A 57,671-nucleotide genomic window follows, 5' to 3' on the forward strand; every position below is an offset into this window, starting at 1 on the left:
CAACGGAAGTGGCACCGCGTTGCTCTGCCGCTAACGCGGTCTCGACCATTGTTGGGAGGTGGGGGCCCAATGCGGCCCTCCCTCTCTTCGGTGGCGAGTCAGGATGGGGTAGCGTTGGGCATCTGCATGAGACTCCCGAACGATTGGACAAAGCCTGCTCTCAAGAAAGCAGGTAGAAGAGGGGTAGGGAGGCTGCTACCGCAAGAAGGCGGCAACGCTTTGATTCCCCGCGAGAATCGCTGCCGGTCGGTCCGGGCAGAGTACGGTTTCGTAGGCCGTCCCAGCGCGCGGAAATCGGCCGCGATCAGCCTCCGCGGAGCTTTCGGGCAGTACGCGTCGCGTGCAGGATGGGGCAGTGCCTGCTCCGTTCGATTTAGCTGCATGAAACCTATTTTCTCATGGGCGAAACGTCACGCGGCGAACGTCAATGTTTGAAAAATCCAATATTGACGTAGGTTATTTTCCGCCGTAACCTTTTTTGCAATCGACATTAAACACCAAACTGAAGCAGGTCCCATGAAAACCACAATCCTCACCCTGGCCGTCGCGCTGGCATTCTCGTTCACCGCGACCCCGGCTGATGCACTCGACGTTCTAGCCAAATGCCGAGTCTACAACGCCAAGATCAAGATGAACTACGCCAAATGTCTCGAACTGGACAAGGTTCTGGTCGAGAAGGGCAAAGCGGCCAAGGGCATCTGCGGTTCCAGGCGCACCGCATCGCTCGAGAAAGCAACGGCCAAGGTTGTCACCAAGCTGGGCGTCCGTGCTGCTGACTGCGGAATTGATACCGATACCGCCGACGCGGACCAAGCCCTGCAGTGGCTAGCCTCCGGCGACGGATCTCTGACGGCAGAGCAGGAAGCCGCCTTGGCGGGAACGGCGGCTGATATCACCTCGGACAACCCAGCGGTTTGCGAGGCTGCGGGCGGGACGTGGGAGAACGACGCGTGTACGGCGTCCTCGAACTATGACTGCGCGCTTGGCGCGATATGCAGTTTTTTTGCCGAGAAATACCCCCAAGACCTGAGGTACTATACCAACTATTATTTTGGTGACACCGCCGTTTCAAAGAGTTGCAACGATAAAATTTGGAGGGAGCTACAGTCACACGCCGAGAGTGATTTTGTTTTTTTCGCAGGCTCAATTAGTGGTTTTTCGGAAGGGGGTTCCGTGAACGACCTGTGTGGTCCGTACGGTCAATGCGACAATCTGGCAAACCCAGCGGACTGTGTCTTTTCTTGACCGTTCCCAATCAGCAAAACTCGTTGGACAGATTATGTGCGGGTAACCAATCGCACCGCGCCCGTCCCGCACCTGCGGGCCGTTTGAAAAACGACGACGAACACAACTCGCTGTCTCCAAGCGCCGCGTGCGGCCTGCTCATCGAACTGCGTTCATTCGGTCACGCAGGGCTCGCCGCCGCAGATGTCGATCAACCCGCCTTCTGAGCGTAAGTATTCGGTTACGGCAATCAGGATCGCTGGGACTTCGGAAGGTTTCCCGTGAGGATCTTCCCCATCCCGGGGTGCAAGGTTCTCGATCGGGGGGGGCGGTGTGCCGAAGTCCCAGACCAGAAGTGCATGCCCGCTATAGGGGTAGGTCTCGATCGGCTCGATTCCCCAGAACTCTTCGACGGCAGTGCCGCGCCCTTCCCGCAAAGCTGGCGCGCGGAGGCGAGCACCGATCGATCGGGCCGCATATTCAGTCCCGACATTGGCCACTTGGTGGTCGCCAAATGCCTCCAGGTAGAGGATGTTGTGCTCCGGCGTGTCCGGGTAGCTGTCGGGGCCGAGTCGCTCGAGGTGCCCATTGGCCTCCGCGGGGTCCCAAAGCATCTGCATGAGTCCGAAGCCAATTTTTCGCTCCAGTGCTGCGGGGTATGCCTCAGACATGAAGCTCGCGAAAGCGTCAAAGTCGATGCTGCGCGGGATGAGCAAGCCATATTGAGCAGCGCCCACCGCCATCACGGCACGCGTCCAATCCTGCGCGATTGCGGTCGTGGCACCACCGAGAATGCCGCCCTGACTGGCTCCGAGGAAGAACAAGTCGTCTTTTCTCAGGACCGAGGCGTTGCCTCCATTGCGGAAGGCTGGATGGCTGCCGAGGCCCGCCGGATGGAGCATCAGGCGGCCCAGGAATAGAAATTCGAGCTGTCCCTGCTGGAGGCGATCGGCTTGTTCGCGGAACCGTCCGAGTTGCCCGAGGATCTGGGTCACGGTCGGGACATCCTCGGTTGACATCCCGATCCAGTCCGCGCCGCAAAAAGCAATATTGATGCTGCCGCCGAGACTACCGAGCCCGGCCGTCTGGGATGCTTCGCCCAGCAGTCCATGGCCAAACACAAACTGGCGGGCGGGATTCTCGGGTGTGGCCATCTTGGGAACGGTGCAGACAAAGTTGGCTTCCCGATAGGGAACTTCCGGATTCTGTTGGGGGAGGGAGTCCCCCCCCTCGTCATGGAACACGTTGCCCGGACCGCCGTCGCCCGTCAGGTATAAGGGGACTCGGAATGTTCCGCGCACGATCTGGACCAGCCCGCCGTCGGAGACCGAATCGATGGTGAATTCGGGCGAATCATCGGCGAGCATCGCGAAGGCATCGTCCCGTATGTGGAGGAGCCTGCGTGCCAGCGAATCCTGACTTCGGACGGTATGGGCCCAAGCGAGCTGCAGGGTGTCCCGTGGCACGCCGGCCGACTCGAGGTCCTCGAATATCCTTTCCATGGCCTGCCGACGGGCCTCGACCCGCGGCGCGTCCGTGCGGACTCCGTCGCGGTAGGCGGCAAAGATGATCGACGGTTCCAGCAACTCGCCTGCGGCGTTGCGCAGGTTACGAATCCCCACGACGTGCCGATGTCCGGCACGCAGCGAGCGGGCCGGTCGGATCAATAGAGCCGGATCCTCGCCTTCGGGGAAGGAGGCATCAAGTTCGGACCAGAAGGGAACCCGTTCCCCCGTATTCGTATCGATCAGCACGATGCTCGCGTCCGTGTCCAGACTGCGAGCAATATCGGTCACGGGCGGCAGATCCGAGGTTTCGGCATCGAGGCCCGGGAACATCGTGATCATCAATCCTCCCGGGCTGAAACCGTCGTTGCGATTCCATTCGGCAGGGTCCATCCGAATGCCCTCGCTATTGCGCAGGAGTACCTCGGGGCCGAAGTCCACGCGTCGTCCGGTCACCGTGGCATCGTCCTCGCGGGTAAAGACATCACTGGGAAAGGGGGTGAGGCAATGCTGAGGGTCGAGAAACTCGCAATCGCGGTCGGTCTCGATCTCGACGGGCACTACAGTTTGGGAGCTTCCCCCGCAGGCCGCAGAGAAAATGGATATAATTGCGATGGGGGCGAGGACTCTCTTCATAGGCAGGTCATATGCTGTTGGTCTGGTGGTCGGCAAGTCTTGTGGGTTTAGGGGGTGGGCCTCGGACATGGCGGCTGGCAAGGTTTTTGCGGTCAGGCAGCCGGTTGCCTCATCGGTTTCGCTCTTGCGCTAGACGGAAACGACGCCGGGCAAGGGCGCGGTGCCTAGCTCGGCGGTGCGCTCAGGTCTTTGCTCGGGGGCGCGAATTCAGTGAGCTTGATTCCACTGACGGCAGCCTTGTACTCGTCGAGGGTGGGGGTGCGACCCAGGATCGAGGAGAGCACGACGACAGGTGTTGACGCGAGGAGAGACTCGCCCTTCTTGTCTGTCGCGTCGGCGACGACGCGTCCCTGAAAGAGGCGAGTTGAGGTTGCCATGACGGTATCACCCTTCGCCGCTTTCTCCTGGTTGCCCATGCAGAGATTGCAGCCCGGGCGTTCGAGGTAGAGTTGATTCTCGTAATCGGTGCGGGCAATGTTTTTTGGGGCCGTGTCGTCGAAGACAAAGCCGGCGTACTCTTGCAGGACATCCCAGTCGCCTTCGGCCTTGAGCTCATCGACGATATTATACGTCGGCGGGGCGACGACCAGAGGCGCTTTGAACTCGACGCTGCCGTGCTGTTCTTTAAGGTTCTTGAGCATATGCGACAGGATCTTCATGTCGCCCTTGTGGACCATGCACGAGCCGATGAAGCCGAGATCTACCGCCTTTTCACCCTTGTAGTAGGTGAGGTCGCGGATAGTGTCGTGGGTGTAACGTTTGGAGGCGTCCTCGTTGTAGACATCGGGGTCCGCGATCATGGGTTCATCGATCTTGTCGAGGTCGACAGTGAACTCCGCGTAATACTTGGCACCGCCATCGGGCGCGAGGGCGGGCTTGTCGCCTGCGTGGATCTCGGCGATGCGTCTGTCCGCATGGTCGATGAGGCCCTTCAGCACTTTCTTTTCGTTGTCCATGCCCTTGTCGACCATGATCTGGATACGGCTCTTGGCGATCTCGAGCGACTTGATCAGGGTCTCGCCCTCCGAGATGCAAATGGAAGCCTTGGCTTTCATTTCCGCTGTCCAGTCAGTGAAGGTGAAGGCCTGGTCGGCCTCGAGCGTGCCGATATGAACCTCGATGATCCGCCCCTGGAAGACGTTGTCGCCACCGAACTGCGCGAGCATCTGCTGCTGTGTTGCGTGAACAACATCACGGAAGTCCATGTGGTCGGCCATTTTTCCCTTGAAGGTGACCTTCACGGACTCGGGAATGGGCATGGAGGCTTCGCCTGTGGCGAGCGCGAGCGCCACCGTGCCGGAGTCGGCTCCGAAGGCGACGCCCTTGGACATGCGGGTGTGGGAATCGCCACCGATGATGATCGCCCAATCGTCCACAGTGAGGTCGTTGAGCACCTTGTGAATGACGTCGGTCATCGCGGGGTAGGAGCCCTCGGGGTCCCGCGCCGTGATGAGTCCGAATTTCTTCATGAACGTCATGAGCTTGGGGATATTCGCCTCGGCTTTTTTGTCCCACACGGAGGCGGTGTGGCAACCGGACTGGTAGGCGCCATCGATGATCGGCGAGATGACCGTCGCAGCCATCATCTCGAGCTCCTGAGAGGTCATCAGGCCCGTGGTGTCCTGCGAGCCGACGATATTGACCTCGACCCGGACATCGGAGCCGCAGTGAAGAATCTTACCGGGGGTGGTGCCGACCGCGTTCTCGTTGAAGATCTTCTCGACCGCGGTAAGGCCTTGCCCCTCGTGGGAGATCTCTTGCGAGCGGGCGTAGACCTCCGGAGCTTCGATCCCGAGTGTCCTGGCTGCGAAGGTCTGCAGCTTCTTTCCGAACACCACCGAGTAGGATCCTCCCGCCTTCATGAACTCCACCTGCTGGGGAGTGAAGGCGCTGGAGACGTCGATCAGCTCTTCGCCATCCTTATAGAGCTTCTTTTCTTGGGTGTTGATGGTGAGAACGGTTCCAGTGTCGACGGAATATGTCTGCTCGAGCACGGGATCGCCGTCTTCACCGCGGATGATATTCCCGTCAGCGTCCTGCTTCTTGACCCAGTTGTTGAGGTCGAGCCCGATCCCGCCTGTCACACCGACAGTCGTCATGAAGATCGGGGAGATGCCGTTGGTGCCCGCGACGACCGGAGCGATGTTGATGAATGGAACGTAGGGGCTGGCCTGCTCGCCAATCCAGAGCGCGACGTTGTTTACGCCGGACATCCGGGAAGAGCCGACGCCCATGGTCCCCTTCTCGGCGATGAGCATCACCCGCTTGTCAGGGTGCTCCTCCTTCAGCCCGACTAGCTCTCTCTGAGCGTCTTCGCTGATCAAACACTTCCCGTGGAGCTCGCGATCGGAACGGGAATGAGCGTCGCTGCCGGGAGAGAGCAGGTCGGTCGAGATGTCGCCGATGCCGGCGACGTAAGTCACAAGTTCGATGGTCTCGGGGATGTCGGGGAGCTTGGTGAAGAACTCGGCCTTGGCGTAGCTCTCGAGGATGCCCGTGGCGATCGGGTTGCCTGCCTGATGGGCCTCCTTGAGACGCTGGGTGTCGGCGTCGTAGAGGAAGACCTGAGTCTTCAACACATCCGCGGCGGCTTTGGAGACCTCCTCATCGCCGCCGAGCGCGAGGTCGAGGAGAACGGCGATGGAGGGGCCGCCTTTCATGTGGGAGAGCTGTTCAAAGGCGGAGGCGGCGTCGATCTCTTCGACCTTGGCTTCGCCGAGGATGATCTCCTTGAGGAAGGCCGCCTTGGCGCCGGCCGCGCTCGTGGTTCCGGGCAGCGTGTTGTAGATAAAGAAGCGGAGCGCCTCCGTTCGATGAGCGCTCAGGGGGTCCTTGATCAGCCCGATGAGTTCGCCGACCAGATCGGCTCCGTCGATCGGTTTCGCGTGGAGTTCATCGTTTTTTCGGTCTGCAATTTCTGCGAGGTAGCTTTCGTAAAGGCTCATGGTGCTCTCTTTTCTTCAGGCGAGTCCTGAGGGGGCCGCTTGGCGTCGCCGCCACGGGCAGGACGGGCGGGCAATGCTGACTTTTGGCAGAATCGGGATAGACGAATAGAGCGCCTTCCGCGAAAAAAGGGCCCCGGTGATGAATACCGACTCGATCATGGAAATGCCAACTGGCGCGGGTGAGATTGCGATGTCGTGGCATTTGGGACTGCGAATATTCGTGTGGATGCGCAGCGCTCAGGTGAAGTGATTCGCAGACGTAGCTGTGGCGACGAGCTACAACTGCGCGATTGGCGCGATGTGCAGCTATTGGGCGGCACGAGTTACATGATGTGGGTATACAACGAGTTCGAAGAGTGTTGCGACGCAGCTGCGCCGGACCGAACAGTCTTCTGCCGGTGCAGCCGCGACCTGCTTCACGATGGTTCTGGACATGGTCCTGAGAGATAAGGATGGTGTCTTCAAGGCCCTGAAGAAGTAGTTTTCGCACACCGTTGCTGGTTTCGAGTCATCCGCTGATGCCGTTCGCCGCTGCCGGATGCATGATGCATGAAGTACTGGAACGTCTCTCCGAACAGGTTGTCCCGATACCGCTGTAGATCGATGAAGCGTTTGGCGGCTTGGTCACTGGCCGCATCAAGCGGTAGGCCACGGTCTGTAATTCCTTGGATGATTATGGCGATTCGTGATTCTTGTTCAGGAACTCCCAGATGAATTGGGTGCCTTTATCTGTGGAGCATCCCCAAGGGCTGCGATTGTCGACCAGGCATTCCGGGTAGCCTTTTTGATTCACGTGTATAAGGCCAATTTTCTCATGCGCGAAACGCCTGCAGGGCTGCATGCTATCTCCTCAAAGGCTATGTGTTGGCGGGGTGGTGCAACCAAATGTTTTGCAACGAATCGCGCAGCGCGGCATGATCAACAAGATGGAGAGCAACGATGTTGGGGGTCGGGGCAAACGCGGCCGTAATGCCGCGTTCCTGATTGCGTGTAGCATCCTGCTGATCGCCGGCTGCGGGGGTTCCAGCTCAGGGACGGTCCTGACCGAGCCGACACCCCTCCCGGAAGCACTGTCGGAACTCGATGCGAGCTTTCATGAAGCGATCGCCTATGGCCCGTCCGTCGAGAAAAACCTCTTCGATATACTATTGCCGAAAAATCCTTATGCGGCCCCTCTGGTGATCTACTTTCATGGTGGCGATTTCACCGGTGGCTCTCGGTCGGTTGCGTGGTCCGAGGACTCGGCTCCCCAGATCAAGAGACTGATCGATGCGGACGTCGCGGTCGCGAGCGTCGACTACCGGTTTCTGAACAGGTCCGAGGCATTGGGCCTCCGAACCCCTTTGGGGGACGGGGCGCGCTCTGTTCAATTCATACGCCTCCATGCCGAGAAGCTAGGTATCGACGCCGCTCGCATCGTGCTTCTGGGTGATTCGGTTGGCGCCGGCATGAGCCTCTGGATTGCCGTGAGCGACGACCGCGCGGAGCCTTTCAGCACCGATCCGGTCCTGCGGCAGTCGACGCGAGTGCAGGGCGCGATCCTGCGCGAGACGCAGGCTAGCTTCGACGTGGACCGTTGGAGCGAAGATGTATTTTATGGAAGCGGCGCTTGCTTTCGGGGGGGATCGCGTTGTCCCGAACTCGAGGACAAAATCCTGGATTTCTACGGCATCTCCGACCTCGACGACCTTGGTTCGTCCGAAACCCGCGCTTACCGGCGCGACGTTGACATGATCCCGCTTATGACAGCGGACGACCCCGCCCTCTTCATCCGAAACCAGGACCGACCGAATCGATTGCCGTCCAATTGGGACCTCATCTTGCACCACCCAAGACACGCGACCACGATCGCGGACAAAGCCAGCCGGGTCGGGATCGAGTACACTCTCTACGCGCCCGCTTTGGGCATCGAGGACTTCCGCGGCGAGAACGAAGTCGACTTCGCGTTACGAATTCTGGCGAAATAGGAGCCGCCCGTCGACGACTCGATGAGATTCCAATCTGATCTAATCCGGTCGTTATGGCATCGCAGAACAAGAGAGTAGTTGGGCGAAGGCGGTGGCTCGGTTATTTCTTCGTTTTCTCAAGAGCCCTTTGTTAGGCTGGGCTTTTAACGAATGGAGCGATTTATGAAACCGTATACAGCAAGTTTGATTAACGGGTTGATTCTCATCTTACTCTCGGGGTGGGGCTATCTCGCGTCGGAATCTCCGTCGCCGACCGCCTTGATTCCTGCCGCTTTCGGGGTTGCCTTGTTGGCTTGTTACAGTGGCCTGAAGTCGGAGAATAAGGTGGTCGCGCATGCCGCAGCCGGCCTGACGCTGGTAGTTCTCGTGGCGCTGATTATGCCGCTGCGCGGGACTATCGCTCGTGGCGATTTTGCTGCGATCAGTCGAGTGGTGGTCATGATGGTCTTTACGGCCATCGCTCTGGTCACGATGGTCAGGAGCTTCATCGAGGCCCGCCGTAACCGAGCCTGATGTATTGACGGAATGTGGCCCTTGGCGACCTCGGTTCCGCCAGGTCTGAATCCGATCGGCCAACGTGCCCAGTGGTCTCGTCGGGTTTGGAACGAACCAGGTTCTCCGGCCTTTACATAGGTCTCTCGGAAGACTACATCCATGTTTCTCGCTGAATTGCGCCCTTAGCTCAGCTGGATAGAGCGTCTGACTACGGATCAGAAGGCCGGGAGTTCGAATCTCTCAGGGCGCGTTTGAAAAGCCTCCGGTAGACCCCTTATTTGCAGGGGTTTTCCGGGGGTTTTTCTTTTTCCCACGCTGGCCCGTCTCGCCTGGTCGCCGATTTTCTGGCCTGAATTTGGCTCTGTTTTGGTTCTGCTCGGCGAAACCTTGTATCGCTGCGTCGTGGCGAAGTTGACGGAGGCAGAGGTGGAGCGGATGGGGCGGGAGGCTGCGACTAAGCGGCGAGCCGTCTGGCGATCAGACTCTGAGGTGCGAGGTCTGCGCATTAAGGTCACGCCACGCGGGAGGCGCTACTATCAGTCCCGATGGATGCGAGCAGGCGAGGCCGGGGCGATGGCGCTTCAGACCAGCGGCTCGCTATCGAAGGCGCGAGCCGAGGCGTTCAAGATGCGGGCTATCGTCGAGCGCCGACGCGATCCTCGCGACGAGGCGAGCTACCAGCAGGCGGCGGGCGTCACCTTCGGCGAGCTTTGCGTGGCGGTCACCGGCCTCTCGCTCACCCTGGACGAGCTAGGGTTTGCCGACATGGTTCTCGTCGCGGAGTCGGCAGAGGATCAAGCGGCGATCGCGGCGTCGGTGTTCGCGGGGCGGGGATTGCAGTAGTCGCCCGCAAATCGGGGCAGGCTGGAGAGATCAGCAAACGCCAACCGAGGCCAATTTTGCGGGTGCGGCGGCTTCCAAACCGCTGTGTTGACCGTCGCGGTTATCCAAAGGTACCATTTGTACTCCACGAACCACGAACGGAGCAGATCCCATGAAAACCACAATCCTCACTCTGGCCATCGCGCTGGCTTTCTCGTTCACCGCTACGCCGGCTGATGCGGGCCTCTCCAACCAGACAAAATGCGACTCCGGCAAGTTGCTGGCCGCCGCGAAGTTTTCGCAGTGCCGCATCAAGGTGGACTCCATCGCGCTCAAGAAGGGCGACAAGCTCAGCGCCGAGAAGAAGGCCTCAATGGAGAACAAGTGCGACGCGAAAATCAACGCCTCTTTCGTCGCGCTCGAAGGTAAGTATCCGGACGCAGGAGACGATAAATGCTCCGCCTATGGCAATGCTGCGAACGTAATTGCCTTTCTGGTGGCCGCAAGCGATTTGGTGGCAGATGGTACGGCTGGCGCAGAAGGCAGCCTAGGCACAGGTTCCACCTCGGACTTGCAGGCCTATTGCGCGTCTATTGACTGGGCGTGGAATCCCAATTCGGAAGAGTGTTGCGGGTCTGTCTGTGGCTATGGGTGTGCTGGGGTGTGTATCGGGTCGGACGCGCAGTAGCAGAGTGGGCTTGACCCTTCGGCGAGAATATTCTCGGACAAGCCAGTCGCCCCGCGTGCGGCCTGCTCATGCAGCGGGCTGGCGCGGCGTTTGTGCGTTTGCAAACCCCCGCAGACTTTGAGGGAACTCCTAGAATCAAAGCACCCTTCTATTTGCTCGCCGCCGTCATGCTCCTCGCCGCTTCCTGTGGCGACTCGAACAACAAGGGACCGGAGCGTCTCTTTGTCGAGACCTCAAGCGGTGCGACCCTCACCGACTCGACGCTGACGCTCACGGGCATCAGTCCACAGACGGGCTGGTTTACCGATCGCCCTTACCGCGAGGCAGGACAGATCCCGGCCGAGGAGCATCGGCAGGCTATCGGCACGGTCCGGTGCGGCCGCGGCGTTGTCCGCCCGCATTGTCTTCAGGACCCGGGCGCCAAGAATGGTTCCTCCGCCACCTGGTTTGGGCGCGATGCCGATCTGCGCGAGTCCTTGGATAGTCCAATGACCCCATCGCGCGTCTGGTAGCAAGAGCTTCCTTTGGGGGGATACGCGTAAGCTCCCCCGATCTTGAGATTTTTGACGGATGCCAAAAACGGCTTTGTTACGGCCAAGCCGCCGATGCCGATTTCATCAATGGCATATTGATTCACCATGCCTCCGGTAGCGAACCTCATGGGGACTGTCGGCTGTGGAATCAACCGGCCGCGGTAGACCGTCTTCAGTTCGCACTCCGCCTCGCACTTGCTGGAACCGACGATGAGATTTGAGCTGCCGGTATCTGGCACCAGGCGAAAGACCTTGCCGCCGATCGTGACCGGAATGGTAGAGGGCTCTGAGGCGCTACCAGCTTCTTCCACGGTACAGCCCGAAGAAAAAATAGGACTGTAACCAAGTTTGTTGGAAGAGTTTGCTTGGGCCGTGACGGAGGACAATAGATTACCAAGATTCGCCAGGCCCGCGATCAGGACTATCCAAAATAAACGCATGCAAGATCTCGGAGAAACGAGGCGTGTCATGCAAAAGGATCTGACGTAAGGCGATGGGCGGTACGAACGCACTGGCCCGGGCGCCTCGTGGCCACATTGGCGATTTCTTCGAGAATTTCTGCGCCTGCCCAGAGCTGCGGCTAACTGGCGCAGGCGGGAGTGTGTGCGGCTGCGTCGGAATTCTCTTGGTTTGGCGAGATGCAGCGGGTTTGGGCCTTCCTGTTTCCTAACGTCGGGTACGGAATTGACAGCTGGGTCGAGTCATGAAGAGATATAGGGCATGCGACTTACGACATCAGTTCCCCTGCGCCCCGCGATGGCGGGGCCGCGTGCGAAGCGTTTTCCAGATCGAAGATGGTTGGGAGCCATACTTCCCGCCCTCCTGGCTGTCATGGGAGTTGGCTGCGGTGAGTCCTCTTCCGGCCCCTCCGAGGTCGACCCAGCGCAGGTCCTCGCGGAGTCCCGCACCTTCGAAGATTCCAGTCGCAGAACGCCGGCGAATGGCGATTACGCAGGAGCCGAGAGCCGCACGGTGCGGACGAATCTCTGGTACGCACCGACGTCCCTTGCTGCTGTGCCCTGTGGCGGCTCAGGCTGTGGCTTGGTGGTGCTTGCGCACGGATTCGGAGGGAATCCGGATCGGTTCGAGATTCTCGCACGACAGCTCGCAGCGCAGGGTTGGGTCGTGGCAGCAATCTGGTTCCCGCTGACGAATGACCAGGCACCGGGAGGGTATAGTCAGGCGATTGGGGACCTGGTTTCGCAACCGGGAGATGTATCGTTCCTCATCGATCAGTTGCTCGCAGCAGCTAGCCAGAGCGGTGATCCGCTTGAAGGGCGCATCGATGGTGCAAGGGTCGGCGTGCTCGGACACTCTCTCGGCGGAGCGACGACAACGGCTCTGGATCGGCATCCCTGTTGCCGGGATGAGCGTATCGGAGCGAACTTTCTTGTCGCTCCGGCGACGATGTTGATGGGTGTTTTTGGAAGCTCGAGCCTCGAGGAGCCGAGCCCGACGTTTCTCTCGGTCGGAACGGACGACTTCCTGATCCCGCCGGCGGCGATGGAAGAGTATTTTGCAACCATTGAAGGGGACCACGTGCTGGCGATCATGGAGGGATATGACCATGTGACCCACGTTGAAGCCGCTGGGACCGTTCCCTTTCCGCAACGTATTGACGAAACTGCCGAGCTGGTCGACTTGTTCTTCGGAGATTCCTTGATCGGCACGCGGCGCCTGCCGGCGGCCCTCGATGCACTTCGCGATCGCGGTCACGAGGTGCGGACCAAGTAGCAGCGTTTGACGGAATCGCTGGTTGGCACGAGGCGGAGGATGGCTCGGGAAAAAACGGCCTTCATGTTTCCTACCGTCTGGCTTGCCCAGAGGGTATGGCCAATCCCATGAGAGAGAATCGCGGCGCTCCGGCGCCCACCCTGGGCGACGTCGTGCGGACGGTCCTGGCCGTCGGCGCCATACTCCCCGGCCTTGCGGCCGGCGTTTTTACGGCGTTGGTGACGGGCGAACGCAGGCGCGGCTTCAATCGGGCCACCCGGCTCTGGGGCCGCCATGGCACGCGGGCGGCGGGCATTCGCCTTCGTGTGGAGGGCGTCGAGCGGCTTCGCGTGAGGCCAGCCATTTTTACGATCAATCACCAGAGCGGCATCGACCCGATTCTCGTCTGCGCCCTCTTGAAGGAGGATTTTGTCGCGGTGGCCAAAAGCGAAATCCGCAAGAACGTCGTGCTGGGGCCTGCCTTTGCTTTCGTGGGCACCGTGTTTGTCGAGCGCGACCGCGGCCGCGACGCGGAGGCCGCCATGCGACCCGCTGTCGAGGCCTGCGAGCAGGGCCTGGGGCTGGCCCTCGCCCCGGAGGGCACCCGTAGCGAAGGCCAAGCGGTGGGCCGCTTCAAGAAGGGCGCTGCCCACGTGGCCGTCGGGACGGGGGCACCTCTCATCCCCATCGTGATCCACAACGCCGGCGAGATCCTGCCCCAAGACGGCTTCATCATGCGGCGCGGTGAGGTCCGCATCGAAGTTTTGGAACCCATTCCTACGGAAGACTGGACGCTGGACTCCGTCGATCCGGAAACTGCGGCGCTGGAAGAGCGTTACCACGAGGCGCTGGGGGCCGGGGAGAACCGCCGCTCGACCGTGCAGGTCAAAGCGAGCGTCGCCTCCTAGGACAAGAACGGCGAGGTGGAGTCAGCCAGCTGCACCGGTACTCGGCGTTGCTTTTTTGATCGCGGGATCGTTGGTTGTCGGGCCAATGAGTCAACTCGCATTGGTCTGCGTCTATCGTTCCCTGCGGCAACAGGGTGAGGACGGGTAGACGTTGGGCATCGCCTCCGTCTCGGGCGGGAATGGGATTGGAAGGCCTGGGGCGGCACGATCGGGCTTGACGAACAGCGCGTCGTTGGGGCTAATTCAGTCCTCACGTTTTCGAACCTCAGCGGAGAATAAAGGATATGACCTACGACTGGCAGGCAGCTCTTGCTTTTGTGGCAACCCTGGTGGTGCTGACCACGGTCGGGAGCAAATTACTTTTGCGAGTGCCGGCGGTTCAGCGGATGCGCACGCTCAATCGGGAAGCCGATCGACCGAAGTTGGCTCGCAAATCCTTCAAGGAGGCGGTCGAGATCAATACTCGGCTAGGTCTGGGAACAAACCTTGTCTTCTACGCTGCGATCCTGCCGTTTTCTGTGAATCTGGAAGCCCGGCCGATTTGGGCCAGTCTCGTCGAAATTGCGGCCGTTCTGTTGCTCTTCGACTTTCTTTACTATCTGACGCATCGCTTTGTGTTTCACGGAAGGCTCCTGCGCCGCATTCATGCGCTCCATCACCGCGCACTGAAGCCGACCTATATCGACGCGCTCTATGTGCATCCGCTCGAGACATTTATAGGGCTCTGTCTTTTTCTGGGTTCGATCCCGCTCGTTGCGGCACTTTCGGGCGGCCCACTGAATGCTTTTGCCGTGGCAATCGCGACCTTGATATTCACGCAGGTAAACACTCTGAATCACACATTCGTTGATCTTCCGTATTTTCCCTTCAGGACGATTGACCGGATGACTTCGCTCCATGCGGCGCATCATGTGAACATGAACCGCGGCAACTACGCGACTCTGACGATGTTGTACGATTGGCTGTTCGGGACGCTGGAAGAGCCCGTCAGTCGCGCCGATCCTTGATCGGCGTTGATTTTTCCCGCCAGGGACTCTGCGGCGGGCGGGTCGGGGTAGCGGATGCGCCCCGGGAGAGCTTATGCGTTCGGGATCAGAACGCGCTCCGGTCCCACACGCTTTCGCATGTTTCCCAGCGTGGCAAAACAAGAGGGGGGCAGCTCTTTCGAGCTGCCCCCTGCCTGGTCCCCACCCGTGGCCCCCTGCCATGAGTGGGCTTCAGCTTCGGACGGCCCCGCGAGATTGCCTCGTGGCAAATGTCCGATGCCGCCCGACCCTCCGCTCAGCGGGGACGGCTGTGGATGTCGCCGCCGGGGCTGAACGAACCACCGAGGCCTTCGTGGTGATTGTCGCCACCGCCATCGCAGGATCCTTCGCCGGGTGCGACACACCAATTCTCGAGACAATAGTTGGTCCCGCTGGTGTTCACGATGGCGGCGTCGAGGCTTTCGAGGCAGGCTTCGTGCGCCGCAGGATCGCCGTCGAGGACGCTGCAGCAGGCCTTCACGGATTTTTTCGCCCAGCGAAAAACTTTTGCTTCGCAAGCAGAAAAGTTGGGCTGGCGGCCACTCCTGGCTGCCTTGGCCCTCGCCTTGAGCGTGCAGGAACTATGCTTCGCCGCCACGTCATAGATGGATGCGGAGCACTCTCCCGGTGCGGAAAGTAAATGGAAATCAAAATCGATAATATGGGGCATGGCTTGCCCCGGTTTCGCATACCCGAGAGCCGCGAGGAACAGAGCGGCCACGACGAGGGCTCGTTTGAAGTTCAGGGTTTTGATCAGCTTGATTGTTTTCATGAGGCTTTCCTCCTTGGTCGCGCGGAGCGACCTTTTGTCAGCGGATCGGCGGGATGCCGTTCCTGCCCCTTGGGCGTGACAGATCCCGGTACGAGTTGTGACACCGCGAAAATCGACGGTTTTTCCTCGGGAAGCCCCTGGGAGACCCTCGATCCGTTTCAAAACAGTGCAACCAGCGAAGGTTGGCCTGCTCTCGCCCGAAGCAACAATGCCGTCGGGGGAATTTTCGCGAGGGCGCCAACTGTTCCTGCCAACGACTCCCAAAGGGTTCTCGTTGCCGGTTGGATCGAAACCCCGGTGCCGGGAATCGAGAACACTCGAGAAATCCTGACTTCCCTGGGCGCAGAAACGTCCGCGAAGCCAGGTCTCGCCACTGTTGGCGAGACTTTCCTTGCGGCATAGGGCTCTGCTGCGACCCGAGGCGGCCCACTCACCGAGTTGCGCGTCCTCCGATTCACGGCGCAGGGGGGCGGGGCGGCTCTCGACCCAGATGGAGGTCTGCTGCTCGCAGAGGCCGACACGATTCGCTCTCCGGTGGTCAGCAGCAGCGGATCCGAGTTTCTGGTGCTCTGGGCCGAGCCTGTTGGTGATTCGGAAACTCTATTCCTGCAACGCCTGGCCGCAGACGGCGTCCTGTTGGGCGATGAACCGGTCGCCGTGACGCAGATTCCCACAGGGACGCCTTTCGATCTGGCGAGCACCGACACCACGGTCGGGGTCGCGGACTGCGCTCAGAACGACGCGGGGACTAACTGCATTCGGTTGTCCTGGCCCTGAAGGCGGCGAGGCCCACCCGCACTGGATGCCGTCGGAAAGCGTGCGGCGGCATCCAGGACAGGATTGTCAAATTCGAGGCGAGCCTGGAAGGCTGTTAGAAGCCTAGAATCGACTGCTTGTAGTCCCAATATAGGGCAGAGATTCTTGAGAGCTGATCAACCAAAGGTAAGCACGTTTTGAGAAATTATCTATTTTCAATCCTCGTCACTTCGTTTTTTGTGGCATGCGGCAACAGCGGGACGCCTGATCCAGCCGGGCCCTATGCCAGCCTTGTGCCGGTTCTTTCCGGCGTCTTGCCACTGGAGGTGACACTCCCTCCTGAGGAACTGCAGGACGACCCCGTTGCCTCCCGGCCATTCTTCGATACGTTTTCGTGGCAATCGTTTATCGCACTGTCGTGGCCCGCGGATCCAGTGAATCGCGGCGCACCCCTCCAGCCAAAAAGCGTCAAGAAATTTCGCCAAACGAATAAAATCGGGGGCCGAAGCTCAGCAATCGTCTGGGAAAGCTATCGGGCGGGTTTCGAGCTGTTTCGGACCGACGGGTCAACCCCGCTCGAGTGGAGTAGTACCGAACCCATTATGACACCGGCCGGTTTGATCCCCGGGGGTAGGGTCCTCGCCATGGTGACGAAGGGCGGGTTTCCCGGCGAAGTAAATGAGGCGTTTAGCGGCCCCTTGACCGACCAGAACCGCAACTACGCCCGTTACGAAGTCCGCGTGAACCAGATCCAATATAATCAGGTCCGTCGCAATGGCTGGTATGACAAGGCGACCGTCGAGGCGGCCATCGAGCAAACCGTCTCCGAGCAGATCGCCGCAGGGATCAGCCCACCACAGGGAATCCAGTTCGACGCGAACGCTCTCGAGATCAAGGCTGCGTGGCGTCAGATGACGGATGACGATGATCTTTCGAGATTCTATACCGTGGAGGCGTTTATTTCTGGCCCCGAGGGGCGTTATTTTCCGGCGCGGATGGGTCTCGTCGGAATTCACATCATGCAGAAAACAGAAATCTTCCCGCAGTGGATCTGGTCAACATTCGAGCACGTCGACAACGTCTCCGGAGCTCATCCGTCATTCAATAATGGCACCGCCAATCCGCCAAGCCAGATGGATGGAGATCAGCCTCTCGGCTTCGACTTCCAGCCCTTGCCTTTGGAGGTCCCCTATCCCGCGATTGCCGACCGCCAACCCGTTCAGGTCACCCGTGCCCTGCCGATCCCATCGACACCTGTCGTCGATGGTGGCTACTCGACTCAGGATCTCAATCTTAAATACCGGGCCTTGTTGGCAGGGACAGTTTGGGAAAACTACGAACTGGTTGTGACGCAGTGGCCGCTTGACCCGTCGTTACGCACTCCGTACGACCCGGACTTCAGTCCGCCCTCGTTTCAACCGTCATTTGCCGGAGATCCCTTCCCGGAGGTGGCTGCCAACACGACAATGGAGACCTATTTCCAGACCAACGACAGCTGTCTGGAATGCCACTATCATGCTGCCGCGTTCGGCGTGGATTACAGCTGGATTCTCTATGATCGAGTCATGAAGGCAGACTAGCGTTCCGCCTCAGGTTCGCATCTGTCTGGTGTCAGCCTCGTCATGGAATTGCGCTGCGCAGATCCAGGGTGAAGCCGGAGCTACGCTGTTTCCAGTCCGTTGTCAGTTCGTAGTAGGCCCCGCAGGTGGTCATGCGTAGCGTCATATTCGACTCGGTGGCTGCGTCGAGGTTTGCGAAGGCCTTGAATTGGAATCGCCAGAAGCCGCCTGGTCGTGGCGCCATCTGAATGAGCCCGATTCCATCATTCGAGGCTGGGTTAATGCGAGCGGAACGGTCCTTGTAGAACCAGCGGGTGCCTTTGCGGGGTAGCTCCCCGGCGGCCAGACCGCCGCTGTAAATTACACCGGCAGCGTTGGAGATCTGTATCTCGAATTCGCAGGATTCAGGATCATACGCAGCTCCGCCAGGCGGGTTGAACCCAGCCTTCAGGTAGAGGTAGTCGAGCTTGGCTGGGTTTCGAATCAGGCGGATACGAGACGGGCAAGGGTGATTGCACACTGCAATGAAGTCTTCGGCGTCGGGGTTGCAGATACCGCCTCTACATTGCTCGAGATCAGCTGGATCGTCGCCGTCTTCGCACGTGGTCCCGTCTGGCTGATCATTATCCGACGTGTCACCACACGTTGTCCCGGATGCGGCCGGCGTTGCCTCGCAGCTGTCGGTGCTTTCGTTGCAGCTTCCGGTGTTGCATTCATCAGCCGATCCCGAGCAGTCGGTGGCTCCACCGCCCACGCAAGATCCCGCCGCACAGGTCTCGCCTGCGGTGCAAAAGGCACCGTCGTCGCAAGAGTTGCCCTCGTTGTCCGGAGTCGCATCACATCTGGCACTTTCGGTTTGGAGCTATCCCCAAGTCTCGACAATTGCTTCGCGCATGGTTCATCGCGCGATCGCCTTCGGTCGGAGGTCCGAAAAATGCTGTTCTGGCGAACGCCAGACTATGGGCTATTTTCTTCACGGCCTGCGGCCAAGGGTAGAGCAAAGCGCTGGTTTCGAATCCCAAAATAGAGGAGATCGGGCTTTGGAAAATATCGATAATCCTGCACAACCCAGATGTTCGTTCCTCCTCGCCGGTGGCCTACCGGGGTGGGCATCGGCGACTCGTGCTCGTCTAATCGATATACCCAAGCGCTCGAAGTCTCGCCTCGTGCGGCTTTGTGGTTGCCGCTGACTTTCGGAAAGGAGGTTTGTCCCGACTGGTGAGTATCTGGTCTCGTTCGGCCGCACGCAACGCCTCGCCGAATGCGGGCGTACCCGAATTCCGGTGACTGCGGAATCCCGACGAGGCCGAGAATGGTAGGTGCGATATCGGCGAGCCGAACCTGTGTCTCGCTGACCTGGCCCGGAGGAATCCGCGAAGGTTGTGAAATGGTTATCGGGATACGAATCGTTCGCTCGGAGGCGCCGATCTGTTCGAGCACGTTCAGAACCTTGCCGACGTAGCTGTCGGTAGGGCGAAGTCATAGTGAACGTCCCAGATATGAAGAAAGAGAAAGAACGGCGCGTCATCGCGCCAGGCTTTGTCGCTGGGCCAGATTTCCTTTGGGGGAACTGCTCCATGATGGGCGATTGACGACACGCCGCATGGAGGCAGTCTTGTGTTGGTAGTCCTCGAATTGTCAACCCCGAGGATCGCGGCCTGAATCCCTGCCTTTTTTATTTGAGGCCGGTTGATTTGCGGCGTCGTGAACGGTTATGACAGTTGCTGTGACTGAATATTGTTCGGATCCCCGCCATGTCTCAGGTCTTCGGTCGGGTATCAGACCGCATTGCAGTCGAGCATCCGTCACAGCAATGGTGCCGTGGTTTCTCGACCCCAAAGCCCAAGGAGAAATATCTTGACTTACGATCTGATTATTCGACGAGGTCTTATTGTTGACGGAACCGGCTCGGAGCCGTTCGTGGGAGACATTGCGGTTGCGGGGGATACCATCGTGGCTATCGGTGACGTGGAGGGTGAGGCGAGGCGGGAGATCGACGCCGAAGGGCACGCGGTGACGCCGGGCTTTATCGATCTGCATACCCACCTTGATGCGCAGGTCGGATGGGATCCCGCGCTGACGCCTGTCGTCTGGCATGGCGTCACGACGGCACTTCTCGGGAACTGCGGCGTGACATTTGCGCCTTGCAAACCGGGCGATCGTGACGTGCTCGCGGGAATGATGGAATCCGTAGAAGATATTCCGGGAAAAACGATCCTCGAGGGATTGCCCTGGGATTGGGAAAGTTATGGCGAGTACCTCGACTCGCTGGAGAGGCTTGCGCCGGCCATTAACGTGGCCGGTCTGGTTGGCCACTGCGCGATCCGCACTTATGTGATGGGCGATCGAGCCGTCGACGGGGAACCGACGACTGACGAGATCGAAGAGATGGCAGCCTTGGTCGGGAAATCCGTTGCAGAGGGGGCCGTTGGTTTCTCGAGCAGCCGCTTGCTCGCCCATCGGATGCCGGACGGTCGCAGTATTCCGGGCACCTTCGCCAAGACCGATGAGATGGTCGCGATCGCCAAGGCGCTTGGTGAGAATAATGGGCTGGTGCAGAACGTTCTTGAATACACGCGATTCGCATCCGAGATGGAAATCCTGAGACAGCAGTCGCTGGCAGCCAAGACCCGAACCATTTTTACGGCGCCACATATTCCCGGCTCGGAGGGCAAGGCTAGTGCCTATGAGGATTATGTCGAGGGGATGCGAGCCGAGGGCCTCGACGTGACGGCTCTGACCTTGCCGCGTTCGGGAGGATTCTTGTCGGGGCTCAAAACGAACATCATGGTGATGCCACCGGATACATTCGTTCCGGGTTCGATGACACCCGCATGGCTTGAACTCGTGGCGCTCGACTTCGAGGATCGCCTCGAAGCCATCCGGGACGAGAAGACTCGCGGCCAGCTGATCGAAGAAGCCAGGGGATCAAAGCTCGTCGATATGTTCGCGGTCAATTTCTATTCGCTGGATGATGGCGATGCGCCCGTTTACGACCATGACCCGAGCGCAAGCCTTCCGGCGCTAGCAAAGGAGGCCGGAGAGCATCCCGCAGAGACCTGGCTGCGAATCATGCTCGAAACCGATGGCGAGGCGCTTTTTCATGTTCGTTTCTTCAACCACGACTACGCGGCGGTCGAGAAGTTCCTGCAGAAGGATTGGGTCTTGCCCAGTCTCGGCGACGCGGGCGCGCATTTGACCCAGATTATCGACGCTGGTTGGCCGACTTTCATGCTGTCTCATTGGTGCCGTGAGAAAGGTACCTTCAGCCTGGCCGAGACGGTTCGGATGCTGACCAGTGCGCAGGCCCGCATTCTGGGATTCAGCGACCGAGGGACGCTGGCGGTCGGGATGCGTGCCGATATCAACGTCATCAATACCGAGAAGGTTGTGGAGGCACAGCCGCGGCTGGTCAACGATTTTCCCGGTGGTGTGCCGCGATTGATCCAGAAGGCGCAGGGCTACCGTGCGACGATCTGTAACGGGAGTGTGATTGTGTCGGAAGGGGAAATTACTGGCGAGCGAGCCGGCAAGGTTCTGCGGAACAACGCCTGAGGTACGACTCCAAGGTAAGGCCTCGCCGAGCCTGGTTCAGTGCGTCGCGAACCACGCCTCGCTCTGTGAGCCTACGATCGCCACCAGATTCCCCATCGCGACGTTGACGTCCACGATATGCATGCCCCACTCTGGAGTGAGATCGCCGCCGATGTTGTCGGTCCGCGGGCCGGGATCGGCATTGACCCGGAGAGAGAGATAGGTGTAGTCCCCCTCGGTGACGCACTCCGAGGTCACCAGGCCGGGCAAGGAGACGTAGTCGACATCGAGCTGCGGAGGGTCTTCCAGGTCGTCCGCCCAAGCCAGGTCCGGGGCGGGGTTGCTGAACTGAGTTCCGTCAACGAGGCTGAAATAGGGTGTCAGCAAGCCGGCTCCACCGCTCAGGCTGGCTGGATTTGTGCACAGCGCCTGTTGGCCGTCCGCTCGGGCGCGTCCGAAGAGCGAACCGGCTGCAGGTGGCGAGGTGTGGCGAAACGATGCGTAGGAAATGACGCAGCCTGTCTGTTTGTCGCTGCGGCAGGCAGCCACGTTTGCGAAGCTGCCCCCGACGTCTTCGCCGACCGGGACCTGCACGCCGGACCCCAGCAGCAGCGCCGATACCATCCGGTCTTGCAGCGCCGAGTTGGTGTCGATTTCCTCTCGGATCAAACGGCGGAGATGGCCAGCCCCCTGGGAGTGCCCCATTAATACGAAGGGACGACCTTCGTTGAGGTTGGCCAGGTAATGCTTGAAAACATCGACCACATCACCGTAGGCCCGACCTGAAACCTCACTAGCGCCCGCGGTCAGGGTGCGTTGTCGATAGACCGGCGCGTAGACTTCGCAAACCTCACCAAAGCGGGCTGCCTGATTGCGAGTGGTGGCGATTTCCTCTGAGTAATTTCCGTCGAAAGGCGCGTTGCCCTCGGTCCCGAGTCGCACGGTGGGGTAGATGTAGAGACAATCGACTTCTGCATCGGCCAGAGCGACGTGGGCCACGATTTCGTAGCGCCCGTCGGCCTGAACGATCGCGGTGTCGAGATCGCGATCGCATTCGTCGCCGGGGAGACCTCGCTTGCACATCCAGTGGGCGTCATCCGCGTAGATATCGCTCGAGTAGCCCTCGTAGAAGATCTCACGCTGGACCTCCCCGCCGGATTTGGTGGTGCTGTCGTCTCCACAAGCCATCAGGCCGAGCATTCCCAACCCGACCAAGGGTCCGATCCAATTCCCTAACGAATTCCGCATACTTCGACGCTAGCGAAATCCGAGGAATGACATAAGCTTCTTCCTTCTATTTTTTCACACGGGGAGTTCGTCCTGAATGCTGGCGAGAGGCGACGCGGCTGGCCGGGGTATCCAGCGGAAATCCCCGTATGGTCGGGCCCCGATTCGTCTGATGCAGCGTAAGTAGATTTTGCTGAACGTCGTAGATGCGATCGGAGAGGGCCCTCTGACCAGCGGCTTCGCTCATGATTGAAACTTCGGAACTCCGCATCGGAGATCTGAACTCGTGGATTTCAAAGAGAGAAGGAACGAATGTTGAAGCTTCATTTTGCCCCTAACTCACGGGCTGGCCGTATCGTCTGGTTGTTGGAGGAACTTGGCCTCGACTATGAGGTGAATCGAATGGATTTTCATCCCAAGGATTTGAAGTCCGACGAGCACCGGGAACGGCATCCGCTGGGTCGGGTGCCGGTTCTCGATGACGGCGATGTTTCGATCTACGAATCGGGCGCCATTGTCGAATATGTGTTGGCGCGCCATGGCGACGGCGGTTTGAAGCCGGCCGTGGATTCTCCCGAGTTCCCCGAGTATCTGCAGTGGTTTCACTATTGCGAGGGCATGGTCATGCCGCCCATGAATACGGTCGTGGTGCATACGATGCTGCTGCCCCCCGACCGTCGGGACGAAACCGTGCTCGGGCAAGCCAAGAAGCTTCTGGGGCGTGCGATCGCAGCCATCGACAAAGCCCTCGAGGGACGTGATTATCTGATCGGCGACTTCTCGGCAGCCGATGTGATGCTAGGGCATTCGCTCTATATGTCGAACCGATTCGGGGAAGTCTCGGATGAAATGGCCAATATCAAAGCCTATCTGGGTCGGGTGGAGGCTCGTCCCGCGTTTCAGAAGGCGATCAGTTTGTAGCCATCGATGAGCGGATTCCGGGGACGGGGGCCGGCAACAGGCTTTTGGCGAATCCGGTCTTGAGCAGTTAACCAAGGACACGGTGCCTCCTGACGCGAATACCCCGCAGGGTGCGAGCTCGACTGCCACCGGGAAAAGGGAAGGGCCGCTGCCTTTGGGGGTATCGATGGCCTACGGCCCACCGGTGGTGGGCGCAGCGTCGATGCTTTTTTTCGCGCAATTCTATTTCCTCAACTTCGCGACAGACGTGTTGTTGCTGTCGCCAGCCCTGATTGGTGGAATTTTTGCACTCGGCCGATTGTGGGATGCCCTGACCGATCCGCTCGTGGGGACGTGGAGCGACCGGACGCGGTCGCGTCTGGGGCGACGTCGTCCATGGCTTTTCGCGAGTACGCCGCTGCTCTTGCTCACCTTTGCGATGTTGTTTCTCCCGCCGGCGGGGCTCTCCGAGGGGCTGACCCTGATCTGGATCACGATCGGTTTATTCAGCTTCTACACCGCTCTCACCGCCTATCTCGTGCCCAGCCAGGCGCTCGGTGCCGAATTGACCGATGACCATCACGACAGATCGCGGGTATTCGGTTTGCGCGGCGCCTTCTTCACGATGGGCATGGTCTATGCGTTTGGCGGGATGCAATACGTGATCAACGCGTCAGATCCACGTGCAGCGCTCGGACCGGTGGTCGCCGTCGGGCTGGGGCTCGGCCTCCTGCTGCTGATACCGCCCCTGCTGGTGAAGGAGCGGGAGGAATTTCAGGGCCGCGGTTCGCCGCATCCTCTTCAGGCGATGCGGGATGTCCTGCGCAATCCTCATGCGCGTTTGCTGCTTTTCGTTCAATTTGTCGAGATGGCTGGCGCCGGGGTGCTCGGCATCCTGTCTCCTTATATGATGAAGTACATCCTGAAGCGGCCCGACCTCGTCGGAATTCTTCCGGCAATTTTCGTGGTCTTCAGCGTGGCGTCGATTCCCGTATGGGTCCGCTTGATGCGGAAGTACGGCAAGCGGAATGTCTGGGTCGTTTCGATGGTCTTGTTTGCGTTCAGTTTCGGGGCGATCGCATTTGTGGAGCCCGGACAGTGGCAATGGATGGCTGGACTTCTTTTGATCGCCGGGACCGCGGCTGGCTGCGGCGCGGCCGCGGGGCCCTCGATTCTGGCCGACGTGATCGACTATGATGAGTTCCTGACCGGGGAGCGCAAGGAGGGCGCCTACTCGGCGGCCTGGGGCTTCTCGATCAAATCCGCGAACGCGGTGATCATCTCTGTCACAGGTTTCGCGCTTGCGCTGGCTGGCTTCGAACCCAATGCGGAGCAGTCTTATCAAGCCGAGTTCACGCTCCGGGCACTCTTTGGTGGGTTGCCGTTCGTTCTTTATATAGCCGGCGCTTTCCTGTTCTCGCGTTTCCAACTGAACGAAACCGAGTACGCGAAGATCCGTCTCGATCTCGATCGCCGCCGCGAGCCTTGACGTGCGGGCAGTTGCTCAGAAGCGTCGGGTTTGACGAATGCCGTGCGCTTGGGCCAAAAAGGGACGTCTTTTATTCTAATTTCGTCAGCCACTGTCGAGGATCGTTTCGGTCGTCGATCACGGAGATCCAATGCTCGCCAAATCACTTTTCCCGACGATTCTTGTCGCCACCCTCATCCTGCCCAATGCGGTGGCGAATGCCCAGCCCGCGGCGCCCAGCGAATTTCTCGATTCGGTCATCGAGGGGCAGCCGTCGACAGGTGGCGTCGCTTCCGAAGATGATGCTCTCGACGCGCAGGCGGCACGTCTTGCCGAAGGGGAGCAGGTCCCCGGGGTTTCCCGCCAGGCCGCAACGGAGATCGAGCAAATCGTGGTGAGCGCCCGGAAGCGGACCGAGTTGCTCGAGGATACACCGCTTTCGGTAACCGCGCTCGGTGAGGACTTTCTCCGCGAAACCGGCACAACGCGGCTGGACGAGATCAAGAATTTCGTCCCGAACCTCCAGATCATCACCGGTCGCGCCGGACAGGATGCCATTGTCCGCATCCGTGGGGTGGGCACAGCCACCGGCGAGATCGCCTTTGACCCCGGTGTCGGGATCTACGTTGATGGTGTGTTTCTTCCCCGGTCGCTGGGGTCCCTTGTGCAGGTTTTGGATGTGGCTCAGATCGAAGTCTTACGTGGCCCTCAGGGAACGCTTTTCGGGAAAAATACCATTGGTGGCGCGATCAATATCACCACGGTGAAGCCGAGCGAGGAACTTGAGGGTTTCGCTCTGGTACGCCCCGGTAACTTTGGTCGAATCGATACGCAGGCCATCCTCAACTTGCCCATCGATATTGGCTGGCTCGAGGACAAGCTCTTTACTCGCTTGACCTTCGGTTCGAGCAACGACAACGGCTATACCTACAATCGCACTCTCGACCGAAACTGGTCGAATCGCGGAAACTACTCTTTCCTGGGCAGTCTGCGTTTCCTGCCGACAGATTCTGTCACGATCGATATCAGTGGTACGTGGGGCAAGACGCATACTCGCCCGAAGGGCGGAAATTGCCGCTTCATCGAGTCGACGGTTGCACAGGCTCTTTTGTATCCCTCCTACAAGGAGGCCTGCGAGGAGTCCGGTGAACTCGGGGGCGTGTATCAATTCGAGGCGGACACCACGAGCTTCTTTGATATTGCAAGCTACGGAACGTGGGGCACGATCTCGTGGGACGCCGGCGACCTTGGCCCGATCCGGGACCTGACCTTGAAGTCGATCACCTCCTGGCGCGAGCAGCGTCCCAGCACCCGACAGGATCTGGATATGAGTCGTGAGCTCGTCCTGAATCTAGCTCTGACCGAAGGCGGGCTGGACGGTTCGACCGCCGGGTTCCAGCAGCAGTTCAGCCAGGAGCTTCAGGCGAATGCCAGCGCACTGGACGAACGTCTGCAGATGGTCGGCGGCGTGTTCGGATTCTGGGAGAAGGGGGATATGCCTTTCGTGACGTACTCCGAGCCCGAGTCGACGTTCATTCCGGTAAGCCCCATCAATGTCGAAAGCCAGTCGCGAACGGACAATTGGAACTGGGCACTCTACGGACAGGGCACGCTGGATGTCACCGAGTGGCTCAGTCTGACCGGCGGGCTTCGCTACACGCAGGAAAAGAAAGGTGCGTCTCAGCAAAACACCAACCGCGGGACTGGCGAGGCTGACCCGCCTTACAGCGGTCGCGTTGTCTATGAGGCATGGACTCCCATGGGGTCGATCGCCATGACAGTTCCGGACGCCTTGCTGGACGGGACTGAAGTAGACCATCTGCTGGGCTATTTCACATACTCCCGGGGCTTCAAGGGCGGTGGCTTCAATGCGATCGTCAACCTCGACGTCACCGAGCTGGAGCCGTTTGCGCCTGAGTATCTCGACTCTTTCGAGGTGGGAGTGAAAACGGTTGCTTTCGACCGGCGGCTGGTCGTGAATATGGCGGCGTTTGTCGGAGAGTACAAAGACAAGCAAGAGTCCTCGATGCGTGTGAACAACGATCCTGAAGATCTGGACGTCCAGCGCCTGACCCAAAACGCGGCGTCGGCAACAACACGCGGTATCGAGCTTGATATCTTTGCCATGCCTTTGCCTGGACTGCAGATTACCGGATCGATCGGCCTTCTCGACGCACGCTATAACTCGTTCCCCGATGCGATCAGCGAGCTGAACAATGAAGAGACCGTCAACCGGGCTGGCCAGCCCTTCTTCGATGTCCCGCAGATGCAGACCCATATCGGCGCGCAGTTTTCCCTGCCTCTCGACCTCGGCGGGCCGGAGTGGATGGTCGGCTGGGTCACGCCGAGGATCGACTGGTCCTATACAAGCGCGATCACGTTCGGGGGCGAGGAACTTCCCTACGCGACGCAGGGCGGGGTCAACCTGCTCGCGGCCCGCTTGTCCTACGGATTTATGGACAACAGGGCTCAGGTGGCTGTTTGGGGCAAGAATCTTCTCGACAAGCGATATTTCGGAGCGAAGAATTCCTGGGCTAATCTCTTCGGGAGCGTGATCCGTTACTACGAGCCACCGCTGACCTTCGGCGCCGAGCTCTCTTATCGATTCTGATTTTCGTTCGACAAGCTGATTGTGCAGGAAAGGTTTCTGATGAATCATCCTTACGCAGAACTGCTCGGGTTCGAAGTGGAAGATTCGGGTGACGGCCGCAGTACCTGTCGCCTGAGTGTAGCCGAATCCCACTACAATCCGCTCGGTGTGGTGCATGGCGGGGTTTTGTACTCCCTTGCCGATACCGGAATGGGTGCCGCTCTTTTCCCCAGTCTCCAGCCCGGCGAAATCTGCGCTACCATTGAGATTAAAATGAACTATTACCGACCCGTCCGGTCGGGAGAAATTCGCTGCCTCACCGAAGTTCTGTATCAAGGCAAACGGGTCGCCAACCTTGAATCCTCTCTCTACGTCGAGGGCCGTCTGGTGGGTAAGGCCAATGGAAGCTACTCGATCTTCAGGCTGGAGAAAAAACCGGAGGCCGGGCAATAGTGCCAGAGATGCCCTTTGCGCGGGGCATACGATCCCAAACGGGAAGGATCCGTTGTTGTATCGTTCGCCTCCGTAGGCGATCTATGAGAATTTTTTGTTCAAGGTAGCGGGGGGTGTTGTGGGTCTGATTGTCAAAAAGCAGGGTGGGCTTTTGGGGGCTCGTGTCGAGGGAGTCGATTTTTCGAAACCTTTGACAGGAGAAGTCCTCGAGGAGATCGCCGACGCTCTTCACGCGCATCAAGTGATCTCGATGTCGGCAAGGGAGATGACGCCGGAGCAACATGTCGAAATCGCGCAGCACTTTGGAGAGCTGGAACTCCACGCCACCGACCAATTCGCGGTCGACGAGAATGCATCACATATAACGGTCGTGGACTCGGAGGCTGGTCATCGGGCCGACTCCTGGCACGCGGACGAGACGTTTCTGGAGGAGCCGCCGCTTGTGAATGTGCTGCACGGCAAGGTCATTCCCGAAGCTGGCGGAGACACGGCATTTCGCAGCACGGCTGCCGCATATGATGCCCTCTCTGAGAAAATGAAATACCTGATCGATGACCTGAACTCGATCCACGACTACGGCCACCTCTACGAGATGGGTTGGCGGAGCGGAATACCGCTGGCGCCGCAGATGGGGGAGGCGCTCGTGAAGGGATTGCTCCACTCGCATCCACTGGTTCGCACCCATCCGGTCACGGGCCGCAAGTGGCTCACGATCAACCCGACCTACACGCGTTTTGTCGAGGGGCTTCCGCCTGCCGAGGGCGAGGCCATCCTGGCGATGCTGCTCGCACACCTGCAAAAGCCCGAGTTCGGCTTCCGATATTCGTGGCAAGAGGGTGATTTGCTGATGTGGGATCAACAAGCGGTTCAGCATTATGCCGTGAACGACTTCGAGGGCCGTCGATTGGTTCACCGAATCGCGGTTTTACGGTCGGCCGCAACCTACAAGGGCATCAAGACAGTTTGAGATGGTAGGCCGTCGACGCCAGCGGGGTGGATCGGGCAGGATTCCATGAGGGCGAACTCGCATCGGAAAGCTGTATGTCGCCGCGACAGGTGAAGGCCTTGAGCGCCGTTGTGTTGCTCGCGGTGATTACTTTTATCTGGGACTATCTTGCCAGTTTGGAGCTTCCGGAAGGTGGATGGGAGTCTACCAAGTGGCCCACGGATCTGGTGCGTTATTATTATCCGGTTGCCCGCTATCAAGGTGCGATGCTCGCAAGCGGAGCGCTACCTTTCTGGAACCCGTGGCAGCTCGCTGGGTTTCCGCTGCTGGCAGCGCCCGCAGCCGGGATCCTTTATCCTCCACTGATTGTCCTGACTTTATTGCTGCCAGCCGAAGTCGCGCTTGAAGTGCACGCAGTCTCTCATCTGTTCATCGGTGGTGCCTTTATCTGGCTCCTGCTTCGCCGGCTGCAAGTTGGACCGGTAGCCGCACTTTTGGGATCGTTCGCGTTTGCTGTTTCCGACGAGATGCTGAGGGAAACCGAGATCACTTCCTATCTTTCGACCGAGGCTTGGATTCCCGGAATCTTTTGGGCCATCCTGGCTCTGATCGACGAACCCCGGTTCCGGCGTGCTTTGGTTTTGGCGTTGATTCTGACGATGAGTTTTCTCGGAGGACATGCGCAGGGGCTTCTGTACGGAATGTTTTGGGCGGTTCCGTTCGGTGTCGCGGGCCTTCTCTGGCGAGCCCCTGACAACGCTGCACGTCTTCATGTTCTTGGCTGGTTGGTGCCAGCTGCGCTTCTGACGATTCTGTTCTCGGCACCGCAGCTCTTCCCGAGTCTCGAGTTGATGTTCGACGGAAGCCGCAGCCAGGATCCATTAACGCCATGGCAAGCGGCCTTCGGCTCCTCGCAATGGCAGCGCATCTGGAACGCGATTACGACGTTGAACACGCCGGGGGCACTCTTTGGCTACCCGGCACTTCTGCTCGCCCTGTGGGGTGCGGTTGGGCTAACTGAGCGATGGGCGCGCCTGACGATTCTCTCGCTGGCCGTGCTTGCCTTTCTTTATATGCAGGGCCAAGCCTCTCCCGTCTGGTGGTTTTTCTACGATCTTCCGTTTGGTAAATCGTTTCGGGGGCCCGGGCGGATTGCTCCGCTATTGGTCTTTCTGGTGGCGGTTCTGGCGGGCCTCGGCGCGCAGAACTTGATTGAATTTTGCCGTCGCCTTCGGCCAGGTCGCTCGCTGGAAGTCGCCGCTGCCGGCATTGTGTTCCTTCTGATTCTCGGTGATGCGCTTTGGTTCGGGCCACCGCGCTATCAGTACCAGCAATTACGTCAGATGGATTCCTGGGGAGTTTCGATTTTAGGGACGCGCCCTCCGGCCTTGCCTGCCTCTCAGCGGACTCTTTTGCTACCTGCGCTGCACTTCGGAACCCTGGACAGACAGGTCAAGACGGGAATGACGCAGCGTCGGCCGGTTTTGAATGAGTATGAGCCTATCCTGCCTCAGCCTTATTTGGACTTTTTCAACAAATCGGGGCTGTGGCATGGGGATCTGAAGCTCGAACGCGAGGCGGGGGGAAACCGGCCACTACCGGAATTTACTCGGATTCTTGATCTGATGGGTGTGGACGAGACCATCGCTTTCGGGAAACCCGCTGCCCTGGCTGCCGTGCAAGAGGCGAAGGAGGTGACTGTGCAAGTCGATGATGTATGGATCACGAAGCGCCGAAACGCTCTTCCTCGAGCCTTCGTCGTTTATCAGACTCTCGTCGAGTCCGATCCGGAAAAGGCGCGGGAGAAACTCTTGGGCGCGAGTTTCCGCCCCCGAACGACCGCAATCGTGGCGAACGGCGAGGCGCTGCTTCCTGTTGAGGATTTCCTCCACGGGCAAGCCACGATCGAGAACTATGAAGAAGGTCGGGTCGATGTAAGAGCAGTTTGCGGGGGGCCCTGCCTGCTGGTTTTGACCGATCTTTTCTATCCGGGCTGGGAAGCCTGGGTGGGAGAGCGGGAAGTGCCGATCGTGAAAACGAATATTGCATTTCGAGGCATCAGGCTTCCCGCGGGCGCGCATCAAGTCGAATTCCAATATCGGCCCGCCAGTTTTCGTTGGGGCATGATTCTTTTTCTCGGCGGGGTTGTGCTCGCGTTGTTCGGATTGTGGCGAGACCGGTCCAGTGTCGCAGGCGGATCCTAGTCGGGTACGATCCGCTCGCAGGCATCCCAGAGTCGCCGTCGCTCCTGCTCGGTTTCAGTTGTAAAGGGCAGGAGATGGGTCCGTCGGGCGATCCGGTCCAGGAAAAATTTGCCTGTGGATTTTCGCGCGACCTCGCTGGCAGCCAGCCATAGCAGGGTGTCTGCACCTTCGGTCGGAGTGCGCAACAGGGGGCCCATGATGCGGTGAAAGAGCGGTAGCGATGAACGTACGGCGGGCGTGTCAGCCCAGCCGGGATGCATCGCATGGACAGTCGCTCTTTTTCCCAGCCGTTCAGCCCATAGTTCCGAGAGGACGACCTGCGCCCGTTTGGTTTGGGCGTAGGCCATGACGCCATCATAGGGCGCTGCGGGTGCAAGCAGTCGATCGACGTCGAGCCGTGTGGAGTACATTCCGCCGGAGGAAACCCAAAGAAGTCGACCGTCGCCGGATTTGCCGAGCGCTTCTTCCAGACGACGGGTAAGCAAATGTGGCCCCGCAATATGCGTCGCGAACGCGAGTTCGAGGTCTTGCGGAGTTCTTTCGAATCGATCCGAGAGAACCCCGGCATTGTGGATGAGGATATCGATCGGTTTCGCTTCAAGTTGCTCGGCGGCTCGCTCGACCGATTCGAGGTCCGACATATCGACCTGCACCGTTTCGATCTGTTTGCTGCCGGTACTTTCTTCGATTTTTGCCTTGGCAACTGCGGCACGCTCGGGATTGCGACAGAGCAGGGTGACCCGGGCTCCCAAATCGGCGAGGCCCATTGCGGTTTCGAGGCCGATGCCGGAGTTCGCCCCTGTGATCACGCAGTGGCGCCCGCCCAGATCGACGTCGAGATCCCCCGGGGAGAATGCCAAAGAGCGGAGCAGGAAGCCGGTTCGGTCGAATGAGAAGATGATTGTCGGATCGACAGCGGCCCCAAGTGCCAACCCCGCGAACCGCTGGGCGGCCGGTGGCTCGGGCAGGTTCAGGTCTTCGACAGGTTGCGGACGGTCAAGCGATGCAAGAATCTCGGCCGGGTCTGCGTGATCCCCGGCTTCCCGGCTGCGATGCTGATAGAGAAGATCTCCTCCTGGCCGGATGACGAAGGTCCCGCCTAATTGCCAGGGGTCGCCTTCGACGGAATTTTGCCGATATCCGGCCGCCAGCGCGCGAGCAGCGTTGGTCCAGAGTCGGGGTGAAAGAATCTCGGCTCGGCCTCGGCGCATACCTGCGGCCCGGTAGCTCAGAAGCTCCGGATCGACGAGAATCGTCCCGGCCAAGTCGAGGTCTTCGCGGAAGGCACGGGCGAACTCGGGAGTCCCGTTGCCGATGATGATGAGAGAGGCTCCTCTTGCCTCGATGGCGTCTATTTCGTCACGCAACTGCGCGACTTGCTCGCGGCAAAAGAGTCAGCCGAAATGGCGAACAAAGAGAAGCACGGCTGGCCGATCAGCCCAAAGGCTGCTCAGGCGCACTGGCATCCCGGCATCATCGGAAAGTGAGATCTGGCCGAGGCGGCGCTCCAACAAACTCATACTTCAGTGTATCCCGGGGGAACGCGCTTACAAGCCCTCGACATTGTTGATCGGCGCATGCGAGCGGGGCTCGACGCTTCCCCCGCAATCCGGAATGTGGCAAGGGAGCAACGTGATTGAACGTGTCGATCTGGCGACGGGAACAGACGAGCTGCTGGCCCATATCGAAGCGGGAGTAGCCATTCTGACTCTGAACCGACCGGAGGTGCGCAATGCACTCTCGGACACCCTGAGTCCCGCATTGCGCGAGATGATCGCTACGCTCTCGGAGGACGCTCGTGTCCGTGCCGTGGTGTTGACCGGTGCGGGTGCTGCCTTCTGCGCCGGGGGCGACGTGAAGGGGATGGGGGGACGCACCAAACGGGAGGATGTACCGCGAACGCGCGACGCAGCTGTGGTCGATCTGGCCCGACGTCAGCAGACACTGACAGGTGCGCTCTATGCGATGCCGCAACCGACATTGGCCGTATTGCCGGGACCGGCAGCTGGCGCCGGGTTTGCCATTGCACTGGCTTGCGATCTGCGTGTGATGGCCGATTCGGCCTTTGTCACCACGGGATATAAGCGTGTGGCGCTGTCGGGAGACTACGGCGCAAGTTTTTTCCTGACGCAGCTCATCGGGACGGCTCGTGCCCGGGAGCTGTTTTTCACCGGAAAACGGCTGGGAGCCGTGGAGTGCGAGCAGCTGGGGATCGCGAATCGTGTGGTGCCGGCGGAGCGTCTTCAGGAAGAGTCAATGTCCCTTGCTCGAGAACTCGCTTCGGGCCCCACAGTGGCCTATCGTTTCATGAAACGAAATCTCGACCTGGCGATGCGTACGGATCTGGAAGCCTGCCTGAGGGCAGAGGCCGAGGGCGTTGTTGCTACGGCCACCACGGAAGACCATCAGGAAGCTGTGCGAGCCTTTATCGAAAAGCGTGAGCCCCGTTTTCGGGGGCGCTGAGAGGACCGGCCTCGGCTCCGGACTGGAATCGAAAACAAGCGGTGCTAGGTTTTCGACCTGAAATATCGGTGAGTGAAGCAAAGCGAGGAAACTTATGATCAAATTATATGGAGCGAACGCCTCTCCCTTCGTGCGCAAGGTCATGGCCGTCCTGGCGATCAAGAAATTACCCTATGAGCATATCCCATCCATGCCGTTTTCGGGCGATGAGGAACTGGCCCGCGTGAGCCCGTTGAGCAAGGTGCCCGCCCTGATCGACGGCGATCTGAATATCGCGGACTCCAAGGTGATCTGCCGCTATCTGGAAAGCGCTTATCCGGAAGTCCCGGTCTATCCCGCAGCGACTGGCGAGCGAGCTCGCGCGGATTGGTTCGAGGAATACGGGGGGACCGCCCTTGCTGAGGCCGCCGCAGGTATCTTCTTCAACCGATTCATGGTCCCCATGGTATTCAAGAAGCCGGTGGATGAGGCGCTCGTGAACACGATCATCAATGAGAAATTACCGCCTATGCTTGATTACCTCGAAGGGGAAGTCCCGGCAGATGGCTTCCTTTTCGGTAATCTGACGGTTGCGGATCTCGCACTGGCATCTCCCTTCGTGAACGCTGGTTACGCGGGGTACACGGTGGACGCCGAGCAATGGCCCAAGTTTTCCGCCCTGATCACTCGGGTTCGGGAAGACCCGGCTATGGCGCCGCTGCTGGAAGTTGAAGCGGCGATGTTCCCGTCTGCGGATTAGCGTCTGACAGGTCGCGATCGTGCGAGCGTGTCGGTTCGTTTGACTCCCCCGCAGGGATCGAACTATCGAGAGGGTGGCGATGGCAAAGACAGAACCCTCTCACTACACCTTCGGAGACCAGGGGCCGGCAGCAGAACGACTGCGACGTCTGGCATCGCTTTACTTACCGCTCAGCCGGAGCGCGCTCGAAGAGGCAGTGGCTGGAGTCGGTCAGCCGATCGCCCTGGCGATCGACCTTGGCTCTGGGCCTGGATACACCACCGAACTCGTTGCGGACGTTAGCGCGGCGGCCCGCGTCATCGGTTTCGAGCGCTCTGCGGAATTCTGCGAGGGGGCGCGCGCGCGCATCCCTCGCGATATCGAGTTCATGGAGCACGACGTCAGCACGGAAGACCTGCAATGCAAAGACGTCGATTTGGCCTTCTGCCGCTTCTTGCTTACTCACCTGGCCGACCCGATCGCCACACTCCGACGCTGGCATGCAGCGCTGCGGCCCGGAGGCATTCTGGTGCTGATCGAACTTGAGCAGCTGAGTTCAACCGACCCGACGCTGGCAATTTATTACGAGATCATCGACGGTGTGCAGGCCCAGCACGGCCAACAGATGTATATCGGGGGGGCGCTGGAGGGCCAGGCTCGGGAGGCCGGTTACGAAATCGTGACCTCTCGTGTGATTGATCCCGGTATCGCCGCGGCGAGCATGGCGAGTTTGCACCGGCCGAACCTCGAGAATGTACGCAAGGATCCTTGGGTGCAGGAGAACTACAGTGAGACTGAACTCGACGCAGTCGCTGATGGACTCGAACGCATCGCGGCAGAAAATGCCGGCAAGACGCCGATCGAAAACTTGCTGCGCGTTGTTCTGGCCCGACGGGTGGAGGCGTAGTGCCGTGTGCACGCCGATGCAGGTGTCCGGTCGGTTGACATGCTCCGCGGCTTTGGACTAGCCGAGATCAGACGATGGGGCGGCTTGTTCGAAATCTTCTTGTGGGGCTGCTCGCAGTCCTTGCCCTCGCCGTGGTCATTTTTTCGTTTGTCCTTGGCGGTTTCTATTGGAATGCAAATCGTTCTGACTGGCCGCGTTCGGGCGAGATTGCTCTTGAACGGTTGCCCGAGAAACACGTCCGGGAGCGTGAAGGTCGCCGGACTGAGGCCGCCGAGGCTCTGGGGATGGGTTCGCAGAAGCAGATCCTTTTTGGCGATTTGCACGTCCACACTTCCTACTCGACGGATGCAATGACACAGGGTGTGCCGGCCCTGCATGGAGAGGGGGTTCATCCGCCGGCGGATGCATGCGACTTCGCCCGCTTTTGTTCCGCCCTCGACTTCTGGAGTATCAACGATCATGCGGAGTCCCTCACGTCGAGCGAATGGGCACTTACCCGTGAAGTGATTCGCAACTGTAATCAAGTTTCTGGCGATCCGACCAATCCTGATCTGGTATCCTTTCTCGGTTGGGAGTGGTCGCAGATCGGAAGAACTCCCGAGACCCATTTCGGGCACAAAAATATCGTCTTGCTGGGCACGGAGGAAGGTGAGGTGCCGCTGCGACCGATTGCCTCCGCGGGCTTTGGGAATGTGGCGTGGGGGCTGTTGGGGCTGGGACTGTCGTTGGGCGACCTGGATCGATGGGGTCAATATGCCGATGTGCACCGGGCGACTCTCGCGGCCTTCAGCCGAGACGAATGCGAGCCCGGCGTTGACGTTCGGGAGCTTCCGGCGGATTGCTTCGAGATGGCCCCGACGCCCGCAGACCTGTTTGAAAAGCTGGATCAATGGGACCTGCCGGCGATTGTCATTCCGCACGGCCTGGCATGGGGCACGACCAATCCGAAGGGGCAGGATCTGGCCCTCCAGCTGGGCGGCGCCTTTCACGACCCCTCGCGACAGCGTCTGGTGGAGGTCTACTCGGGCCATGGTAATTCCGAGGTCTTCGTCGAGCTGAACCAGACGTCCGAGGCGGCTCCGGGGGAGGCGACTTGCCAGGAGCCCACCTCCGAATTCGAACCCTGCTGTTGGAGGGCCGGCGAGATCGTGCGGGCGCGATGCCCTGAACCCGACAGCGCGGCATGCCAGGCGAAGGTTGAGGCCGCGCGCGCGCGCACCGCCGCCGGATCTTTCCGGAACCCCGCAGCTGCGGTCGAGGGAAGTACCATCGAGGACTTCGGTGATTGTGGTCAATTGCAGGGCGCCTTTCTGCCGGCGTTCAACTACCGACCCGGCGGCAGTGCGCAGTACGCGCTCGCGGTGGGAGATTTTGCCGAGGAAGGGAAGCCCAAGCGGTTTCGATTGGGGCTGATGGGTTCGAGTGACAACCATCGTGCGCGGGCGGGTTCGGGTTACAAGGAGTTCGGTCGCACGGCCATGACGGATGGTGCTGCCATGGGCTCGGACTGGCGAGATGCTCGTGTCAGTTCGTTCTACTACACCGGTGGGCTTGTCGCGGTCCATGCCGAGGGGCGCGACCGTACCTCGATTTTTAACGCCCTTGATCGACGCGAAGTCTATGGCACCTCGGGCGATCGGATCTTGTTGTGGTTCGATCTGCTGCAGTCCGATGGGGAGCGGGTGCCGATGGGGAGCGAGATCGCGTTCTCCGGAACGCCGCGCTTCCAGGTGCGAGCCGCCGGCGCGTTCGAGCAGCGCCCGGGCTGCCCCGAGGTGGTCGAACAACGTCTGTCACCGGAACGCCTGCAGCGATTATGTCTGGGGGAGTGCTATTTCCCCGGTGAGAACCGGCGCGCGATCTCCCGAATCGAGGTCGTACGGATCCGACCCCAGAGAGCGTCCGGCGAGGCGGTGGGTTCCTTGATCGAAGATCCCTGGAAGGTGCTCGATTGTCCGAACAACGAAGCGGGCTGTCGGGTGTCTTTCGAGGACCCGGAATTTTCCGAGGCACCCCGCGAAACCGTATACTACGTCCGCGCCATTCAGGAGTCGTCGCTGGCTGTCAACGGAGATCCTCTGGCGTGTGAACGTAACGAGAATGGCGTATGTGTCCGCGGGAATATTTGTCAGGGTGGCGGCGAGCATGGACCACCTGTCGCGGATTGTCTTGGGCTGGTCGAGGAACGCGCCTGGTCCTCACCGATTTTCCTCGACATCGGACCGCAGAGCTAAGCGGTTTTCGCACCCGCCTCGGGCCTCGGTGTCGTTTTGGTTGTTTTCAGGGGAAGCCTGAGCGTCAGCCACATGTGCTTATATTGTAAGTGTCCCCCTCGGCGCCGTCGAAGATGATCACGACATTGCTTTGCGCAACGCCCGGATCGGCGCCCTCCACGCATAAGTCGATATTGTATAAATCCGAGGCGATTCCGTCGAAGATGATGATGGTGTTGGAGGCGCTTTCGTCCGGGCGGGCATCGAGATCGACCTCGGTACCATCTTCGTTCACCAGCCATCTGCACGAGTTACCCGACCGTGCTGCTCTCAGGTCAGCTTTTGTGATGGCTGCCGAAAACTTTGCTGCACAAAGCGCCGGATGCGACGATTTACCGGCCACCTTGCGGCTGAGTTGCTGTTTCAGGCAGAGACTCATTTTGCCCGACGCGATCAGCTTGGCTTGCTGACACCTTTGTTCGGCATTGACGGCTGCGTGGGCGAAGGGAACTCCGGAGAGTCCGGACAAGGAGAGGATGAGGGCGGCAAACCAATAGCCAATACGAAACCTCCCGCGATTAGGGTTGTTTTTCGTTCGGCGTGCGCGAGTCGTCTTCATGGAGTCTCCGGTGTGGTCGGGGTCGGAATTGTTGAGGGTGGATCCATGCGTTCTCGAGGAGCATCTCATGGGTCCCGGAATTCGGAATGGACCACCCTTGCCGAAATACGACTTGGCGGTCAATGGGAAACTTCATGGGTCAAATTGGATCACCGAGCGAAGCGGTGCGTGTTCCTCGCTGGAGCCGCAGCAGGGGAATCCATAACTTTCCGGAGGACTTCCGGCAGGGCAGGTGTCCGGTTGATAGACTGTCGGTGCAACCATCGAGACGCCCGGCGAGCTGGCTCCGCCTGCTGTGACGATCGAGCGTGCGCCTCGGGCACCGATGCGGTCGGTTGGGTATTGATTGACCTGAGGGGAGGTCGACGGGTTGCTGGCGTCATTGTCGAAGCAGCACGTATAACGCCCGCCTTCTGATTCCCTTGTCTGCGAGAGCGGGCCGGCGGGGAACATTTGGCTGAGAGTCCAGGTGGAGCTGCTGGCATTCGTGTCGCCGAGGAAAACGATCCGGCCGACATCGTCGCATAGGACGGTAAGCTTCTCGACGAGGTTGTCGGTGCCGAATGGTCCGGAGCCGTCGCTGTTTTGCAGGCAGTCGACGGGGTCCGTCAAGTCGCAGCCGCGTTGGTTTCGGGCGTCTACAGGATGCGGCAAGTTGGCGGTCACGACACATAGATTCGTGCCGGCGGGGTCCTCGAAGCGGCCAATGAGGAAGGCTCGGTCGCCGATGGGTTTGTCTCCCGGAACCGCGGCTGCCTCGGGGTTTCCGGTGCAGGCACAGCAGGGTGTGGATTGTCCCCAGATACAGGTGTCCGGGGGGATGCTGTCATCCGTAAGGGGACATGCCTCGCCGGTTGGGCTAATCGGGAATGAGGCGTTCAACCTCCAGGTATCTGCATTGTAGAGAATACCAATCACATCCGCCCGCCCTTCGGAGCCGGCATGATCGCAGAAGGCTCCGATGGATCGAAAGTTGTCGGGCAGATCGATGGTCTGTTTTTCCAATTGGGAAATGGCAAAGAAGTCGGGCGAGCCACCGCTGCCGTCGCCTCGGAGCACTTGCTCGACCCATCCGATGGCGTTGGCGCGTCCCTCACCGCTGCACGCATAATGGGGCTTGTAGTCATAGACCTCGACCGTCCGGCCTGAGCTCTCGGCGCAGCTCGAGAAAACGAACGGGGCAAGCAGGAGACAGGCGAATTTGAGGCAGGAACGGTTGCGTTGCATGAATTTGGAACCTTTCGTGAACCCTTGTCGCAGGATTCGTTGCTGGTTTTTTTGTCGGAACGAACTTGGATCGAAGCCCGGCTCCGGGATCTCTATAATTCGATTGCGACCAAAAGGTAGGCCTGCATGGCGTTGTCCAGGGGCGCCGGATCGCCTGCGCCCGGAGTCGCGATCCACTGGAGTCCCGGCTGGATATAGAGCCAGGGAAGGATCTGCAGCAGATAAAAGGCCTCGATGGAACTCTCGGTGCCGCCGCTGGGTCCGGGCAGCCCGGCCCTTGTCCGAGATCGGAATACTTCGGGATCATCGCTGAAGCGCGAATGAGCGCCGAGCAGGCCGATGGCATCGGCGGGACGCGTGGGGATCACGCCCGTGGCGCTGATACCTGCCATCATGGACCAGTGCACCGGGTTCTTGTCCGCATCGCTCCAGCCGAATTGACCAAAAAGGCGAACCCCACCGCCGCGCTCGGCCAGCCATGGGGTCTCGCTCCAGAGCGTTTGCGTGGCTTGCAGGTAGAAACCCGGGACGTCACGTACGCCTGTGGTGCTGGTGCCATCGGTTGCGCTTGTGCCGGTCTGGAGCCACATCCCCGCGCCTGCCGTGCCAGGCCGGGTCGGGTCGATCTCCCATCCGTGATTGGCCTCGGCGATCAGGAACCAGTGGCCGTCGTTGTTGAAAAAGCTCGATGGTCCACGTCCTCCGGTAGCGGGCCCCGTCTGACCGGTTCGCGGGTTCAGTGCTGCGGTGGTTCCGTCGAACCAACCAATCTTCGTCTGGAAGTTCTCTGTGGGCGCTGCGATGACCTGCAGTCCGGTGGTTTCGTTCGGGTAGGTCGCCATGAAGGGGTTCAGGGTGCTGGTGAACATGGCGATGGAGTTCTGAAACGCGCCCGCGGCTGCTACTGCGGCAAAGCTCGCGTTGACGTCCATCTTGCCGAATTGCAGGTTGAGTCGGTCATCCAGCAGTGCCTGATTCCAGTAGACTTGCGCGAGTTGGTTGAGGACGCTCGCGTCTCCATCAATCAAGTTGGTGTTGTCGCCGACATAGGAGCCCGTTGGGTCGCGTGATCCTGTCGGTTGATAGCGGCGATTATACCAGCTGAAATATTCCCAATCGACGAAGAAGGTTGCACCGGGAATGCCGGCCAGTCTCTCAAGGTCAGCGGTGAACGTCAGCTGGAGAGGGGCACCGCCGTAGTATCCCTGATCGAGGCCGCCGCGGAGATTGACCATCGAGATCGAAGTATATTGCGCACTGATACGGATGCCGTGATTCTGCAGCCAACCGCGCGTCCCGCCCCAGTTCCCCGATAGGCCCTCGGTGCCCCACGGCCAATCCAGGTAGAAGCCGTCGGGGCGGAAGCCCTGACGGTTGGCGACTGTGGGCGAGAGATACTGGTTGGGCTCGCTCATCACCGGCGAGGCCGTCTGGTCATTGGCCCGAGACGTTTCTGCCACCGCCAAGATCGCGGCGTTCAACAAAACCAGAAAAATGATGTACTTTGTGTGCATTATTTGGCCGGACTTTCGCGGGTCTGGAAATATTGGAGAGGACCGAAGAATGCACGAGAAGGATCAAAAGGGAAAGGGGCCCAGCAGGCGGGCCGTAATATCTGCAGGCGCCGCAGCGTTGCCGCTGGCCATCGCAGGCTCCTACGCCTCGCGATCCACGGCTGACGCATCCTCCAATGGTAAAGCGGCTCCCCCGACACTCGCGGGAACTCGCGCAGGCGCGCTGGCTCCGAGGCCCGACTATGTGTTCAGCGTCGACAAGCAGGAGAGCGCCCCGCTAGGCGTGCCGGTCGAGGCGCTTTTGGTCAATGGTCAGAATCCGGGGCCGGAGATCCGCTACCGGGAGGGCGATATGTTCCGCGTGCTCCTGCAGAACAAGATGGACGTTCCCATGACCGTCCATTGGCATGGTCTGATCGTGCCCAACTGGATGGACGGCGTCCCCGAGATTACCCAATTGCCCATCGGGCCGAAGCAATCGTTTTTTGTCGAATACCCGATCGTGCAGGCGGGGAGCTATTGGTACCATTCGCACTTCGAATTGCAGGAGCAATCAGGCTTGCGGGGTCCCTTTGTCATCGAAGAAAAACGCCCGGCCTACGATTATGATCACGATGTAACCTGCTTTGCGGCCGACTGGCTCAATCAGTCGCCGGCGGGGATCGTGCCGCAAATTCGCGGTGAGCAACCGCAGACGGAAGCGGTAAAGGAGCCCACCGGCGACCTCTACAACCTGCCCGGGGCGAACAAGCCGTTCAATGTGGATGTGAACTATCCCGGTTTCCTGCTGAACGCAGGTTCGAACAAGGACCCATGGACGTTTGCCTGCAAGGCGGGTGACCGGCTGCGTCTTCGCCTGATCAATGGATCGACGGCGACTACTTTTCGTGTGGCCCTTGATGGGCATGAGATGACGATCATCGAGACGGATGGAAATCCATGTGAACCGGTGACTGTAGATAATCTCACGATTTGTACCGCGGAGCGATATGATGTTCTCGTGACGATCAAGGAGTCCGGAAGCTTCTCCTTGCATTGGGCTTGTCTGGGCCAGGCGAACCAGGTGGTTGGGGTGATCCATACCGGAGATGTCAAACCTGTACCCAACTTCGAAAGGCCGGATTTCTCCGGCAGGGCCGGAGGGTTGCCGGACTATGCAGCCTTGCGGTCTCCTTACGATACAACGCTGCCGGAGGGGCCGATCAAGACGTTCGAGCTTGAGCTGGGAGGTATGATGCAGAAGTATCTATGGTCGTTGAGCGGCAAATACTACCCCGAGCTATACGTGCCCGAGTCAGTCGCCGAGAATGTTCCTCTGAACATCGAGTACGGTGATCGGGTACGTGTCCGCCTCACGAACAAGACCATGATGGTTCATCCGATGCATTTGCATGGCCACTTCTTTCGCCTTTTGGCAAAACCGGGAAATTGGGGGCAGGGCAACGCGGCCATGAAAGATACGGTCGGTGTGGCGCCGGGCCAGCATGTCGACTTCGAGTTTTTGGCCGACAACCCCGGCCATTGGTTCTTCCACTGCCACAATCTTTATCATTTGGCCGCCGGCATGGCGCGCGTGTTCCATTACGGCATCAACCCGGGCGGGATCTTTGCACCGAAGTAGCGGTGGGCCATCACGGCACCCGCTTGGGTAGCGATTAGGCGCGCTCAGGGTTCAATCTGTCGGCGGCGCCGGCAGGGATTCGGGAAATTGTGGCACCGAGGCGACGGCTTCGAGAAACGTACGCAGCAGGTCTTCGTCCGGGCCCTCCGCCGGACCATGTTGCCGGGCGCATTCGCCGTCCAGTGTCCGCGGAAGGACTTGCGGAAACAAGTCGCCCCGCAAGGGGTCGCCCCTCTCGAGACCGTGTGTCCATAACAGGGGCATGGTCGCATGCCGGGGATCATAGAGGACTTCGTCCCGGAACCAGCGTGAAGAGAAGGCGCGTCTTGGCTGGTCGGTGGTATGGTTGCCGCTCGAGCCGTGCAAGATGTGGGCATCAAAGATCAGGCAATCGCCGGCCCCGAGTTCCGGGGAGTAAATCTCGTAGGCTTCACGGTTCTCGTCGATCGCCGGAGGCCAGGTGAACGGAGAGTCGCGCATATAGGGATCGTCATGGGGCGTGATTGCCTTGAACCGCTCCGGCCACCGATGGGACCCGATGATGAACTCCAGTCCACTGGACGCCGAAGTAACCGGGTCGAGCGTGATCCAGATCGAACAGAAATTCCGGCTCTCCACATCGACCGGCCAGAACGTGATGTCCTGATGCCACGGTGTCGGGAGGTGGCAGCCGGCAGGTTTGACGAAGAGCTGGTCATAAAAGTGGCGGATGCTGCGGCCGCCCAATGCCTGATGGGCAATTTGGGCAGCAGGCGAGTTGAAGATCCAATCCCGAAATCCATCGTTGGTCTTCCAGAGAAAAAGATCACCGCTAAATTTTTCTTCTGGCACGGAGATCGGCCCGGCCATCGGCCCCGGCTCCTGGACGACTTGATCGATGTCGCTTGCCAGATGGTCAAGACAATCTTGAGAGAAGAGTCCGGAGGCAATAACGACGCCCCGCTCATGAAAGCTTTCCCTCTCGGACTGGGTCAGGTCTCTTTCGGGCTCTTTCATCGGCGGATTGTAGGCAGGGTGGGCTGAGGCTGCAATACGCATGCGGACGAAGGCAAATATCTGCCGGATTTCGGAGGTCATTTCGAGATACTCTGCTGGGGGGCCTCTGAGGTTCGCGTAATCAATCGGAAGCCCCTTGGTATCCCGTCTGCCGGATTCGTGCCTGCACGGAATTCTCAAGTCCGAATCCGCTGCGAGGGGGGCGAAAATCGCCAAGGATCGCTCGGCGGAATGTTCGTTGCTCGTTTGTGCCGTTAGGGTAGGGATGAAAATGTGACCTTTTTTGTTTTCCGACCTTTGACGGCTGTTTTGGCAGTGACCCTTTCAACTCTGAGTGCCGGGTGGGCTCTCGCAGGTGAACCGGAGGTCCAATGGCATGTTGGCCTCGGCACGAATTTCGAGGAGCATGTCCACGAGGGGCATCCGACCTCTGACGGGGGTTATATTGCGATCGGCCATACCCACGAGTCCCAGCAACTGGAAGGTTCGACGGATATGCTGGTGATCAAGGTCGATGCGGACGGCAACGAGCAGTGGCAGACGCAGGTGGGCACCTCGGGGCAAATGGATTTAGGCGTAGCGATCGCCGAAACTGCGGAAGGCTTCGTCGCCGGAGGCGGACTATGGTCCGGTGGTCGGCAGAAGAGGGCGCTGGTCGGGTTGTCGGCGAGTGGTTCGGTTCTCTGGGAGCGCACCTATTCGGGAAGCGGGTCGGGGGCCGTGCGGGGTATCGAGGTGCTCGATGACGGGTCGCTGATTGCGACCGGTTATACCGCCGCCGAGGAAGCTGGGTACCTTTTCATTGCCGAAGCACAGGCGTTCTTGCTCAAAACTCATGGGGACGGGCGTTCGATCTGGGATCGGAACCTCGACGGATTGCAAGGAACCAAGGTGCGCCAGGAGTCTGGTGGTGGTTTCGCGATCCTCTCCACCGCATGGACGTTTCAGCAAGGTCGAGATGTCCTTCAGCCAAAAGTGATTCGTACGAATTCCGCAGGCGTTGTCCAATGGGACGAAACCTTTGGCGGTGGGAATCATATGGATATTTTCGATTTCGACCTCACCGGCGATGGCGGATTTGTCCTCGGGGGCCACACGACGGGTTTGGGTGCCACGAATTGGGACTGTGTGATGTTGCGAATCGGACCTGGAGGCGAGACTCTCTGGACCAAGCGATTTGGTCAGCCCCGCGGCTATAATCCGGCCTATATCCACGATGAGTGCTACGGCGTGCGTTCCCTCGCAGACGGTGGCTTTCTATTAGCCGGCGCCAGCGGCGACGAGTACCGATATAGCGAATCGGGACATCCGTCAGGGCCATCGGATGAGTGGAAAGTCTATCTCATTCGGACCGACGCCATGGGAGAAGTCGAAAGCGAAACGGTGTTCGGGGACGGTGCCGATCAGGGCAATAACGCCGGAGAGTTCCTCTCGCTGACTGACGACGGCTGCTACATGGTCTACACGGACTCCGATTCGGCCGGAGATGTCGAGCCGAACAACTTCGGGTTCATGAAGATCTGTGAACTTTGTGGCAACGGCGTTTCGGACCCTGGAGAGGAATGTGACGACGGCAATCCGGACAATTGCGATGGTTGCGACCGAGATTGTCGACTCTCAACGACGTGCGGGAACGGTATCGTCTGTGGCGCAGAGCAGTGCGATGACGGGAATCTGCTCGACGGAGATTGCTGCACCTCGGCGTGCGCTTTTGCCGCCGCCCAATCCTTTTGTGATGATCAGGACCTTTGCACACCTGAGGACCGCTGCGATGCTGCGGGTGTTTGCGTCGGCAATGCCGTGCCTGCGGATACCTGCATGGCGGCGGGCGCCGGACGGCTCGATATCCGCGACCGCGAAGGAGCCGCCCGGGACCAGATTTTGTGGGAATGGAAGAAAGGTCCTGAGGTCGCCTTCAGTGACTTTGGGGATCCGGTGGCCGGAGGCGACGAGTTGGCACTCTGCTTATACGTGGAGGACCAGGATTCGACTGTTTTGGCAGCGTCGCTGAGGCCTTCCCGCGAAGAATTCTGTGGCGGACGGCCATGCTGGAAAGCGCGGGGCGAGAAGAAACTCATCTATCGAGACCGTGACGGCTCGAGCAATGGCCTTCAACAGTTGCTGCTCAAGCCGGGTCTTGCGAACAAGGGCAAACTGAAGCTGAAAGCCGGCGGCGAGCAACTACCGCAGATTGCTCTGCCGTTTTCGCAAACGGCGCGGTTGGAGGCGCAATTAAGGAGTTCGACCTCGGCTTGTTGGTCGACCTCGGTCTCTGTTGCTGGTGCCCGCAACGATGATGATCGATTCCAATCGCGTTACTGAGACTCTCGAATTTCCGGAGCGGACGAGGCCATCCACGATAGACTTTTCCGAAGATTTGGTGGTTTCAGCATCTTGAAAGCACCCCTTTTGAAGCATGTGCCCGATCCTGTGGGAGCCGCTCCCGTGGTGGATGCGGTTCTCGGTATTTCGGGAAGCTCTGCCCGAATCTCTTGGGTCCAGCTGCGGGAAGTGCAAGAACGGCAGAGGGCTCGGGAGCATCTCGATCGGATACGCCTGAGCTGTTCATGAGTCGCCCGCGCCCAGAGGAGCTCTGATGCAGAGGGAAACAAATACGATATTCACCGGAGAAGATTCCTGGTGGCAGGATCCCTACCCGAATCTTGCCGCGGTCCGGGACGAGCATCGCACCGGTGTGACCAGCGAAGGGCTCAAGGCAATCCTTCGCTGGAATGATGCTGAGGACATCCTGAAGAGCGACCGATTCGAGAATGAGGGTTTGGAGTTCATCGAGCGCCGTGGGTTTTGCGAGGGGGACCCTCTCTACGAGTGGCGACGCCACTCCATCGGGGCCTTGAACGGAGAAAACCACCGACGAATCCGTTCCTTGGTGAGTCGGGCGCTGACGCATCGTTCGGTCGATGGGATGCGGCCCAAGATCCGCGAGCATGCTCGGAACCTTCTTCAGGGCTCGCACACCCATGGTGTGATCGAGGTTCGCTCCGCGTTCGCCCAACGGCTGCCGTTCCTGACGATCACGGATTTTCTGGGTATTCAGCTGGACGAGGCAATCGCCGTTGCCGAAATCATGGGCAAGGGATCGGCCGATGCTTTCGGTCCCAAAGTCACTCAGGAGATTCGCGACAACGCGAACGCGGCTTTTGCCGCGATGATGACGTTTGTGGGTGAGTTGTATGAGGCGCGTCGTAGCGAGCCACAGGAGGATCTTTTGACGGATCTGGTCCAGGCCGAGGAGGCCGGGGACCGCCTGAGTCACGAGGAACTGATCGTCCTGTTTACGAATATTTTTGGCGGGGCCATCGAAACAACGGCCAGCGTGATCAGCAGCGGCCTGTACGAGCTGGCCCGACATCCCGATCAGGCCGATTTGCTTCGTTCCGATCCGGATCGCTGGAAACAGAGTGCTGCCGAGGAAGTGCTGCGACACCGACCGGGTTTTTACGCCGCCGGAAAAAGGGCAACTCGTGCACACCGAGCTTATGGTCTGGAGTTTACGGAGGGCGAGCCGATCAGCATTCTTATTGGCGGACCAAACCGCGATCCGGAGCGTTGGGAGGAGCCAGACCGCTTCGATATTACGCGTGATCCCCGCAATTGGTCTCTGAGTTTCAGTATGGGCGAACATTTTTGTCTCGGTCAGGCTTTGGCTCGTGCCGAGATCCAGGAAGCCATGCAGATCTTTGTCACCGAATGCGAAGAGATCGAGCTCAGCGAAGAGCCGCGCTGGATGCCTCATGTGATGGTGAACCGACTCGAGTCGCTACCCCTGCAGTACCGGGCCAAGGTGGGATGAACTGTTTTTCTGGCAAACAGTGCGATGGATCTTCGCCTCCGCTGGACGCCTTGCTCGGGGTCGATTACGTTCCGGCCTCACGACTGGTCAGGCGCCCATGAGTCAGGATGTCGAGCGATGATGGTTCAGGAGGAAATCCCGGCGGCGCTGCGGCCCGAGACAGAGGCAGCGCTTGCCTGGTTCAACAAGACGCAAAGGTCTCCCTACTCGGTGACCGGTATTGTGGACCCCGAAGTCCCCCTGAACGCTGGAGCGACCCGCCTGCTTCATCTGGTTTTGTGCAGCGGGACAAGCTGCGAGCAGCGCACCTTCCGTGTGACGAGGAGCGACAATGGCTTCGCGGTCGAGTCTGCCGAATCCGAGGCATTTGCACCGGCGGATGGGAAGGTGATTGCGGAACTCGATCCGCCTCCGGGGCCGCGCCGCGCCTGGCTGGACCGCGCATTGGGCGAGCAGGCATTCGTTCTTTTACTATTCTATCGAGGTTTTTGGTGACCACCGTGTCGCGCCGAGTTGCGGGGCTATATGAATGCTGGTGTGGCGGATCGAGTGCGGGCCGCCGGAGGTGCGATCTACGCGATCTCGAGCGAGCCACAGTCGTTGGCGAATCGAGCGCAGGAGGCGTGGGGGCTGGACTTCGAAACTCTTGGTGATCCACACCACGAGATTGTCAAACAGTGCCGCGCCAACGATTGGCTCGACCTCCTGGTGAATGAGCGCCTCGGGTTCCTCCAGGCGAGTCTCGGTGAGGGACTGGACTGGGAGCCGACTCACCCCAAGGGATATCTGCAGCCTGGCGTGCTTGCTCTGCGTGGGGATGGTCGCGTCCTCTATCGGTGGAGGGGGGTGCCGACGCGTTCCAATATGGGCGGCGCGATGGGGCGGCCGACGCCCGAGCACGTGTGGTCGAGTATCGAAGCTGTGTTGGGAGCGCCCGTCCGAGATCGAGACGCAGAGCTTGATAAGGCGCCTCCGCTGGACGGCAAGGGCGTGCCCTGGCCAATATTCGTCTCTCTGCTGCTCGCCAACGGCTGGTTTCTTCGTGGACGCGGTTTCGACTCGGTCCAGCAACTCAGGCGCGCGCCGCTCAAATTAGCCGGCTTCATCGCTCTTTGGACCGCGGCTTTTCTCTGGTTGCCCTTGATTCTCACAGGAACCGCTCTGGCTCTTTGGGTGGCCTATATCATTCCGAAGGTCCGCTGGTTGGGTGAAGAGTTTCAGGATGTGACTGGCGACCCGCAGCCTGCTGCTGCGCGAAGGTCTGATCGAGAAACTTGATCATGACGTTCAGCGCTTCGGGAGCATCGTGGTCGAAGCTCGAGCCCAGGAGCAGGCTGCTGCCGGAGTCCAGAAAGGCGTGATTCCGTCCCTCGTATTCCCAATAGACGGTCGGATGCCCGGCAGCCTCCAATTGACGACGATATTCCTGGACGGAGGCTGGCGTCACCAGCAGGTCTTCGCTGCCGGCGGTCAGCAATTGGGGCGGGAATGCTCGTTGGTGCCGCGCGGCGATATTGTAGAGGGGGGAGACGCCCTTGTACAATTCCGGGTGGGTAGCGGCATCGAAGCCGTCACCGAAAAGCCCACGCGGGCGCACCCCGGCCAATAGCCAGAATGGGTTCGTCCAACCCTCGTAGCCATCGAGGCTGGTGCGATACAAATCGAATCCGCCATAGCTCAGAATTGCCGCCTGAACTTCGATGCCACCGTCTGCCGCTATCTGATCGGCGGTGATCCCGGGGGGCAAGTAGGAGGGGTTGAAGGCCTTGGTGTCCTCGGAGTAGCCACGCGAATCGAGTTTGTCGCCCGAGTTCACGATCATGGCCGATAGATGTCCGCCAGCGCTGTCGCCTGTGACCGCCAATCGCGAGGGGTCGCCTCGGTAGCGAGAGATATTTGCTTGCGCCCAAAGAACGGCGCCGAAGGCATCTTCAACGATCTGGTCCATCGTGACCGTATTTTCCTGATCAGCCAAAAGGCGATAGTTGACGTTGCAGACGACATAATCGGCATTGGTTGCGATATATGCGGCCGCCTGATCCATGATCGAGTTGTCATTCAACAACCAACCCCCGCCGTGGAAGATCATCAATACGGGGTAGGCGGGCTGGTCCGAGGTGGGCGTGTAGATATCCATCGTCAGGGCAAAGCCGTCTGGTGCGGCCCATTGGATATCGCGAGCCACGGTGTACCGAGCGGGATTGTCATGGGCGATCAGGGGCGGTTTCGTGGCGCACGCCCCCAGTGCGATGCTCATGCTCAAGGAGAGCAGCAGCAGAATCCCATCCGAGAAGATTCCTGCCAGGGGCCTCCGCGCAGCCGAACTCTCCGCGCGCGGACCTTCCGCGGACAACCTTTCGGCAGACCGCCCCGCTACAAATGGTATGCTCGGGCTGTGCCGCGAGTCCGTCGCGCAGATTCGACGCTCGGGTGCATGCTGATTTTCATGATTGGGTACCGACACCTGACCCGTATCGTCCTTTCTCGCGGCGCTGGCAAGAGATGCCGAATCAGCTAGTCGTTTCCGGCCCAAGGGGGCTTACCAGCCAGATGGTATGACGGATGCCCTTTTTTCCATGCGCATGGACCGATCGCTCGACGATCCGGGCGCCGGTCCGCGCGACCCGCTCCGGGAAAATTCGGTCGGAGGTCGCCGCCCAATACGCGATGACGCCGCCGGGTCGAAGGGCATCCGTCGTGGCGGAGATCCCCGCAGCGGAATAGAGCCAATCGTTTCCTCGTGAGGTCAGGCCCTCGGGGCCATTGTCAATGTCGAGAGCAATGACGTCGTACGCGGATATCTTTTTGCGGAGAAGGTCGGTGACGTCGCCTGCATGCAGAATCGTGCGCGGGTCGTCGAGAGGACGCCCGGATCGCTCGCCGAGCGGGCCCCGATTCCATTCGATAACCTGGGGCAGTAGCTCAGCGACGGTGATTCGAGCGCCTCGCCCGGCAGTGTCGAGGGCTGCCGCAAGAGTAAAGCCCATTCCAAGACCACCGATGAGAACCGATGCCTCCTGCGAGTTTTTGATCTCGTCGAAAGGCAGTCTGCCAAGGGCGTCTTCGGAACCATGCCGTCGGGTGCTCATGAGTTCCTCGCCGGAACCTGTGATACGAATCACGAAATCATCCTCGTTTTGATGAAGGCTCAAGGCGCGATCGGAATCGGGTAGTGGCGCGAGGCCCAGCTGGGTCCATTTCTGCATCGTTTACTGCGGTCAGGGATGTTCTTCCGGCCTGGCACACTCTCTAGCAGGGGTCTTCCGGATATCCGAGCCATCGCGATCACCCCCCTTGCTTGACCGGGCTTCGGTCGATCGCCACCGTAGAGTCATGAATTTTTGCAGCATCGCTCTCTGCAAGCGGCGGAGGGACTCCAGGCGCGTCCGGGCTGCGAACTCCGAAGTGTGTTTGGCGACGCGATGGCTCTGATCCTTCTATGCCTGGCCGTGGGTTGGGTTCTGCGAAGCGTCGGCATTCTATCTGAGCAGCGGACCCAAAAGGCTCTTTCGTGGGTGATCTACGTTGCATTGCCCGCCATGGCCTTGTTGCATATCCATGGTATCGAATTCACGGGAGAATGGCTGTTAGCCGCCGCGATGCCCTGGGTCAGCGTGGCGCTGGCCTGGTTGCTCTTTCGCTCGAGGGCATCGCGATATGGTTGGAGCCGCGAAAAGGTCGGGGCTTTGGTGCTGGTTTCGGGGTGGGGCAATACATCCTTTATCGGGATTCCGATGGTGATTACGTACTTCGGGATCGAATGGATCAGTCTGGTTCTGGTCATTGACTCGTTGGGTTCGTATCTGGCTCTGTCCACGGCCGGTATTTTTCTCGCGTCGCGTTATAGCAGCAGCGAGTTGGGAGCTGGCGATATGATGAAGCGCATCTTCGGGTTTCCACCGCTCCTCGCGCTGTTGGTGGCGCTGGCCTGCAATGGCCTTCCGCGGCCGGAATGGATCGAGCAGGTCTTGCAGCCGATTGCGGCTACCTTGACGCCGGTTGCCATGATTGGCGTTGGCGCGACCTTGCAGTGGGGGGCGATCTTCGAGCATCGTCAGGCGATTGCCTCAGGTCTGGCTTACCGACTGGCGGTAGCACCAGCGATTACCCTGTTGATCTACAAGTTGGCAGGGTTTTCGATCGATGGAGTTTCGGCGATCGCCATTTTCGAAACAGCAATGCCACCGATGGTTGCATCCTCTGTCGTCGCGATCCGCTACGGATTGATGCCGCCGCTGGTGGCGGGGATGATCGGTGTCGGCATTCCCTTGTCGATGGTGACTCTCGCTCTTTGGGCGCGAGTTTTGAGCTGATGGCGGGGCTTCAGATTCTTTGCGGATCCGCGGTTTTCTCCATGGCGAAAAACTGACCGAGTTGAAGATCCTTTTCCTGGTAGCGCTCCATGATCCAACTCTCGAGTTCTGTTTCGCTCTCCGGTAGTTGTTCGATCGGGTAGCGCTGCACATGAATATGCACCTTGCCGACGACTCCGCGGACCCATTGCCAAAGAGAGGGGACGCCGCCCTCGTACATGATCGTTGTGTCGTAAACCGCGTCGAGATGGTCGCGGAGTCCGATGACCGTAGCCACGAATCCTTTGGTCCGTGGCAGCATCAGATGCTCGAGTCTGGGCAGATCTCGGCTCTCGGCAAACTTCTGGCTTTGGGCAAGATTTTTTTTGCTGAGCCGACTGCCTTCGACAAACGATACGACCCACATCGAGATATTTTCGCGTTTGAATTTTCCGAAAGTTCGATTGAGAGAAGCTTTGTCCAGACCCCAATCTCGCGTCAGGAAGATGCAGTCCAGAAAAACCATACCCCAGCCGATTCCGGGTATATATTTGATAATATTCTTTACGTACCATTTGAGATCGCCGAGCCGTCTGTTCTTGCGGGCGAGTCGAAAGAGAGCCGGAATGTCGGCAACCGAAAGGTGGTTGGCGGTCAGCAGTACGTTTTCGTCGGCGGGGAGGTCGTCGCCGGTGATCTCGATCTGGATGCCGCAGCCATCGGCTGCCCATATATCGCAGAGGGTCCACCACGTGTTTGCGATTTCTCGGTTGAGCTTGCGGACCAGTTGTCGGGAAACAGGCAAGAACACGAAGCTTGCGATTTGAAGGACGTTACAGATCATCACCGACGCGAAGAGCAGGAGTGATGCGAGCAGTCCCTTGAGGCTGCCGGGCAGGGATGCCGGGAAGCGCGAGGGCTCGGGGAACGGTTTGAGGGACATTGGCCTCGAGTTTAGCGAAATTTCCGGCCGGAAGTCAGCAATGGGACATTAGAAATCTGAGTAGGCATCGACTTTTCCGTCCAGCGAGTGGCAAGATTGGGGTTTCGACGTATTTTCGGGATCGCGATGCTCCGGATCTAGAGATGATCTGCGAGAGGCGCAAGCTCGCCCACGTTGGATTCTCAGGGTTGTTTCCTCTCGCTGCGGTCTCGGAACAAAACGCAGCTTCTCAAATCGGTTTGCCACCCGTGGGCGTGGTGACCTTGTACACTTTCGAGTTGATGCAGGCATCGCCATCGCCTTCGTCGAACTCTTTTTTGGCGCGCTCGACAATTGCCAAAGCCTCCTCGGCATCGGTCGCGGTTACGATATTGTCCAGATCCTCAGGTGAGAGAAAGCCTCGTTGGACAACGGTTCCCTGAAGCCATTGGAGAATTTCACTCCACATGGGGTCGAGCAAGATGATCGGAATCGGACAGATATGTTTCACCTGAGTCAGCTGCAGGGTGTAGAAAAGCTCGAGAGCCGTGCCGATGCCGCCCGCCGTGATGATCACCGCGTTCGAGAGCGCCATGAAGTGGTCGAGGCGGTTCCCGAAGCGCTGGAAGTGCCGCTCCATATCGAGGAAGTCGTTGTGCTCGGTTTCGAAGGGCAGACGCACGGTGAGGCCGATGGAGTTCGTGCCGGAGGCGGCCCTGTCGTGGCCCTTGTTTGCGGCTTCCATCTGGCCTGGCCCGCCGCCCGTGACAACGCTGATCTCGCGTTTGCCCAGCTGGTAGGCCAACTCCTCGACCAGTTGATAGTCGGCATCGCCGGGGGTGGTTCTGGCGGATCCGAAAATACTGACGCGAAAGACCTCGGGGTGTTCCAGCGCGTCTTCGACGGAACGAATGTTCTGGTTCATCCTCTTCTTGATACCCCAGAACTCTCTCGTTGCCGACCGTTCGCGACCTTTAACTCGTGGGCCCGCGAACTCTTGCCGATCACTTCTGCCGCTCGGCTGCCGTAGAGGCCTGTTGACCGCGGGCATCCCGCCGGGCACAGATAGGAAACAATGCCCCAACCCGCTCTCGGAAAAAAGGAACAATGTGATTCCTGCCGCGGCCTTTCGACGAATCTGCGCTCGTTGCCACCACGATTGCGGACGGTATTGATCTTTTCGTTCGCCGCGGTGCACTTCGGTACGGTCGTGGGCCAGTCGACTCTGGGTCGCCTTTGTATCGAGTGTCGTCGCCGGGCGTGGTTTTTCCTGCTGCCGATGGCGTGCTTTCTGGTGCTCGGGGCGTTGACAGCCCTGTTTTTGACGACTCGTCAGATGCCGCTCTTCTTCAAGCTCTAGGTGCATTCCCTGCGCAGCTCAGACCTGCGAAGGTCGGCCTCACCGCCTCCCGATCAGCCGCGTTTTGAGTCCTGGCTGACGAATCTTCGCGCGTTTCCCGTAAACCCCAATTTTTGGGCTGGTTTTGCGATTCCAACAACAGTATCCAACAAGCCTGTGAAGTCGCTTGCCGAGCTTCTCACGATACCATGACAGAGTAGGATGGGCGGTCCCTCAGGCCCCCGAGCGAATCCGGATGCATGCCCGAGATCTGGATGGAGATGATTGAAGATGGCCCGAAGCAAAGCTGAATTGAATGACTTTATTTCCTCGCAACGCGCACAGACGTGTTTCGAAGGCCTTCCCCTGGCGGGGAAGCGGGTGCTCGATATGTCCACCGTAATGGCCGCGCCCTATGCCGCCGCGATGCTTGGGGATGCCGGCGCGGACGTGATCAAGATCGAGAACCCACGCGTGGCCGACGCGCTTCGGACGTGGGGCACGCTCAAGGAACTTGGTATCGAACCCTACCATTCGGTCGTCGGGCGCAATAAATTTCCTGTCACCATCAACCTCAAGGCAGAGGAAGGAAAAGAGATCTTCATCGAGCTGGTCAAGCAATCCGACGTCTTGATCGAGAACACGCGCTTGGGCGCGATGGATCGCTTGGGGCTTTCGCACGAGTCCTTGATGGAGATCAATCCGGGACTGATCGTCGGCAAAGTCTCCGGTTACGGGATGACAGGGCCGAAAGCGGAGCAACCCGGCTTCGGGACTTTGGCTGAGGCGTATAGCGGGTTTTCCTATTTGAACGGAAGTCTGGAACGCGGCCCCTTGAGCCCGCCGATGGCGCTCGCGGACCTGACCACGGGGATTCATCTGGCCTACGCGATCAGCCTCGCTTTCATCCAGCAGGAGCGTGGCGTTCGGGGCGGCCAATTGATTGATATCTCGCTCTATGAGCCACTCTTCGGATACCTGGGCGGGGAGTTCGTAAGCTACAAGCTCACCGGGAACAACCCCGAGCCTATTGGCAACGAGTTGCGCGCCGCGGCACCAAGGAGCGTCTACCGCACCAAGGATGATCGTTGGATTGCGCTTTCGTGTTCGGCACAGAAGCCCTGGGAGAATTTGGCGATTCTGATGGAGCGGGAAGAATTGATCGAGGATCCTCGTTTTCTCACCAACACAGATCGCATCAAGTCGGAGCATCGGGTGGCGCTGAACGAGATCATTCAGGAATGGCATTCGACCCGCACGGAAGCCGAGGCGCTCGAACTTTTCCGTACCAAGGGAATTACCGCGGGTCCGATCTTGACGATGGCCTGTATCGATGAGGATGAGCACTGTCGGGAACGAGGCTCTTTTCGGGTGATCGAGGACCCTTCGACCGGGATTGAACTCGAGATGCCGGACGTGCCCTATCGGCTGATGGGGCAGCCCGTGAAGATTCGCTTCCCGGGGCTCCCGCAGGCTTCGGCCAACGAAGTCGTCTACGGCGAGCTGCTCGGATACGCGGCGTCGAAAGTGGAAGAATTGCGCGAGAAGGGCGCGATCTAGTCGCCCTGGCGACTAGTGATAATGCCGCTGCAGCGGCCTTTTAAAGGATGTCCATTCGCACGAAAAACCCGGCCACCGGTGAATTGATTGCGGAATATCCGACCATGACAGACGCGCAGGTTCGCTCGCGGCTCGACCGGACCGGGGCAGCATTTCGACAATGGTCGCGATCGAGTTTTGCGGAGCGCTCTCGAGTCGCTGGCCGCATAGCATCGCTGATACGCGAACAGTCGGAGGTTCTCGCCGAACTGATTACGGACGAGATGGGAAAGCCGATCGAGCAGGCACGCGCCGAGGTAGCGAAAAGCGCCTGGATGTTTGATCATAATGCCGCTCATGCGGAAGAAGATTTATCCCCGCGCGAGGTGGCGACCGAAATGAGCCGAAGCATGGTCTGCTACCGACCACTCGGGGTCGTCTTTGCGATCATGCCGTGGAACTTTCCCCTTTGGCAGGTGACACGCTTTACCGCGCCGAACTTGATGGCCGGCAATGCTGCGGTCCTGAGTCACGCGCCAATCTCCACCGGTATGGGGCTGGCGATCGAGAGCTTGTTTCGTGATGCGGGTCTCCCGGAAGATGTATTCGCATCCCTGGTGATCGAGGATGCGCAAGCGGCCGGGGTGATCGCGGATCCGAATGTCGCGGCCGTGACCATTACAGGAAGTGGAAGCGCCGGCCGGGCGGTTGCGGTAGAGTCTGCCCGTCACTTGAAGAAGGTGGTTCTGGAACTCGGGGGCAACGACCCGTACCTGATTCTGGAGGATGCGGATCTCGACCACGCAGCCGACTGCTGTGTGGACCTGCGCATGCTGGTCTCGGGGCAGGTCTGTGTTTCACCGAAGCGCCTGATCGCCGTGAACTCGATTTACGATGCCTTCGAGGCTCGTGTGCTCGAGCGGGTATCGGAATATCTTTGCGGTGATCCAAGATTGAGCACCACGAAACTTGGCCCTCTGGCGCGGAGTGACCTTCGCGAGACGGTCCACCAACAGGTCACTCGCACCGTCTCGGATGGGGCGACATGCCTGATGGGGGGGCAGATTCCGGCTGGACCTGGATTCTTCTACCCGGCTACGGTCTTGCGCGATATCCCGCGGGGATCTGCTGCGGACCGTGAGGAGATTTTTGGTCCGGTACTCAGCCTGTTTTGCGCGGATGGCGAGGCCGCCGCAGTTCGTATGGCCAACGATACTCCCTTCGGTCTCGGCGCAGCAGTTTTCACGGCGGATGTCGCCAAGGGAGAGCGGCTGGCTCGGGAGGAACTCGAAGCCGGGACTTGCGCGGTAAACACCTTTGTTTCCTCGGATCCGCGCCTGCCGTTTGGCGGAATCAAACAAAGCGGTTTCGGTCGAGAGAGCTCGGCCGAGGGCATTCGCGAGTTTTGTAATACCAAAGTCCTCCATATTCGATAATGCCGGTTGTCTTCGGACCTCCTCGCGGTTGATGTGCCACCCGCAATGTCGTCTGCGCCTGCCGAGCGTTTTGGCATTCGCTAGGTTGCCTTTATCGGCGTAATTCTTGGTGTTTACCCGGGAATTGGGATAAACCGTCTTTGTGAGCAAAGTGGATGGAAGATTTTCGCTGGTGATCCTTGGCTTGGCCCTCTCTTTGATGTTTGCGGAGGTCGGGCGCGCCGCGGAGCCTGAGGCCCCTGGCATTATCAACGGCAGTCCGAGTTCGGAATTCCCCGGCGTCGGCCAATTGCTCGAGTATCTGGCTCCTGAACTACCGGCTTCTGACGGATTGGGTACGTGCACGGTGACTCTGGTGGGTTGCTCAACTGCGGTTACGGCGGCTCATTGCGTCTGCGATCCGATCAACCGAATCGCAAACGGGGCCGATTGCCAACCGGGCGAAATCGACGCGCCGGACGCCAGTGAGTTTGGAGCTTTCTTCTCGAACCTCGGGATACGGGTGATTTCTTCGATCGAAGTTCACCCGGACTACGATCCAGCAGATAACTTCGATGCGGATGTTGCGGTGCTGCGATTAGGGGTCCCGGTGGACGGGATTCGCCCGATGCCTTTGGCGTCCGGTGCTGCGCCGGCGGTCGGAACCGCTGGCGAGATTGTGGGCTTCGGGGTTGGGGGTGCGGGGACCGCTCTCGGCAGGCCGGGGATCAAACGCTCGGGTGACGTCGAAGTCGCGGCTTGTGCTTTCACGACAGATACGCAGATTTGTACGGATTTCGCGGAACCGCTGGGTCAGCCAGGTGATAATTCGGCACCGTGTGATGCTGATTCGGGCGCACCTCTTCTGGTTGAGTCGGGTGGTACTCTGGAGGTTGCTGGAATCGCTTCCTTCCATGCTGACGACGCCGGGGATTGTGCGCCGCCGAGCCAGAGTCATTATGCGGCAACCGCCTCTGTGGCTTCCTTCCTGGCGGCAGCGTCCGCAGCGGACCTGTCAACCGCGGCCTGTGGTCCTTTCCTCCAAGCGGGCGAGTCAGGCGCGCAGAGTAACTACTGGTTGTCGAATTTAGTGGATCTCGGTCAGGGTTCGTTCGACTCCGAAGAACACTCTTTCGTGGTACCTGCCGGAGCCTCACGTCTGATGGTTACTCTCAATGGCGAGCAAGCGGTTTATCTGGATA

At 59.6% G+C, this 57,671-nt stretch carries 47 protein-coding genes and 1 tRNA gene (1 of these 48 running past the window's edge); 33 read left to right on the plus strand and 15 right to left on the minus strand.

Going from position 1 to position 57,671, the window contains the following annotated elements; translation table 11 throughout:
• Nucleotides 1-516 precede the first annotated feature (516 nt).
• Nucleotides 517-1,245, plus strand: coding sequence for a hypothetical protein (locus P8K07_17520; protein ID MDG1960323.1), 729 nt, complete (start codon nucleotides 517-519; stop codon nucleotides 1,243-1,245).
• Nucleotides 1,246-1,397: 152 nt separating this feature from the next.
• On the opposite strand, the gene P8K07_17525 is transcribed toward P8K07_17520, so the two are convergent.
• Both P8K07_17525 and P8K07_17530 read right to left on the minus strand, forming a co-directional pair.
• On the minus strand, nucleotides 1,398-3,290 hold the full coding sequence (locus P8K07_17525) for a hypothetical protein (protein ID MDG1960324.1): 1,893 nt from the start codon (nucleotides 3,288-3,290) through the stop codon (nucleotides 1,398-1,400).
• Nucleotides 3,291-3,529: 239 nt separating this feature from the next.
• Nucleotides 3,530-6,310, minus strand: coding sequence for a bifunctional aconitate hydratase 2/2-methylisocitrate dehydratase (locus P8K07_17530; GenBank protein ID MDG1960325.1), 2,781 nt, complete (start codon nucleotides 6,308-6,310; stop codon nucleotides 3,530-3,532).
• 872 nt (nucleotides 6,311-7,182) lie between these two features.
• Here P8K07_17530 and P8K07_17535 point away from each other — a divergent pair.
• The 9 genes from P8K07_17535 to P8K07_17575 all read left to right on the plus strand — a co-directional run bounded on the left by P8K07_17535 (nucleotide 7,183) and on the right by P8K07_17575 (nucleotide 14,443).
• Nucleotides 7,183-8,277 (plus strand): alpha/beta hydrolase, encoded by a 1,095-nt coding sequence (locus P8K07_17535; protein ID MDG1960326.1) that lies wholly within the window; start codon nucleotides 7,183-7,185, stop codon nucleotides 8,275-8,277.
• 162 nt (nucleotides 8,278-8,439) lie between these two features.
• Nucleotides 8,440-8,790, plus strand: coding sequence for a hypothetical protein (locus P8K07_17540; protein MDG1960327.1), 351 nt, complete (start codon nucleotides 8,440-8,442; stop codon nucleotides 8,788-8,790).
• Between the two features lie 158 nt (nucleotides 8,791-8,948).
• Nucleotides 8,949-9,022: transfer RNA gene (locus P8K07_17545), tRNA-Arg, on the plus strand.
• A 185-nt stretch (nucleotides 9,023-9,207) separates the two neighbouring features.
• A complete protein-coding gene (locus P8K07_17550; GenBank protein MDG1960328.1) occupies nucleotides 9,208-9,615 on the plus strand; it encodes an integrase arm-type DNA-binding domain-containing protein in 408 nt (135 codons plus the stop codon).
• 151 nt (nucleotides 9,616-9,766) lie between these two features.
• Nucleotides 9,767-10,282, plus strand: a complete 516-nt coding sequence (locus P8K07_17555) for a hypothetical protein (GenBank protein ID MDG1960329.1) — start codon at nucleotides 9,767-9,769, stop codon at nucleotides 10,280-10,282.
• A gap of 68 nt (nucleotides 10,283-10,350) precedes the next feature.
• A complete protein-coding gene (locus P8K07_17560; protein MDG1960330.1) occupies nucleotides 10,351-10,794 on the plus strand; it encodes a hypothetical protein in 444 nt (147 codons plus the stop codon).
• Between the two features lie 741 nt (nucleotides 10,795-11,535).
• Entirely contained in the window at nucleotides 11,536-12,549 is a 1,014-nt protein-coding gene (locus tag P8K07_17565; GenBank protein ID MDG1960331.1) for a hypothetical protein, read from the plus strand.
• 107 nt (nucleotides 12,550-12,656) lie between these two features.
• The gene (locus P8K07_17570) at nucleotides 12,657-13,436 is read left to right on the plus strand and encodes a lysophospholipid acyltransferase family protein (protein ID MDG1960332.1); all 780 of its coding nucleotides are present in this window, start codon (nucleotides 12,657-12,659) and stop codon (nucleotides 13,434-13,436) included.
• Nucleotides 13,437-13,720: 284 nt separating this feature from the next.
• The gene (locus P8K07_17575; protein MDG1960333.1) at nucleotides 13,721-14,443 is read left to right on the plus strand and encodes a sterol desaturase family protein; all 723 of its coding nucleotides are present in this window, start codon (nucleotides 13,721-13,723) and stop codon (nucleotides 14,441-14,443) included.
• Between the two features lie 274 nt (nucleotides 14,444-14,717).
• On the opposite strand, the gene P8K07_17580 is transcribed toward P8K07_17575, so the two are convergent.
• Nucleotides 14,718-15,233, minus strand: coding sequence for a hypothetical protein (locus P8K07_17580; GenBank protein ID MDG1960334.1), 516 nt, complete (start codon nucleotides 15,231-15,233; stop codon nucleotides 14,718-14,720).
• Nucleotides 15,234-15,671: 438 nt separating this feature from the next.
• On the opposite strand from P8K07_17580, the gene P8K07_17585 reads away from it, so the two are divergent.
• Nucleotides 15,672-16,010: a hypothetical protein gene (locus tag P8K07_17585; GenBank protein ID MDG1960335.1), complete on the plus strand. Its 339-nt coding sequence runs from the start codon at nucleotides 15,672-15,674 to the stop codon at nucleotides 16,008-16,010.
• Nucleotides 16,011-16,186: 176 nt separating this feature from the next.
• Nucleotides 16,187-17,569, plus strand: a complete 1,383-nt coding sequence (locus P8K07_17590; protein ID MDG1960336.1) for a hypothetical protein — start codon at nucleotides 16,187-16,189, stop codon at nucleotides 17,567-17,569.
• A 40-nt stretch (nucleotides 17,570-17,609) separates the two neighbouring features.
• Here P8K07_17590 and P8K07_17595 read toward each other — a convergent pair whose 3' ends face one another.
• Entirely contained in the window at nucleotides 17,610-18,302 is a 693-nt protein-coding gene (locus P8K07_17595) for a hypothetical protein (GenBank protein MDG1960337.1), read from the minus strand.
• Between the two features lie 1,103 nt (nucleotides 18,303-19,405).
• Between P8K07_17595 and P8K07_17600 the strand changes: the two genes are divergently transcribed.
• Nucleotides 19,406-21,103, plus strand: a complete 1,698-nt coding sequence (locus P8K07_17600; GenBank protein ID MDG1960338.1) for an amidohydrolase family protein — start codon at nucleotides 19,406-19,408, stop codon at nucleotides 21,101-21,103.
• 36 nt (nucleotides 21,104-21,139) lie between these two features.
• Here P8K07_17600 and P8K07_17605 read toward each other — a convergent pair whose 3' ends face one another.
• Nucleotides 21,140-22,330, minus strand: a complete 1,191-nt coding sequence (locus tag P8K07_17605) for a DUF3089 domain-containing protein (GenBank protein MDG1960339.1) — start codon at nucleotides 22,328-22,330, stop codon at nucleotides 21,140-21,142.
• A gap of 291 nt (nucleotides 22,331-22,621) precedes the next feature.
• On the opposite strand from P8K07_17605, the gene P8K07_17610 reads away from it, so the two are divergent.
• From P8K07_17610 to P8K07_17635, 6 genes are all read left to right on the plus strand, one after another.
• On the plus strand, nucleotides 22,622-23,230 hold the full coding sequence (locus tag P8K07_17610; GenBank protein ID MDG1960340.1) for a glutathione S-transferase family protein: 609 nt from the start codon (nucleotides 22,622-22,624) through the stop codon (nucleotides 23,228-23,230).
• Nucleotides 23,231-23,396: 166 nt separating this feature from the next.
• Nucleotides 23,397-24,698, plus strand: a complete 1,302-nt coding sequence (locus P8K07_17615; GenBank protein MDG1960341.1) for an MFS transporter — start codon at nucleotides 23,397-23,399, stop codon at nucleotides 24,696-24,698.
• A gap of 130 nt (nucleotides 24,699-24,828) precedes the next feature.
• Nucleotides 24,829-27,288, plus strand: coding sequence for a TonB-dependent receptor (locus P8K07_17620; protein MDG1960342.1), 2,460 nt, complete (start codon nucleotides 24,829-24,831; stop codon nucleotides 27,286-27,288).
• Between the two features lie 39 nt (nucleotides 27,289-27,327).
• Complete coding sequence (locus tag P8K07_17625; protein MDG1960343.1) at nucleotides 27,328-27,720, plus strand: PaaI family thioesterase; 393 nt, start codon at nucleotides 27,328-27,330, stop codon at nucleotides 27,718-27,720.
• Nucleotides 27,721-27,838: 118 nt separating this feature from the next.
• Nucleotides 27,839-28,687 (plus strand): TauD/TfdA family dioxygenase, encoded by an 849-nt coding sequence (locus P8K07_17630; protein ID MDG1960344.1) that lies wholly within the window; start codon nucleotides 27,839-27,841, stop codon nucleotides 28,685-28,687.
• Between the two features lie 74 nt (nucleotides 28,688-28,761).
• Nucleotides 28,762-30,870, plus strand: a complete 2,109-nt coding sequence (locus tag P8K07_17635; protein ID MDG1960345.1) for a YfhO family protein — start codon at nucleotides 28,762-28,764, stop codon at nucleotides 30,868-30,870.
• Here the strand turns inward: P8K07_17635 and P8K07_17640 are convergent.
• The gene (locus P8K07_17640) at nucleotides 30,867-32,237 is read right to left on the minus strand and encodes an SDR family NAD(P)-dependent oxidoreductase (protein ID MDG1960346.1); all 1,371 of its coding nucleotides are present in this window, start codon (nucleotides 32,235-32,237) and stop codon (nucleotides 30,867-30,869) included. The two genes, P8K07_17635 and P8K07_17640, sit on opposite strands and share 4 nt — an antisense overlap.
• A gap of 27 nt (nucleotides 32,238-32,264) precedes the next feature.
• Entirely contained in the window at nucleotides 32,265-32,390 is a 126-nt protein-coding gene (locus tag P8K07_17645; protein MDG1960347.1) for a hypothetical protein, read from the minus strand.
• A gap of 94 nt (nucleotides 32,391-32,484) precedes the next feature.
• Between P8K07_17645 and P8K07_17650 the strand changes: the two genes are divergently transcribed.
• The 4 genes from P8K07_17650 to P8K07_17665 all read left to right on the plus strand — a co-directional run bounded on the left by P8K07_17650 (nucleotide 32,485) and on the right by P8K07_17665 (nucleotide 37,192).
• Complete coding sequence (locus P8K07_17650) at nucleotides 32,485-33,333, plus strand: enoyl-CoA hydratase-related protein (protein ID MDG1960348.1); 849 nt, start codon at nucleotides 32,485-32,487, stop codon at nucleotides 33,331-33,333.
• A 94-nt stretch (nucleotides 33,334-33,427) separates the two neighbouring features.
• Nucleotides 33,428-34,072 (plus strand): glutathione S-transferase family protein, encoded by a 645-nt coding sequence (locus tag P8K07_17655; protein ID MDG1960349.1) that lies wholly within the window; start codon nucleotides 33,428-33,430, stop codon nucleotides 34,070-34,072.
• Nucleotides 34,073-34,151: 79 nt separating this feature from the next.
• A complete protein-coding gene (locus P8K07_17660) occupies nucleotides 34,152-34,958 on the plus strand; it encodes a class I SAM-dependent methyltransferase (GenBank protein ID MDG1960350.1) in 807 nt (268 codons plus the stop codon).
• Between the two features lie 74 nt (nucleotides 34,959-35,032).
• Nucleotides 35,033-37,192 (plus strand): DUF3604 domain-containing protein, encoded by a 2,160-nt coding sequence (locus P8K07_17665; protein MDG1960351.1) that lies wholly within the window; start codon nucleotides 35,033-35,035, stop codon nucleotides 37,190-37,192.
• A gap of 64 nt (nucleotides 37,193-37,256) precedes the next feature.
• Here the strand turns inward: P8K07_17665 and P8K07_17670 are convergent, their stop codons facing one another.
• The 3 genes from P8K07_17670 to P8K07_17680 all read right to left on the minus strand — a co-directional run bounded on the left by P8K07_17670 (nucleotide 37,257) and on the right by P8K07_17680 (nucleotide 40,531).
• Nucleotides 37,257-37,790: a hypothetical protein gene (locus P8K07_17670; GenBank protein ID MDG1960352.1), complete on the minus strand. Its 534-nt coding sequence runs from the start codon at nucleotides 37,788-37,790 to the stop codon at nucleotides 37,257-37,259.
• 132 nt (nucleotides 37,791-37,922) lie between these two features.
• The gene (locus tag P8K07_17675) at nucleotides 37,923-39,017 is read right to left on the minus strand and encodes a hypothetical protein (GenBank protein ID MDG1960353.1); all 1,095 of its coding nucleotides are present in this window, start codon (nucleotides 39,015-39,017) and stop codon (nucleotides 37,923-37,925) included.
• Between the two features lie 92 nt (nucleotides 39,018-39,109).
• Complete coding sequence (locus P8K07_17680; GenBank protein ID MDG1960354.1) at nucleotides 39,110-40,531, minus strand: carbohydrate porin; 1,422 nt, start codon at nucleotides 40,529-40,531, stop codon at nucleotides 39,110-39,112.
• 49 nt (nucleotides 40,532-40,580) lie between these two features.
• Here P8K07_17680 and P8K07_17685 point away from each other — a divergent pair, with 49 nt between their 5' ends.
• Nucleotides 40,581-42,152, plus strand: coding sequence for a multicopper oxidase family protein (locus P8K07_17685; protein ID MDG1960355.1), 1,572 nt, complete (start codon nucleotides 40,581-40,583; stop codon nucleotides 42,150-42,152).
• Between the two features lie 51 nt (nucleotides 42,153-42,203).
• Here P8K07_17685 and P8K07_17690 read toward each other — a convergent pair whose 3' ends face one another.
• The gene (locus tag P8K07_17690; GenBank protein MDG1960356.1) at nucleotides 42,204-43,148 is read right to left on the minus strand and encodes a phytanoyl-CoA dioxygenase family protein; all 945 of its coding nucleotides are present in this window, start codon (nucleotides 43,146-43,148) and stop codon (nucleotides 42,204-42,206) included.
• A gap of 273 nt (nucleotides 43,149-43,421) precedes the next feature.
• Here P8K07_17690 and P8K07_17695 point away from each other — a divergent pair, with 273 nt between their 5' ends.
• From P8K07_17695 to P8K07_17710, 4 genes are all read left to right on the plus strand, one after another.
• The gene (locus tag P8K07_17695; protein MDG1960357.1) at nucleotides 43,422-45,470 is read left to right on the plus strand and encodes a hypothetical protein; all 2,049 of its coding nucleotides are present in this window, start codon (nucleotides 43,422-43,424) and stop codon (nucleotides 45,468-45,470) included.
• A 274-nt stretch (nucleotides 45,471-45,744) separates the two neighbouring features.
• Complete coding sequence (locus tag P8K07_17700; protein MDG1960358.1) at nucleotides 45,745-46,962, plus strand: cytochrome P450; 1,218 nt, start codon at nucleotides 45,745-45,747, stop codon at nucleotides 46,960-46,962.
• A 117-nt stretch (nucleotides 46,963-47,079) separates the two neighbouring features.
• Nucleotides 47,080-47,457, plus strand: a complete 378-nt coding sequence (locus tag P8K07_17705; protein ID MDG1960359.1) for a hypothetical protein — start codon at nucleotides 47,080-47,082, stop codon at nucleotides 47,455-47,457.
• A 42-nt stretch (nucleotides 47,458-47,499) separates the two neighbouring features.
• A complete protein-coding gene (locus tag P8K07_17710; protein MDG1960360.1) occupies nucleotides 47,500-48,240 on the plus strand; it encodes a hypothetical protein in 741 nt (246 codons plus the stop codon).
• Here the strand turns inward: P8K07_17710 and P8K07_17715 are convergent.
• Nucleotides 48,146-49,219: an alpha/beta hydrolase gene (locus P8K07_17715; protein ID MDG1960361.1), complete on the minus strand. Its 1,074-nt coding sequence runs from the start codon at nucleotides 49,217-49,219 to the stop codon at nucleotides 48,146-48,148. The two genes, P8K07_17710 and P8K07_17715, sit on opposite strands and share 95 nt — an antisense overlap.
• A gap of 253 nt (nucleotides 49,220-49,472) precedes the next feature.
• Nucleotides 49,473-50,168, minus strand: coding sequence for a hypothetical protein (locus tag P8K07_17720; GenBank protein ID MDG1960362.1), 696 nt, complete (start codon nucleotides 50,166-50,168; stop codon nucleotides 49,473-49,475).
• A gap of 201 nt (nucleotides 50,169-50,369) precedes the next feature.
• Here P8K07_17720 and P8K07_17725 point away from each other — a divergent pair, with 201 nt between their 5' ends.
• On the plus strand, nucleotides 50,370-51,275 hold the full coding sequence (locus tag P8K07_17725; GenBank protein ID MDG1960363.1) for an AEC family transporter: 906 nt from the start codon (nucleotides 50,370-50,372) through the stop codon (nucleotides 51,273-51,275).
• 10 nt (nucleotides 51,276-51,285) lie between these two features.
• Here the strand turns inward: P8K07_17725 and P8K07_17730 are convergent, their stop codons facing one another.
• Together P8K07_17730 and P8K07_17735 are read right to left on the minus strand one after the other, a co-directional pair.
• Nucleotides 51,286-52,197, minus strand: coding sequence for a lysophospholipid acyltransferase family protein (locus tag P8K07_17730; protein ID MDG1960364.1), 912 nt, complete (start codon nucleotides 52,195-52,197; stop codon nucleotides 51,286-51,288).
• 229 nt (nucleotides 52,198-52,426) lie between these two features.
• On the minus strand, nucleotides 52,427-53,101 hold the full coding sequence (locus P8K07_17735) for an LOG family protein (protein MDG1960365.1): 675 nt from the start codon (nucleotides 53,099-53,101) through the stop codon (nucleotides 52,427-52,429).
• 150 nt (nucleotides 53,102-53,251) lie between these two features.
• Here P8K07_17735 and P8K07_17740 point away from each other — a divergent pair, with 150 nt between their 5' ends.
• From P8K07_17740 to P8K07_17755, 4 genes are all read left to right on the plus strand, one after another.
• Nucleotides 53,252-53,536, plus strand: coding sequence for a hypothetical protein (locus P8K07_17740; protein ID MDG1960366.1), 285 nt, complete (start codon nucleotides 53,252-53,254; stop codon nucleotides 53,534-53,536).
• 270 nt (nucleotides 53,537-53,806) lie between these two features.
• Nucleotides 53,807-55,075, plus strand: a complete 1,269-nt coding sequence (locus tag P8K07_17745; protein ID MDG1960367.1) for a CoA transferase — start codon at nucleotides 53,807-53,809, stop codon at nucleotides 55,073-55,075.
• Between the two features lie 47 nt (nucleotides 55,076-55,122).
• Nucleotides 55,123-56,490, plus strand: a complete 1,368-nt coding sequence (locus tag P8K07_17750) for an NAD-dependent succinate-semialdehyde dehydrogenase (GenBank protein MDG1960368.1) — start codon at nucleotides 55,123-55,125, stop codon at nucleotides 56,488-56,490.
• Between the two features lie 142 nt (nucleotides 56,491-56,632).
• Nucleotides 56,633-57,671, plus strand: partial view of a trypsin-like serine protease gene (locus tag P8K07_17755; GenBank protein ID MDG1960369.1) — the 5' portion only. The gene runs 998 nt beyond the window's last position; the window shows 1,039 of its 2,037 coding nt (coding positions 1-1,039); its start codon is at nucleotides 56,633-56,635; its stop codon lies off the right edge, out of view.

This window comes from Candidatus Binatia bacterium (genome assembly GCA_029248525.1).
Classification (GTDB): Bacteria; Desulfobacterota; Binatia; order UBA12015; family UBA12015; genus UBA12015.

Bases quoted from the DNA above. Each gene is read 5' to 3' on its own strand.
- P8K07_17665 (MDG1960351.1), top strand. From the start codon at position 35,033: ATGGGGCGGCTTGTTCGAAATCTTCTTGTGGGGCTGCTCGCAGTCCTT.
- P8K07_17705 (MDG1960359.1), top strand. From the start codon at position 47,080: ATGATGGTTCAGGAGGAAATCCCGGCGGCGCTGCGGCCCGAGACAGAG.
- P8K07_17745 (MDG1960367.1), top strand. From the start codon at position 53,807: ATGGCCCGAAGCAAAGCTGAATTGAATGACTTTATTTCCTCGCAACGC.
- P8K07_17650 (MDG1960348.1), top strand. From the start codon at position 32,485: ATGTGGCAAGGGAGCAACGTGATTGAACGTGTCGATCTGGCGACGGGA.
- P8K07_17670 (MDG1960352.1), bottom strand. From the start codon at position 37,790: ATGAAGACGACTCGCGCACGCCGAACGAAAAACAACCCTAATCGCGGG.
- P8K07_17730 (MDG1960364.1), bottom strand. From the start codon at position 52,197: ATGTCCCTCAAACCGTTCCCCGAGCCCTCGCGCTTCCCGGCATCCCTG.
- P8K07_17680 (MDG1960354.1), bottom strand. From the start codon at position 40,531: ATGCACACAAAGTACATCATTTTTCTGGTTTTGTTGAACGCCGCGATC.
- P8K07_17530 (MDG1960325.1), bottom strand. From the start codon at position 6,310: ATGAGCCTTTACGAAAGCTACCTCGCAGAAATTGCAGACCGAAAAAAC.
- P8K07_17625 (MDG1960343.1), top strand. From the start codon at position 27,328: ATGAATCATCCTTACGCAGAACTGCTCGGGTTCGAAGTGGAAGATTCG.
- P8K07_17740 (MDG1960366.1), top strand. From the start codon at position 53,252: ATGCCCCAACCCGCTCTCGGAAAAAAGGAACAATGTGATTCCTGCCGC.
- P8K07_17560 (MDG1960330.1), top strand. From the start codon at position 10,351: ATGCAGCGGGCTGGCGCGGCGTTTGTGCGTTTGCAAACCCCCGCAGAC.
- P8K07_17715 (MDG1960361.1), bottom strand. From the start codon at position 49,219: ATGAGCATCGCACTGGGGGCGTGCGCCACGAAACCGCCCCTGATCGCC.
- P8K07_17655 (MDG1960349.1), top strand. From the start codon at position 33,428: ATGATCAAATTATATGGAGCGAACGCCTCTCCCTTCGTGCGCAAGGTC.
- P8K07_17540 (MDG1960327.1), top strand. From the start codon at position 8,440: ATGAAACCGTATACAGCAAGTTTGATTAACGGGTTGATTCTCATCTTA.
- P8K07_17675 (MDG1960353.1), bottom strand. From the start codon at position 39,017: ATGCAACGCAACCGTTCCTGCCTCAAATTCGCCTGTCTCCTGCTTGCC.
- P8K07_17620 (MDG1960342.1), top strand. From the start codon at position 24,829: ATGCTCGCCAAATCACTTTTCCCGACGATTCTTGTCGCCACCCTCATC.
- P8K07_17570 (MDG1960332.1), top strand. From the start codon at position 12,657: ATGAGAGAGAATCGCGGCGCTCCGGCGCCCACCCTGGGCGACGTCGTG.
- P8K07_17645 (MDG1960347.1), bottom strand. From the start codon at position 32,390: ATGAGTTTGTTGGAGCGCCGCCTCGGCCAGATCTCACTTTCCGATGAT.
- P8K07_17520 (MDG1960323.1), top strand. From the start codon at position 517: ATGAAAACCACAATCCTCACCCTGGCCGTCGCGCTGGCATTCTCGTTC.
- P8K07_17550 (MDG1960328.1), top strand. From the start codon at position 9,208: ATGGGGCGGGAGGCTGCGACTAAGCGGCGAGCCGTCTGGCGATCAGAC.
- P8K07_17700 (MDG1960358.1), top strand. From the start codon at position 45,745: ATGCAGAGGGAAACAAATACGATATTCACCGGAGAAGATTCCTGGTGG.
- P8K07_17690 (MDG1960356.1), bottom strand. From the start codon at position 43,148: ATGAAAGAGCCCGAAAGAGACCTGACCCAGTCCGAGAGGGAAAGCTTT.
- P8K07_17685 (MDG1960355.1), top strand. From the start codon at position 40,581: ATGCACGAGAAGGATCAAAAGGGAAAGGGGCCCAGCAGGCGGGCCGTA.
- P8K07_17605 (MDG1960339.1), bottom strand. From the start codon at position 22,330: ATGCGGAATTCGTTAGGGAATTGGATCGGACCCTTGGTCGGGTTGGGA.
- P8K07_17735 (MDG1960365.1), bottom strand. From the start codon at position 53,101: ATGAACCAGAACATTCGTTCCGTCGAAGACGCGCTGGAACACCCCGAG.
- P8K07_17575 (MDG1960333.1), top strand. From the start codon at position 13,721: ATGACCTACGACTGGCAGGCAGCTCTTGCTTTTGTGGCAACCCTGGTG.
- P8K07_17660 (MDG1960350.1), top strand. From the start codon at position 34,152: ATGGCAAAGACAGAACCCTCTCACTACACCTTCGGAGACCAGGGGCCG.
- P8K07_17565 (MDG1960331.1), top strand. From the start codon at position 11,536: ATGCGACTTACGACATCAGTTCCCCTGCGCCCCGCGATGGCGGGGCCG.
- P8K07_17635 (MDG1960345.1), top strand. From the start codon at position 28,762: ATGTCGCCGCGACAGGTGAAGGCCTTGAGCGCCGTTGTGTTGCTCGCG.
- P8K07_17610 (MDG1960340.1), top strand. From the start codon at position 22,622: ATGTTGAAGCTTCATTTTGCCCCTAACTCACGGGCTGGCCGTATCGTC.
- P8K07_17750 (MDG1960368.1), top strand. From the start codon at position 55,123: ATGTCCATTCGCACGAAAAACCCGGCCACCGGTGAATTGATTGCGGAA.
- P8K07_17720 (MDG1960362.1), bottom strand. From the start codon at position 50,168: ATGCAGAAATGGACCCAGCTGGGCCTCGCGCCACTACCCGATTCCGAT.
- P8K07_17580 (MDG1960334.1), bottom strand. From the start codon at position 15,233: ATGAAAACAATCAAGCTGATCAAAACCCTGAACTTCAAACGAGCCCTC.
- P8K07_17615 (MDG1960341.1), top strand. From the start codon at position 23,397: ATGGCCTACGGCCCACCGGTGGTGGGCGCAGCGTCGATGCTTTTTTTC.
- P8K07_17555 (MDG1960329.1), top strand. From the start codon at position 9,767: ATGAAAACCACAATCCTCACTCTGGCCATCGCGCTGGCTTTCTCGTTC.